The sequence below is a fragment of the Citrobacter sp. RHBSTW-00671 genome (assembly GCF_014103415.1).
Classification (GTDB): domain Bacteria; phylum Pseudomonadota; class Gammaproteobacteria; order Enterobacterales; family Enterobacteriaceae; genus Citrobacter.
Genome location: NZ_JABXPR010000001.1, coordinates 921,359 through 974,488 on the forward strand (window position 1 = coordinate 921,359; position 53,130 = coordinate 974,488).

Here is a 53,130-nt window from a genome sequence, read left to right on the forward strand (position 1 = left end):
TCCCTCCTGCGTCTGATTGCTGAAGATGACGAGCTTTTACTGCTTCAGGATGGCGTCACTGCAGCAATAGAAGGCAGTCGTTTCCTTGAAAGTCTGCAAAATGCCTCCATTAAGGTCTATGTACTGGAAGAAGACATTAAAGCTCGCGGGTTGGGTGGTCAAATTTCAGACAGTGTCGTCAGGGTTGGCTATACTGACTTCGTCAGACTTACGGTGAAGCATCCCAGCCAGATGTCCTGGTAATTGTGGGATCGTTGTATATTTCTTGACACCTTTTCGACACCGACCTAAAATTCTGCGTCCTCATATTGTATGAGGTCGTTTTATTACGTGTTTACGAAGCGAAAGCTACAACCAGGAGCTATTTAATGGCAACAGTTAACCAGCTGGTACGCAAACCACGCGCACGCAAAGTTGCAAAGAGCAACGTGCCTGCACTGGAAGCATGCCCGCAGAAACGTGGCGTATGTACTCGTGTATATACTACCACTCCTAAAAAACCAAACTCCGCACTGCGTAAAGTATGCCGTGTGCGTTTGACTAACGGTTTTGAAGTGACTTCCTACATCGGTGGTGAAGGTCACAACCTGCAGGAGCACTCCGTGATCCTGATCCGTGGCGGTCGTGTAAAAGACCTCCCGGGTGTTCGTTACCACACCGTTCGCGGTGCGCTTGACTGCTCCGGCGTTAAAGACCGTAAGCAATCACGCTCCAAGTATGGCGTGAAACGTCCTAAGGCTTAATGGTTCTCCGTTAAGTAAGGCCAAACGTTTTATATTAATGTCAAACTAAACTCGTAGAGTTTTGGACAATCCTGAATTAACAACGGAGTATTCCCATGCCACGTCGTCGCGTCATTGGTCAGCGTAAAATTCTGCCGGATCCTAAGTTCGGATCAGAGCTGCTGGCTAAATTTGTAAATATCCTGATGGTAGATGGTAAAAAATCTACTGCAGAAACCATCGTATACAGCGCGCTGGAGACCCTGGCTCAGCGTTCTGGTAAAGATGGTCTGGAAGCTTTTGAAGTAGCCCTTGAAAACGTGCGTCCGACTGTCGAAGTTAAGTCTCGCCGCGTTGGTGGTTCTACTTATCAGGTTCCAGTTGAAGTCCGTCCGGTTCGTCGTAATGCCCTGGCAATGCGTTGGATCGTTGAAGCTGCTCGTAAACGCGGTGATAAATCCATGGCTCTGCGCCTGGCGAACGAACTTTCTGATGCTGCAGAAAACAAAGGTACTGCAGTTAAGAAACGTGAAGACGTTCACCGTATGGCAGAAGCCAACAAGGCGTTCGCACACTACCGTTGGTAATCCCTTCGGAGTTTTAGTCACCAGGCGGGCGCTTCCAGTAAGCAGCCCGCTTTGGGCTACTTAAATTGAACGCCTAAAAGATAAACGAGGAATCAAATGGCTCGTACAACACCCATCGCGCGCTACCGTAACATCGGTATCAGTGCGCACATCGACGCCGGTAAAACCACTACTACCGAACGTATTCTGTTCTACACCGGTGTAAACCACAAAATCGGTGAAGTTCATGACGGCGCAGCCACCATGGACTGGATGGAACAGGAGCAGGAGCGTGGTATTACTATCACCTCCGCAGCGACTACTGCATTCTGGTCTGGTATGGCTAAGCAGTACGAACCGCATCGCGTAAACATCATTGACACCCCGGGGCACGTTGACTTCACAATCGAAGTAGAACGTTCCATGCGTGTGCTTGATGGTGCAGTAATGGTTTACTGCGCAGTTGGTGGTGTTCAGCCTCAGTCTGAAACCGTATGGCGTCAGGCAAACAAATATAAAGTTCCGCGCATTGCGTTCGTTAACAAAATGGACCGTATGGGTGCGAACTTCCTGAAAGTTGTTGGTCAGATCAAAACCCGTCTGGGCGCGAACCCTGTTCCGCTGCAGCTGGCAATTGGCGCTGAAGAAGCGTTCACCGGTGTTGTTGACCTGGTGAAAATGAAAGCCATCAACTGGAACGAAGAAGATGCAGGCGTAACCTTCACTTACGAAGATATCCCGGCTGACATGCAGGAACTGGCTGAAGAATGGCACCAGAACCTGATCGAGTCCGCTGCGGAAGCTTCAGAAGAGCTGATGGAGAAATACCTGGGTGGTGAAGAACTGACTGAAGAAGAGATCAAAAAAGCTCTGCGTCAGCGTGTTCTGAACAACGAAATCATCCTGGTAACCTGTGGTTCTGCGTTCAAGAACAAAGGTGTTCAGGCGATGCTGGATGCGGTAATTGATTACCTGCCATCCCCAGTCGACGTACCTGCGATCAACGGTATTCTGGACGACGGTAAAGATACTCCTGCTGAGCGTCATGCTAGCGATGACGAGCCGTTTGCTGCTCTGGCATTCAAAATCGCTACCGACCCGTTCGTGGGTAACCTGACCTTCTTCCGCGTGTACTCTGGTGTGGTTAACTCCGGTGACACCATCCTGAACTCCGTGAAAACTGCACGTGAGCGTTTTGGCCGTATCGTTCAGATGCACGCCAACAAACGTGAAGAGATCAAAGAAGTTCGCGCGGGCGATATCGCGGCTGCAATCGGTCTGAAAGACGTGACCACTGGTGACACCCTGTGTGACCCGGATCACCCGATCATTCTGGAACGTATGGAATTCCCTGAGCCGGTAATCTCCATCGCAGTTGAACCGAAAACCAAAGCTGACCAGGAAAAAATGGGTCTGGCTCTGGGCCGTCTGGCTAAAGAAGACCCGTCTTTCCGTGTATGGACTGATGAAGAATCTAACCAGACTATTATCGCCGGTATGGGTGAGCTGCACCTCGACATCATCGTTGACCGTATGAAGCGTGAATTCAACGTTGAAGCGAACGTCGGTAAACCTCAGGTTGCTTACCGCGAAGCGATTCGTGCGAAAGTTACCGATATCGAAGGTAAACACGCTAAGCAGTCTGGTGGTCGCGGTCAGTACGGTCATGTTGTTATTGACATGTACCCGCTGGAGCCGGGTTCAAACCCGAAAGGCTACGAGTTCATCAACGACATCAAAGGTGGTGTAATTCCTGGCGAATACATCCCGGCCGTTGATAAAGGCATCCAGGAACAGCTGAAATCTGGCCCGCTGGCTGGTTACCCGGTTGTTGATCTGGGCGTGCGTCTGCACTTCGGTTCTTACCATGACGTTGACTCCTCTGAGCTGGCGTTTAAACTGGCCGCTTCTATCGCCTTCAAAGATGGCTTTAAGAAAGCGAAACCAGTTCTGCTTGAGCCTATCATGAAGGTTGAAGTAGAGACTCCGGAAGAGAACACCGGTGACGTTATCGGTGACTTGAGCCGCCGTCGTGGTATGCTTCGTGGTCAGGAATCCAACGTCACTGGCGTTGTTATCCATGCTGAAGTTCCGCTGTCTGAAATGTTCGGATATGCAACCCAGCTGCGTTCTCTGACCAAAGGCCGTGCTTCTTACTCCATGGAGTTCCTGAAGTACGACGATGCGCCGAACAACGTTGCTCAGGCCGTTATTGAAGCCCGTGGTAAATAAGCCACAGGATTAAAACCTAAGTCCCGTGCTCTCTCCAAAGGGGAGAGCACTATAGTAAGGAATATAGCCGTGTCTAAAGAAAAATTTGAACGTACAAAACCGCACGTTAACGTCGGCACCATCGGCCACGTTGACCACGGTAAAACTACCCTGACCGCTGCAATCACCACCGTACTGGCTAAAACCTACGGCGGTGCTGCTCGTGCTTTCGACCAGATCGATAACGCTCCGGAAGAAAAAGCTCGTGGTATCACCATCAACACTTCTCACGTTGAATATGACACCCCGACTCGCCACTACGCGCACGTAGACTGCCCGGGCCACGCCGACTATGTTAAAAACATGATCACCGGTGCTGCGCAGATGGACGGCGCGATCCTGGTTGTTGCTGCGACTGACGGCCCGATGCCGCAGACTCGTGAGCACATCCTGCTGGGTCGTCAGGTAGGCGTTCCGTACATCATCGTGTTCCTGAACAAATGCGACATGGTTGATGACGAAGAGCTGCTGGAACTGGTAGAAATGGAAGTTCGTGAACTTCTGTCTCAGTACGATTTCCCGGGCGACGACACTCCGATCGTTCGTGGTTCTGCTCTGAAAGCGCTGGAAGGCGAAGCAGAGTGGGAAGCGAAAATCATCGAACTGGCTGGCTTCCTGGATTCTTACATCCCAGAACCAGAGCGTGCGATTGACAAGCCGTTCCTGCTGCCTATCGAAGACGTATTCTCCATCTCCGGTCGTGGTACCGTTGTTACCGGTCGTGTAGAGCGCGGTATCATCAAAGTTGGTGAAGAAGTTGAAATCGTTGGTATCAAAGAGACTGCTAAGTCTACCTGTACTGGCGTTGAAATGTTCCGCAAACTGCTGGACGAAGGCCGTGCTGGTGAGAACGTTGGTGTTCTGCTGCGTGGTATCAAACGTGAAGAAATCGAACGTGGTCAGGTACTGGCTAAGCCAGGCTCTATCAAGCCGCACACCAAGTTCGAATCTGAAGTTTATATCCTGTCCAAAGACGAAGGCGGCCGTCATACTCCGTTCTTCAAAGGCTACCGTCCGCAGTTCTACTTCCGTACTACTGACGTGACTGGTACCATCGAACTGCCAGAAGGCGTAGAGATGGTAATGCCGGGCGACAACATCAAAATGGTTGTTACCCTGATCCACCCAATCGCGATGGATGACGGTCTGCGTTTCGCAATCCGTGAAGGCGGCCGTACTGTAGGTGCGGGCGTTGTTGCTAAAGTAATGAGCTAATTATTTATTAATTAGCTTTGAACTTAAAAAGGGCGCTAAGGCGCCCTTTTTGCTACTTGTGATTTAACCGTTGTCATATTTGTTCGCATTTTTTGTTCATTCTTCCATCGCGTAAATAGCGTTGTGCTATTGTAATCATAACTATTCTCATTTACACTTTGCGCAGAAATTGAACGGGAGCGATCATGTACGTTTGTTTGTGTAATGCGATAAGTGATAAAAAAATTCGTCAGGCTGTTCGCCAGTTTCATCCTCAGTCTTTTCAGCAATTACGTAAGTTTATTCCTGTTGGAAATCAGTGCGGTAAGTGCATTCGTGCTGCGCGTGAAGTCATGCAGGATGAATTAACGCAAATGCCAGAATTTAAAGAGATCGCCTAAGTCACACTCTTTTTTTTGACATCCCTGTAGCCCCATCTACGCTCTAAGAGTGGAAGCGGAGGGACTATAAAATGAAAGGTGATGTTAAAATCATAAATTATCTCAATAAACTATTGGGAAATGAGCTTGTCGCAATCAACCAGTATTTTCTCCATGCCCGTATGTTTAAAAACTGGGGACTGACTCGCCTCAATGATGTTGAGTACCATGAATCAATCGATGAGATGAAACACGCTGATAAATACATTGAGCGTATTTTATTCTTAGAAGGTCTCCCAAACTTACAAGATCTCGGTAAGTTAGGGATTGGTGAAGATGTTGAAGAGATGCTGCAATCAGATCTTCGACTCGAGCTTGATGGTGCGAAAGATTTACGCGAAGCCATTGCTTATGCCGATAGCGTTCATGACTATGTTAGTCGGGACATGATGATTGAGATCCTGACCGAAGAAGAAGGACATATCGATTGGCTCGAAACGGAGTTGGATCTGATTGGAAAACTTGGATTGCAAAACTATCTGCAATCGCAAATTAAGGTCAGCGACTAACCGCCCTGTATCAGATTTAGCCAGCCAACAACAAAACCCGCAGCCGCCAGATATGGCCCAAAAGGCAGCGGGTTTTTTAGTTTCCTTTTTCCATGCGTTATAAATGCTACGCCTGTCATGCAGCAAGCCAGCCCGGCGGCAAGTAAGATCAACAGGGGTAATGAGTCCCACCGATGCCACGCGCCAAGTGCGGCGAGGAATTTTACGTCCCCATAACCTAATCCTTCCTGGTGCCATGTCAGGCGGTATCCCCAATAGAACAAAGAAAATACACCGTACCCTGCAATGGCACCCCAAAGTGCATCGGACAACTGTGTGGGGTTGCAACATTGATGAAAAAGAAGACCACTCCAGAGAAGGGGGCAGGTGAATTTGTCGGGCAATAGGCCAGTACGCAAATCCTGAACCCCAAGCAGTCCGGATAGAGAGATATAAATCAGCAAAAAGGGAAGTTCAGTATTCATGTCCTAATCCGGTGCGAGAAAGAGGTGACTCTCAGGCAAGTAGCGCTAACTGCACAATGCCCGAATATCCATTTTGCTGACGTCTTTCCAGGGAATTTACGCCGCGTGAAAGTGCAGACAATCAGAGTGGAACAGCACTCGCATCTGCGTAAGAGTGATTAATATCTACACGGCACTTGCTTAAAACTGAGATTTACGTATAATGCGCGGGCTTGTCTAATATTGACAGCGGTTCGATATGAGCCACCGGTACTGCGAAAGCAATACCAGACAATGTTCCCAATTGGGGAACTCTGTAAGAACGGTTACACTCTCCCATCAATCGTAATGGGTTTGAGGAGTAACTATTTCGTCTATAAAATAATTGGAGCTCTGGTCTCATGCAGAACCAAAGAATCCGTATCCGTTTGAAAGCGTTTGATCATCGTCTGATCGATCAATCAACCGCGGAAATCGTCGAGACTGCCAAGCGCACTGGTGCGCAGGTTCGTGGTCCGATCCCGCTGCCGACCCGCAAAGAGCGTTTCACCGTTCTGATCTCCCCGCACGTCAACAAAGACGCGCGTGATCAGTACGAGATCCGTACTCACAAGCGTCTGGTTGACATCGTTGAGCCAACTGAAAAAACCGTTGATGCTCTGATGCGTCTGGACCTGGCTGCCGGTGTAGACGTGCAGATCAGCCTGGGTTAATCAGGTCATCGAGCGATTGAGAGGTTGATACAATGATTGGTTTAGTCGGTAAAAAAGTGGGTATGACCCGCATCTTCACTGAAGATGGCGTATCTATCCCAGTAACCGTTATCGAAGTTGAAGCAAACCGCGTTACTCAGGTTAAAGATCTGGCTAACGATGGCTATCGCGCTGTTCAGGTTACCACCGGTGCTAAAAAAGCTAACCGCGTAACTAAGCCGGAAGCTGGCCACTTTGCTAAAGCTGGCGTAGAAGCTGGCCGCGGCCTGTGGGAGTTCCGTCTGGCAGATGGTGAAGAATACACCGTTGGTCAGAACATTAGCGTTGAACTGTTTGCTGACGTTAAAAAAGTTGACGTAACCGGTACCTCTAAAGGTAAAGGTTTCGCTGGTACCGTTAAGCGCTGGAACTTCCGTACCCAGGACGCGACTCACGGTAACTCCTTGTCTCACCGCGTTCCGGGTTCTATCGGTCAGAACCAGACTCCGGGCAAAGTGTTCAAAGGCAAGAAAATGGCAGGTCAGCTGGGCAACGAACGTGTCACTGTTCAGAGCCTGGACGTAGTACGTGTTGACGCTGAGCGCAACCTGCTGCTGGTTAAAGGTGGTGTTCCGGGTGCGACCGGTTGCGACCTGATCGTTAAACCAGCTGTGAAGGCGTAAGGGGATAGCAATGGAATTAGTATTGAAAGACGCGCAGAGCGCGCTGACTGTTTCCGAAACTACCTTCGGTCGTGATTTCAACGAAGCGCTGGTTCACCAGGTTGTTGTTGCTTATGCAGCTGGTGCTCGTCAGGGTACTCGTGCTCAGAAGACTCGTGCTGAAGTAACTGGTTCAGGCAAAAAGCCGTGGCGCCAGAAAGGTACCGGCCGTGCGCGTTCAGGTTCTATCAAGAGCCCGATCTGGCGTTCAGGTGGCGTGACCTTCGCTGCTCGCCCGCAGGACCACAGTCAAAAAGTTAACAAAAAGATGTACCGCGGCGCGCTGAAAAGCATTCTGTCCGAACTGGTACGTCAGGATCGTCTGATCGTTGTCGAATCATTCTCTGTAGAAGCGCCTAAAACTAAGCTGCTGGCACAGAAACTGAAAGACATGGCTCTGGAAGATGTGCTGATCATCACCGGTGAGCTGGACGAAAACCTGTTCCTGGCTGCGCGCAACCTGCACAAGGTTGACGTACGCGATGCAACTGGTATCGACCCGGTTAGCCTGATCGCCTTCGACAAAGTCGTAATGACTGCTGATGCTGTTAAGCAAGTTGAGGAGATGCTGGCATGATTCGTGAAGAACGTCTGCTGAAAGTGCTGCGCGCACCGCACGTTTCTGAAAAAGCGTCTACTGCGATGGAAAAAACTAACACCATCGTTCTCAAAGTTGCTAAAGACGCGACCAAAGCAGAAATCAAAGCTGCTGTGCAGAAACTGTTTGAAGTCGAAGTCGAAGTCGTTAACACCCTGGTAGTTAAAGGGAAAGTTAAACGTCACGGACAGCGTATCGGTCGTCGTAGCGACTGGAAAAAAGCTTACGTCACCCTGAAGGAAGGCCAGAATCTGGACTTCGTCGGCGGCGCTGAGTAAGTCGGAGGAGTAATACAATGGCAGTTGTTAAATGTAAACCGACATCTCCGGGTCGTCGCCACGTTGTTAAAGTGGTCAACCCAGAGCTGCACAAGGGCAAACCTTTTGCTCCGCTGGTTGAAAAAAACAGCAAATCCGGTGGTCGTAACAACAATGGCCGCATCACCACTCGTCACATCGGTGGTGGTCACAAGCAGGCTTATCGTATTGTTGACTTCAAACGCAACAAAGACGGTATCCCGGCAGTTGTTGAACGTCTTGAGTACGATCCGAACCGTTCCGCGAACATCGCGCTGGTTCTGTACAAAGACGGTGAACGCCGTTACATTCTGGCCCCTAAAGGCCTGAAAGCTGGCGACCAGGTTCAATCTGGCGTTGATGCTGCAATCAAAGCAGGTAACACCCTGCCGATGCGCAATATCCCGGTTGGTTCTACCGTTCATAACGTAGAAATGAAACCAGGTAAAGGCGGTCAGCTGGCACGTTCCGCTGGTACTTACGTTCAGATCGTTGCTCGTGATGGTGCTTATGTCACCCTGCGTCTGCGTTCTGGTGAAATGCGTAAAGTCGAAGCAGACTGCCGTGCAACTCTGGGCGAAGTTGGCAATGCTGAGCATATGCTGCGCGTTCTGGGTAAAGCAGGTGCTGCACGCTGGCGTGGTGTTCGTCCTACCGTTCGCGGTACTGCGATGAACCCAGTCGACCACCCACATGGTGGTGGTGAAGGTCGTAACTTTGGTAAGCACCCGGTAACTCCGTGGGGCGTTCAGACCAAAGGTAAGAAGACCCGCAGCAACAAGCGTACTGATAAATTCATCGTACGTCGCCGTAGCAAATAATTTTAGAGGATAAGCCATGCCACGTTCTCTCAAGAAAGGTCCTTTTATTGACCTGCACTTGCTGAAGAAGGTAGAGAAAGCGGTGGAAAGCGGAGACAAGAAGCCCCTGCGCACTTGGTCCCGTCGTTCAACGATCTTTCCTAACATGATCGGTTTGACCATCGCTGTCCATAATGGTCGTCAGCACGTTCCGGTATTTGTTTCCGACGAAATGGTCGGTCACAAACTGGGTGAATTCGCACCGACTCGTACTTATCGCGGCCACGCTGCTGATAAAAAAGCGAAGAAGAAATAAGGTAGGAGGAAGAGATGGAAACTTTAGCTCAACATCGCCATGCTCGTTCTTCTGCTCAGAAGGTTCGCCTTGTTGCAGACCTGATTCGCGGTAAGAAAGTGTCGCAGGCCCTTGATATTCTGACCTACACCAATAAGAAAGCGGCTGTACTGGTTAAGAAAGTCCTGGAATCTGCCATTGCTAACGCTGAACACAACGATGGCGCTGACATTGACGATCTGAAAGTTACGAAAATTTTCGTAGACGAAGGCCCGAGCATGAAGCGCATTATGCCGCGTGCAAAAGGTCGTGCAGATCGCATCCTGAAGCGCACCAGCCACATTACTGTGGTTGTGTCCGATCGCTGAGACTCTGGAGACTAGCAATGGGTCAGAAAGTACATCCTAATGGTATTCGCCTGGGTATTGTAAAACCATGGAACTCAACCTGGTTTGCGAACACCAAAGAATTCGCTGACAACCTGGACAGCGATTTTAAAGTACGTCAGTACCTGACTAAGGAACTGGCGAAAGCGTCTGTATCTCGTATCGTTATCGAGCGTCCGGCTAAGAGCATCCGTGTGACCATTCACACTGCTCGCCCGGGTATCGTTATCGGTAAGAAAGGCGAAGACGTAGAAAAACTGCGCAAAGTCGTAGCCGATATTGCTGGCGTTCCTGCTCAGATCAATATCGCCGAAGTGCGTAAGCCTGAACTGGACGCAAAATTGGTTGCTGACAGCATCACTTCTCAGCTGGAACGTCGCGTTATGTTCCGTCGTGCTATGAAGCGTGCTGTACAGAACGCAATGCGTCTGGGCGCTAAAGGTATTAAAGTTGAAGTTAGCGGCCGTCTGGGCGGCGCGGAAATCGCTCGTACCGAATGGTACCGTGAAGGTCGCGTTCCTCTGCACACTCTGCGTGCTGACATCGACTACAACACCTCTGAAGCGCACACCACTTACGGTGTAATCGGCGTTAAAGTGTGGATCTTCAAAGGCGAGATCCTGGGTGGTATGGCTGCTGTTGAACAACCGGAAAAACCGGCTGCGCAACCTAAAAAGCAGCAGCGTAAAGGCCGTAAATAAGGAGCGTCGCTGATGTTACAACCAAAGCGTACAAAATTCCGTAAAATGCACAAAGGCCGCAACCGCGGTCTGGCGCAGGGTACGGATGTTAGCTTCGGCAGCTTCGGTCTGAAAGCTGTTGGCCGTGGTCGTCTGACTGCCCGTCAGATCGAAGCAGCACGTCGTGCTATGACCCGTGCAGTTAAGCGTCAAGGTAAGATCTGGATCCGTGTATTCCCGGACAAACCGATCACTGAAAAGCCGCTGGCAGTGCGTATGGGTAAAGGTAAAGGTAACGTGGAGTATTGGGTTGCCTTGATTCAGCCGGGTAAAGTCCTGTATGAAATGGACGGCGTACCGGAAGAGCTGGCCCGTGAAGCATTCAAGCTGGCAGCAGCGAAACTGCCGATTAAAACCACCTTTGTAACTAAGACGGTGATGTAATGAAAGCAAAAGAGCTGCGTGAGAAGAGTGTTGAAGAGCTGAACACCGAGCTGCTGAATCTGCTGCGTGAGCAGTTCAACCTGCGTATGCAGGCTGCAAGTGGCCAGCTGCAACAGTCTCACCTGTTGAAGCAAGTGCGTCGTGATGTCGCACGCGTTAAGACTTTACTGACTGAGAAGGCGGGTGCGTAATGACCGATAAAATCCGTACTCTGCAAGGTCGCGTTGTTAGCGATAAAATGGAGAAATCCATCGTTGTTGCTATCGAACGTTTTGTGAAACACCCGATCTACGGTAAATTCATTAAGCGTACGACCAAACTGCACGTACATGACGAGAACAACGAATGCGGTACTGGTGACGTGGTTGAAATCCGCGAATGCCGTCCGCTGTCCAAGACTAAGTCCTGGACGCTGGTTCGCGTTGTAGAGAAAGCTGTTCTGTAATACAGTAGGCATTCTCAACGAATAAACGGCTCAGCGATGAGCCGTTTATTTTTTCTACCCATATCGTTTAAGCGGTGTTATAATGCCGCGCCCCCGATATGGGGCTTTTTAACGGCCTGATTTTCGGGTCTCAGTAGTAGTTGACATTAGCGGAGCACTAAAATGATCCAAGAACAGACTATGCTGAACGTCGCCGACAACTCCGGTGCACGTCGCGTAATGTGTATCAAGGTTCTGGGTGGCTCGCACCGTCGCTACGCAGGCGTCGGCGATATCATCAAGATCACCATCAAGGAAGCAATTCCGCGTGGTAAGGTCAAAAAAGGTGATGTGCTGAAGGCGGTAGTGGTGCGCACCAAGAAGGGTGTTCGTCGCCCGGACGGTTCTGTCATTCGCTTCGATGGTAATGCATGCGTTATTTTAAACAATAACAGCGAGCAACCTATCGGTACGCGTATTTTTGGGCCGGTAACTCGTGAACTTCGTAACGAGAAGTTCATGAAAATTATCTCTCTGGCACCAGAAGTACTCTAAGGAGCGAATCATGGCAGCGAAGATCCGTCGTGATGACGAAGTTATCGTGTTAACCGGTAAAGATAAAGGTAAACGCGGTAAAGTAAAAAATGTCCTGTCTTCCGGCAAGGTCATTGTTGAAGGTATCAACCTGGTTAAGAAACATCAGAAGCCGGTCCCGGCCCTGAACCAACCAGGCGGCATCGTAGAGAAAGAAGCAGCTATTCAGATCTCTAACCTTGCTATCTTCAACGCGGCAACCGGCAAGGCTGACCGTGTAGGCTTTAGATTCGAAGACGGCAAAAAAGTCCGTTTCTTCAAGTCTAACAGCGAAACTATCAAGTAATTTGGAGTAGTACGATGGCGAAACTGCATGATTACTACAAAGACGAAGTAGTCGCTAAACTCATGACTGAGTTTAACTACAATTCTGTCATGCAAGTCCCTCGGGTCGAGAAGATCACCCTGAACATGGGTGTTGGTGAAGCGATCGCTGACAAGAAACTGCTGGATAACGCAGCAGCTGACCTGACAGCAATCTCCGGTCAAAAACCGCTGATCACCAAAGCACGCAAATCAGTTGCAGGCTTCAAAATCCGTCAGGGCTATCCGATCGGCTGTAAAGTAACTCTGCGTGGCGAACGCATGTGGGAGTTCTTTGAGCGCCTGATCACTATTGCTGTTCCACGTATCCGTGACTTCCGTGGCTTGTCCGCTAAGTCTTTCGACGGTCGTGGTAACTACAGCATGGGTGTCCGTGAGCAGATCATCTTCCCAGAAATCGACTACGATAAAGTCGACCGCGTGCGTGGTTTGGATATTACCATTACCACTACTGCGAAATCTGACGAAGAAGGCCGTGCTCTGCTGGCTGCCTTTGACTTCCCGTTCCGCAAGTAAGGTAGGGTTACTGAATGGCTAAGCAATCAATGAAAGCACGCGAAGTAAAGCGCGTAGCTTTAGCTGATAAGTACTTCGCAAAACGCGCTGAACTGAAAGCTATTATCTCTGATGTGAACGCGACCGACGAAGATCGTTGGAACGCAGTTCTCAAGCTGCAGTCTCTGCCGCGTGATTCCAGCCCGTCCCGTCAGCGTAACCGCTGCCGTCAAACAGGTCGTCCGCATGGCTATGTGGGCAAGTTCGGGTTGAGCCGTATCAAACTGCGTGAAGCCGCCATGCGCGGTGAAGTACCAGGCTTGAAAAAGGCTAGCTGGTAATTACCAATTGAATCACGGGAGTAAAGACAGATGAGCATGCAAGATCCGATCGCGGATATGCTGACCCGTATCCGTAACGGTCAGGCCGCGAATAAAGCTGCGGTCACCATGCCTTCCTCCAAGCTGAAAGTGGCAATTGCCAACGTGCTGAAGGAAGAAGGTTTTATTGAAGATTTTAAAGTTGAAGGCGACACCAAGCCGGAACTGGAACTTACTCTTAAGTATTTCCAGGGTAAAGCTGTTGTAGAAAGCATTCAGCGTGTCAGTCGCCCAGGTCTGCGCATTTATAAGCGTAAAGACGAGCTGCCGAAAGTTATGGCTGGCATGGGTATCGCAGTTGTTTCTACCTCTAAAGGTGTTATGACTGATCGTGCAGCGCGCCAGGCTGGTCTTGGTGGCGAAATTATCTGCTACGTAGCCTAATCGGAGGAAAAAATGTCTCGTGTTGCTAAAGCACCGGTCGTTATTCCTGCCGGCGTTGATGTAAAAATCAACGGTCAGGTTATTACGATCAAAGGTAAAAACGGCGAGCTGACTCGTACTCTCAACGATGCTGTTGCAGTAAATCATGCAGATAATGCACTGACCTTCGGTCCGCGTGATGGTTACGCAGATGGATGGGCTCAGGCTGGTACCGCGCGTGCCCTGCTGAATGCAATGGTTGTCGGTGTTACCGAAGGCTTCACTAAGAAGCTTCAGCTGGTTGGTGTAGGTTATCGTGCAGCGGTTAAAGGGAATGTAGTAAACCTGGCTTTAGGTTTCTCTCACCCAGTTGACCATCAGCTGCCTGCGGGAATCACTGCAGAATGTCCGTCTCAGACTGAAATCGTGCTGAAAGGCGCTGATAAACAGCTGATCGGTCAGGTTGCAGCAGATCTGCGCGCCTACCGTCGTCCTGAGCCTTATAAAGGCAAGGGTGTTCGTTACGCCGACGAAGTCGTGCGTACCAAAGAGGCTAAGAAGAAGTAAGGTAACACTATGGATAAGAAATCTGCTCGTATCCGTCGTGCGACCCGCGCACGCCGCAAGCTCCAGGAGCTGGGTGCAACTCGCCTGGTGGTACATCGTACCCCGCGTCATATTTACGCACAGGTAATTGCACCGAACGGTTCTGAAGTTCTGGTAGCTGCTTCTACTGTAGAAAAAGCTATCGCTGAACAATTGAAGTACACCGGTAACAAAGACGCTGCTGCAGCTGTAGGTAAAGCTGTTGCTGAACGCGCTCTGGAAAAAGGCATCAAAGATGTTTCTTTTGACCGTTCCGGGTTCCAATATCATGGTCGTGTCCAGGCACTGGCAGATGCTGCCCGTGAAGCTGGCCTTCAGTTCTAAGGTAGAGGTGTAAGATGGCTCACATCGAAAAACAAGCTGGCGAACTGCAGGAAAAGCTGATCGCGGTTAACCGCGTATCTAAAACCGTTAAAGGTGGTCGTATTTTCTCCTTCACAGCTCTGACTGTAGTTGGTGATGGTAACGGTCGCGTTGGTTTTGGTTACGGTAAAGCGCGTGAAGTTCCAGCAGCGATCCAGAAAGCGATGGAAAAAGCCCGTCGCAATATGATTAACGTCGCGCTGAACCACGGCACCCTGCAGCACCCGGTTAAGGGTACTCACACGGGTTCTCGTGTATTCATGCAGCCGGCTTCCGAAGGTACCGGTATCATCGCCGGTGGTGCAATGCGCGCCGTTCTGGAAGTCGCTGGAGTTCGTAACGTTCTGGCTAAAGCGTATGGTTCCACTAACCCGATTAACGTGGTTCGTGCAACTATCGATGGCCTGGAAAATATGAAATCTCCGGAAATGGTCGCTGCCAAGCGTGGTAAATCCGTTGAAGAAATTCTGGGGAAATAAACCATGGCAAAGACTATTAAAATTACTCAAACCCGCAGTGCAATCGGTCGTCTGCCGAAACACAAGGCAACGCTGCTTGGCCTGGGTCTGCGTCGTATTGGTCACACCGTAGAGCGCGAGGATACTCCTGCTGTTCGTGGTATGGTCAACGCGGTTTCCTTCATGGTTAAAGTTGAGGAGTAAGAGATGCGTTTAAATACTCTGTCTCCGGCCGAAGGCTCTAAAAAAGCGGCTCGCCGCCTGGGTCGTGGTATCGGTTCTGGCCTCGGTAAAACCGGTGGTCGTGGTCACAAAGGTCAGAAGTCTCGTTCTGGCGGTGGCGTACGTCGCGGTTTCGAGGGTGGTCAGATGCCTCTGTACCGTCGTCTGCCGAAATTCGGCTTCACTTCACGTAAAGCAGCAATTACAGCCGAAGTTCGTCTGTCTGACCTGGCTAAAGTTGAAGGCGGTGTTGTAGACCTGAACACGCTGAAAGCGGCTAACATTATCGGTATCCAGATCGAGTTTGCGAAAGTGATCCTGGCTGGTGAAGTAACGACTCCGGTAACTGTTCGTGGCCTGCGTGTTACTAAAGGCGCTCGTGCTGCTATCGAAGCTGCTGGCGGTAAAATCGAGGAATAAGTAGCAGATGGCTAAACAACCGGGATTAGATTTTCAAAGTGCCAAAGGTGGCTTAGGCGAGCTGAAACGCAGACTGCTGTTTGTAATCGGCGCGCTGATTGTGTTCCGTATTGGCTCTTTCATTCCGATCCCTGGTATTGATGCCGCTGTACTTGCCAAACTGCTTGAGCAACAGCGAGGCACCATCATTGAAATGTTTAACATGTTCTCTGGTGGTGCTCTCAGCCGTGCTTCTATCTTTGCTCTGGGGATCATGCCGTATATTTCGGCGTCGATCATTATCCAGCTGCTGACGGTGGTTCATCCAACGCTGGCAGAAATTAAGAAAGAAGGGGAGTCTGGTCGTCGTAAGATCAGCCAGTACACCCGCTACGGTACTCTGGTGCTGGCAATATTCCAGTCGATCGGTATTGCTACCGGTCTGCCGAATATGCCTGGTATGCAGGGCCTGGTGATGAATCCAGGCTTTGCATTCTATTTCACCGCTGTTGTAAGTCTGGTTACAGGGACGATGTTCCTGATGTGGTTGGGTGAACAGATTACTGAACGTGGTATCGGCAACGGTATCTCAATCATTATCTTCGCCGGTATTGTCGCGGGACTCCCGCCAGCCATTGCCCATACTATCGAGCAAGCGCGTCAAGGCGACCTGCACTTCCTCGTGTTGCTGTTGGTTGCAGTATTAGTATTTGCAGTGACGTTCTTTGTTGTATTTGTTGAGCGTGGTCAACGCCGTATTGTGGTAAACTACGCGAAACGTCAGCAGGGTCGTCGTGTCTATGCTGCACAGAGCACACATTTACCGCTGAAAGTGAATATGGCGGGGGTAATCCCGGCAATCTTCGCTTCCAGTATTATTCTGTTCCCGGCAACCATCGCGTCATGGTTCGGGGGCGGGACTGGTTGGAACTGGCTGACAACAATTTCGCTGTATTTGCAGCCTGGGCAACCGCTTTATGTGTTACTCTATGCGTCTGCAATCATCTTCTTCTGTTTCTTCTACACGGCGTTGGTTTTCAACCCACGTGAAACAGCAGATAACCTGAAGAAGTCCGGTGCATTTGTACCAGGAATTCGTCCGGGAGAGCAAACGGCGAAGTATATCGATAAAGTAATGACCCGCCTGACTCTGGTTGGTGCGCTCTACATTACCTTTATCTGCCTGATCCCGGAGTTCATGCGTGATGCAATGAAAGTACCGTTCTACTTCGGTGGGACCTCACTGCTTATCGTTGTTGTCGTGATTATGGACTTTATGGCTCAAGTGCAAACTCTGATGATGTCTAGTCAGTACGAGTCTGCATTGAAGAAGGCGAATCTGAAAGGCTACGGCCGTTAACAGTCGCCCGAGAAGTTACGGAGAGTAAAAATGAAAGTTCGTGCTTCCGTCAAGAAATTATGCCGTAACTGCAAAATCGTTAAGCGTGATGGTGTCATCCGTGTGATTTGCAGTGCCGAGCCGAAGCATAAACAGCGCCAAGGCTGATTTATTCGCATATTTTTCTTGCAAAGTTGGGTTGAGCTGGCTAGATTAGCCAGCCAATCTTTTGTATGTCTGTGCGTTTCCATTTGAGTATCCTGAAAACGGGCTTTTCAGCATGGTGCGTACATATTAAATAGTAGGAGTGCATAGTGGCCCGTATAGCAGGCATTAACATTCCTGATCAGAAACATGCTGTGATCGCATTAACTTCGATCTACGGCGTCGGCAAGACCCGTTCTAAAGCCATTCTGGCTGCCGCGGGTATCGCTGAAGATGTTAAGATCAGTGAGCTGTCTGAAGAACAAATCGACACGCTGCGTGACGAAGTTGCCAAATTTGTCGTTGAAGGTGATCTGCGCCGTGAAGTTAGCATGAGCATCAAGCGCCTTATGGACCTTGGTTGCTATCGCGGTTTGCGTCATCGTCGTGGTCTCCCGGTTCGCGGTCAGCGTACCAAGACCAACGCACGTACCCGTAAGGGTCCGCGCAAACCGATCAAGAAATAATCGGGGTGATTGAATAATGGCAAAGGCACCAATTCGTGCACGTAAACGTGTAAGAAAACAAGTCTCTGACGGCGTGGCTCATATCCATGCTTCTTTTAACAACACCATCGTTACCATTACTGATCGTCAGGGTAACGCACTGGGTTGGGCAACAGCCGGTGGTTCCGGTTTCCGTGGTTCTCGCAAATCCACTCCGTTTGCAGCTCAGGTTGCAGCAGAGCGTTGCGCTGAAGCCGTAAAAGAATACGGTATCAAGAATCTGGAAGTTATGGTCAAAGGACCGGGTCCAGGTCGCGAATCTACTGTTCGTGCTCTGAACGCCGCTGGTTTCCGCATCACTAATATTACTGATGTGACTCCGATCCCTCATAACGGTTGTCGTCCGCCGAAAAAACGTCGCGTATAACGCTGTCGTTTCTAGGATTGTTGGAGAAAGAAAATGGCAAGATATTTGGGTCCTAAGCTCAAGCTGAGCCGTCGTGAGGGCACTGACTTATTCCTTAAGTCTGGCGTTCGCGCGATCGATACCAAGTGTAAAATTGAACAAGCTCCTGGCCAGCACGGTGCGCGTAAACCGCGTCTGTCTGACTATGGTGTGCAGTTGCGTGAAAAGCAAAAAGTTCGCCGTATCTACGGTGTGCTGGAGCGTCAGTTCCGTAACTACTACAAAGAAGCAGCACGTCTGAAAGGCAACACCGGTGAAAACCTGTTGGGTCTGCTGGAAGGTCGTCTGGACAACGTTGTATACCGTATGGGCTTCGGTGCCACTCGTGCAGAAGCACGTCAGCTGGTCAGCCATAAAGCAATTATGGTAAACGGTCGTGTTGTTAACATCGCTTCTTATCAGGTTAGTCCGAATGACGTTGTTAGCATTCGTGAGAAAGCGAAGAAGCAGTCTCGCGTGAAAGCCGCTCTGGAGCTGGCTGAGCAGCGTGAAAAGCCAACCTGGCTGGAAGTTGATGCTGGCAAGATGGAAGGCACGTTCAAGCGTAAGCCGGAGCGTTCTGATCTGTCTGCGGACATTAACGAACACCTGATCGTCGAGCTTTACTCCAAGTAAAGCTTAGTACCAAAGAGAGGACACAATGCAGGGTTCTGTGACAGAGTTTCTAAAACCGCGCCTGGTAGATATCGAGCAAGTGAGTTCGACGCACGCCAAGGTGACCCTTGAGCCTTTAGAGCGTGGCTTTGGCCATACTTTGGGTAACGCACTGCGCCGTATTCTGCTCTCATCGATGCCGGGTTGCGCGGTGACCGAGGTTGAGATTGATGGTGTACTACATGAGTACAGCACCAAAGAAGGCGTTCAGGAAGATATCCTGGAAATCCTGCTCAACCTGAAAGGGCTGGCGGTGAGAGTTCAGGGTAAAGATGACGTTATTCTTACCTTGAATAAATCTGGCATTGGCCCTGTGACTGCAGCCGACATTACCCATGATGGGGATGTCGAAATCGTCAAGCCACAGCACGTGATCTGCCACCTGACCGATGAGAATGCATCTATTAGCATGCGTATCAAAGTTCAGCGCGGTCGTGGTTATGTGCCGGCTTCTACCCGAATTCATTCGGAAGAAGATGAGCGCCCAATCGGCCGTCTGCTGGTCGACGCATGCTACAGCCCTGTAGAGCGTATTGCCTACAATGTTGAAGCAGCGCGTGTAGAACAGCGTACCGACCTGGACAAGCTGGTCATCGAAATGGAAACCAACGGCACAATCGATCCTGAAGAGGCGATTCGTCGTGCGGCAACCATTCTGGCTGAACAACTTGAAGCTTTCGTTGACTTACGTGATGTACGTCAGCCGGAAGTTAAAGAAGAGAAACCAGAATTCGATCCGATCCTGCTGCGCCCTGTTGACGATCTGGAATTGACTGTCCGCTCTGCTAACTGCCTCAAAGCAGAAGCTATCCACTATATCGGTGATCTGGTACAGCGTACTGAGGTTGAGCTTCTTAAGACGCCTAACCTTGGTAAAAAATCTCTTACAGAGATTAAAGACGTGCTGGCTTCCCGTGGACTGTCTCTGGGCATGCGCCTGGAAAACTGGCCACCGGCAAGCATCGCTGACGAGTAACCGGATCACAGGTTAAGGTTTTACTGAGAAGGATAAGGTCATGCGCCATCGTAAGAGTGGTCGTCAACTGAACCGCAACAGCAGCCATCGCCAGGCTATGTTCCGCAATATGGCAGGTTCACTGGTTCGTCATGAAATCATCAAGACGACTCTGCCGAAAGCGAAAGAGCTGCGTCGCGTAGTTGAGCCGCTGATTACTCTTGCCAAGACTGATAGCGTAGCTAATCGTCGTCTGGCATTCGCCCGTACTCGTGATAACGAGATCGTGGCAAAACTGTTTAACGAACTGGGCCCGCGTTTTGCGAGCCGCGCCGGTGGTTACACTCGTATTCTGAAGTGTGGCTTCCGTGCAGGCGACAACGCGCCGATGGCATACATCGAGCTGGTTGATCGTTCAGAGAAAACAGAAGCTGCTGCAGAGTAATCTGTAGTAACGTAAAAAAACCCGCCTCGGCGGGTTTTTTTATATCCGTCATATCCCCACTTATCTACAATATCTGTACTCTTTTTGTTCATCCCCTGGGGTGTTGTATGTGGTTACTGGACCAGTGGGCAGAGCGCCATATTATTGATGCACAATCTAAAGGTGAGTTTGATGATTTACCTGGAACGGGTGAACCGCTGACTCTTGACGATGACTCCCATGTTCCGCCGGAGCTTCGGGCCGGGTACCGTTTATTAAAAAACTCTGGGTGCCTTCCTCCTGAGCTTGAACAACGCAGAGAGGCGATGCAGTTGCTTGATATACTTGCAGGTATTCGCCAGGATGACCCTCGTTATCAGGATGTGAGTCGACGCCTGTCGCTACTTGAACTCAAACTTCGGCAGGCTGGACTCAGCACCGAGTTTCTACGTGGTGAATACGCAGATAAACTACTGCATAAAATTAATGATGAATAGCGGAGGACGTATGTACCGGATTGGTGAATTAGCGAAGCTGGCCGACGTGACGCCGGATACTATCCGCTACTATGAAAAGCAGCAGATGATGGAGCATGAAGTTCGTACTGAAGGCGGATTTCGGCTCTATACAGAAAGCGATCTGCAACGGCTGAAGTTTATTCGTTACGCGCGACAGCTAGGTTTCACGTTGGAGTCTATCCGTGAATTGCTTTCGATCCGTGTCGATCCGGAACACCATACCTGTCAGGAATCAAAAGGGATCGTCCAGGAACGATTGCAGGAAGTCGAAGCCCGTATAGCCGAACTTCAAACGATGCAACGATCGCTGCAGCGATTGAATGATGCATGCTGCGGCAAGGCACACAGCAGCGTCTACTGTTCTATTCTGGAGGCGCTTGAACAAGGTGCCAGTGGCACGACAACAGGTTGTTGATTTATTGAACGGGCGGGTCTACACTCGCGGCGTAAATTATTACCACAAACTGGAGATATTATGAGCCGTTATCAGCATACCAAAGGGCAGATAAAGGACAACGCCATTGAGGCGCTACTGCATGATCCACTTTTCAGGCAGCGTGTTGAGAAGAATAAAAAAGGGAAAGGGAGTTATCTGCGTAAAGGTAAACATGGCAATCGGGGTAACTGGGAGGCCAGTGGCAAGAAAGTGAATCACTTTTTTACCACTGGCCTTCTTGTTTCAGTGAGCGCTTAAGAACGATTATTCTGTTCTTTCAGTAGGTCACGAATTTCACTTAACAATACTTCTTCTTTAGAGGGAGCCGGTGGTGCTGCAGGTTCTTCCTCTTTTTTACGATTCAGTTTGTTGATCAGTTTGATCGCCATAAAGATAGCAAACGCCACAATAATGAAATCAAAGACGTTCTGAATAAATACACCGTAATGCATAACGACAGCCGGGATGTCTCCCTGCGCATCGCGCAATGTCAAAGCAAACTGTTTAAAATCGATCCCACCAATTAACAACCCCAGCGGCGGCATGATGATATCGGCAACCAGCGATGAAACAATCTTACCGAATGCCGCACCAATAATGACACCCACTGCCAAATCGACAACATTCCCGCGCATCGCGAATTCGCGAAACTCTTTAATAATGCTCATTTTATTCTCCCTATGCAGCTGACGTTTATAAGTTTAACAAATGTTAAGACATTTTCCATTTATGTAATGCTGAAAGGAAAATTTATTAGACCATGAAAAATAAAGGGAAATAAAATGGGCGCTATATAAGCGCCCAAATATTTACAGGAAGAAGGGGCTTGGCTGGAATAGGCGTTCGACGTCAGTAATAAACTTTTTGTCTGTCAGGAACATGATAACGTGATCACCCTGCTCAATACGCAGGTTGTCATTGGCTATCATCACGTCGTTACCTCGCACTACCGCACCAATAATGGTACCGGGTGGAAGTTTAATTTCGTCTATTGCGCGACCGACAACTCGTGATGTCGTTTCATCCCCGTGCGCGACAGCTTCAATCGCTTCCGCAACACCGCGCCGCAGCGAAGAAACGCCGACAATATCAGCTTTGCGCACATGGCTCAGTAGTGCAGATATGGTGGCCTGTTGCGGTGAAATTGCAATATCAATCACGCTACCCTGGACCAGATCAACATATGCCTTACGCTGGATAAGCACCATGACTTTCTTGGCGCCCATGCGTTTGGCTAGCATGGCCGACATAATGTTAGCTTCATCGTCGTTGGTTACCGCGATAAAAAGATCAACTTGATCAATATGTTCCTCAGCCAGCAGCTCTTGATCCGAGGCATCGCCGAAAAAGACGATCGTATTTTGCAATTTCTCCGCAAGCTCGGATGCCCGTTGTTGATTGCGCTCGATCAGTTTGACGCTGTAATCTTTTTCCAGACGCCGGGCCAGACCAGCACCGATATTACCGCCACCCACTAACATAATACGCTTGTAGGGTTTTTCCAGACGCTGAAGTTCACTCATTACGGCACGAATGTGCTGTGAAGCTGCAATAAAGAACACTTCATCACCCGCTTCAACAATGGTGGAGCCCTGCGGACGGATTGGCCTGTCATGACGGAATATTGCCGCAACGCGGGTATCGATGTGTGGCATATGCTCGCGCATTGTCGACAGTGCATTGCCGATCAATGGTCCGCCGTAATAGGCTTTGACCACCGCCAGACTGACCTTACCTTCGGCAAAATTTACCACCTGCAACGCACCTGGGTACTCAATTAGTCGGTAAATGCTATCGATGACCAGCTGCTCTGGCGCAATCAGATGGTCGATAGGCACTGCGTCAGACTGGAACAGTTTATCTGCATCGCGGACATAATCCGGCGAGCGAATTCGGGCGATACGATTGGGGGTATTAAAAAGTGAGTATGCGACCTGGCAAGCAACCATATTGGTTTCATCTGAGCTGGTCACTGCAACCAGCATATCGGCGTCGTCAGCTCCGGCCTCACGCAGTACACGGGGATGGGAACCATGGCCTTGCACAACGCGGAGATCAAACTTGTCCTGCAGGCTGCGCAGACGCTCACCATTGGTATCGACTACGGTGATATCGTTGTTCTCTCCGACCAGGTTCTCAGCCAACGTACCGCCAACTTGCCCTGCGCCCAGAATGATAATTTTCATCAGTTGCGACCCGTTATTTCATCACTTCTTGATTAGCTTAGCGTAAAAGAAACCGTCACCTTCTTCTGCACCCGGTAAATTCTGACGCCCTGGCTGTTCCGGCGTACCCGTTTCACTTAATAGAGCGTCTGGCGTTCGTGCCAGGAAGGCAGAGATTTGCTGTTGGTTCTCTTCAGGTAAAATAGAACAGGTTGCATACACCAGCGTGCCACCCGGTTTCAGATGTGCCCATGTCGCATTAAGTATTTCTGCCTGCAACTGCGCAAGTTCGGCAATATCCCGGTCGCGACGCAACCACTTTATATCGGGATGGCGGCGGATGACCCCAGTGGCAGAGCACGGAGCATCTAACAAAATGCGATCGAACAACTGCTCGCCGCACCATTGCTCAGGGAAACGACCATCGCCCTGTTTAACGGTTGCCTTCATGCCGAGGCGTTTCAGGTTGTCATAGACACGCGACAGACGTTTTTCATCGACATCAACAGCCATCACATGAGCTTGCGGGGCAACTTCCAGAATATGAGTGGTTTTGCCCCCAGGCGCGCAGCATAAGTCGAGGATCTGTTCACCGTTCTCCGGTTGCAGATAGCTGACGCAGCCCTGGGCTGAAGCATCCTGAACGGTAACCCAACCCTGCTCAAAACCCGGTAGCGCCATAACTGAGGTAGGCGTTTCCAGCCGTACGGCATCCGGATAGTCCGGGTGCGGGAAACCGGTCAAGCCGGCTTCGGTTAATAACGCTAACCACTCATCACGAGAGTGGTGGTTGCGGTTTACACGCAGCCACATCGGTGGGCGTTGGTTATTGGCCTCAAGAATGGCTTCCCACTGCTGCGGATAGGCATTCTTGATGCGTTTGACCAGCCATGAAGGGTGTAAAAAACGCAGTTCGCTTTGTGCAAATTCGGTGAGCAACTCTTCCTGGCGGCGCTGAAACTGGCGTAATACGCCGTTAATTAGCCCTTTTAGCTGAGGTCGTTTGATAACGACTGCACCTTCGACGGTTTCAGCAAGTGCAGCATGTGGCGGAATACGAGTATGCAAAAGCTGGTAGAAGCCAACCATAATCAGATAGTGGACCGTGCGCTGTTTGCCTGTCATCGGGCGTTCCATCAACTGTTGAATCATCCACTCCAGTTGGGAGAGCGTACGTAAGACGCCGAAGCAAAGCTCCTGCAACAGCGCCTTATCTTTGTCGGCGACTTTTTGCTGCATGGCGGGCAGCACGTTACTCAACGATTGGCCCTTTTCGACAACCTGTTCGACAGCCTGGGCCGCCATACTGCGTAAATTAAGATGTTTTTTCATAAGCGCAAAAATAAAAATGCCCGGAGGCTCCGGGCTTTAAAAGAGATGAACCATCAGATCAGACGATTCCCGGGCACAAACCACTCCCGACGCGAATTGAGTAGATCCTGTGCGCTCATCGCTTTCTTGCCAGCAGGCTGTAAAGCGATGAGATTCAGGATGCCGTCGCCTGTTGCGACCTGGATACCCTGCTTTGTCGCCTCAAGAATGGTGCCTGGCTCGGCCTGGGTGTTTACAGCAATAACCGAAGCTTGCCAGACTTTCACTGGCTGACCGTCGATTTCAAGCCAGCTCATTGGCCACGGGTTAAAGGCGCGGATGCAGCGTTCCAATTGAATAGCCGAAAGCGACCAGTCGATACGGGCCTCTTCTTTGCTGAGTTTTTCTGCATGCGTAACCAGAGATTCATCCTGAACAACTGGTTTTAGTGTGCCGGCAGCCAGCTGTTTTAGCGTTTCAATCAGCCCCTGAGGCCCTAAATTTGCAAGCTTGTCGTATAACGAACCGCTGGTATCTTCTGCCGTAATTGGGCAGGACAGTTTATGCAGCATATCGCCAGTGTCCAGACCGACATCCATCTGCATGATGGTTACACCGGTTTCGGTGTCGCCTGCCCACAATGAACGCTGGATCGGCGCGGCTCCACGCCAACGTGGAAGCAGTGAACCGTGAACGTTGATACAACCCAGACGCGGCATATCCAGTACGGCTTTTGGCAGAATCAGGCCATATGCCACCACCACCATTACATCTGCGTGCAGATCAGAAACCAGTTGTTGGTTTTCCTGGGGACGAAGAGATACAGGCTGGAAAACGGGTATCCCTTTTTCTTCCGCCAGTACTTTCACCGGGCTGGGCATCAGCTTTTTACCACGTCCCGCAGGGCGGTCCGGTTGGGTAAACACCCCAACGACGTTATGTCCAGAAGACAACAGCGCGTCGAGATGACGCGCTGCAAAGTCAGGTGTACCCGCAAAAATAATACGTAGTGAGTCTGACACGTTGATTCTTGTCCTTAAGCTCGGGCGTTCAGGCGGTCGAGTTTTTCAACTTTCTGACGAATACGTTGTTGCTTCAACGGAGACAGATAATCGATAAACAGTTTACCGACCAGGTGATCCATTTCATGTTGGATGCAGATAGCCAACAGGCCATCGGCCTCCAGTTCAAAAGGCTTGCCGTCGCGATCGAGCGCACGAATTTTTACTTTTTCAGCGCGCGGTACTAATGCACGTTGTTCAGGAATCGACAGGCAGCCTTCTTCAATGCCCGTTTCGCCGTCTTTCTCCAGCAGCTCTGGGTTAATGAGTACCAGACGCTCGTCACGGTTTTCAGAGACATCAATAACAATGATGCGCTGATGAATATCGACCTGTGTTGCGGCCAGACCGATACCTTCTTCGGCGTACATCGTTTCGAACATATCATCAACGATACGCTGAATTTCTGCATTCACTTCTTCAACCGGCTTTGCGACTTTGCGAAGACGCTCGTCCGGAATATGTAACACTTGCAAAACTGACATAGTTATCCAGAGTTGTGTTCAGGAATTGGAAAGATTATTACCTCTATTCTAGACAAAACCCGCTCTGATTGACAGCATCAGTGACCAATCGCAAAGATTGCCAGGACTGCTTGTGGCAGGGGAACAGGGATGACCCATATTGAGATTTGGTTGCGTTTAGCACAAGTGAATGAACTGTATGGTGATGAGATGGTGCGCACTGCTCACTGGCTTATTGCTCAACCAAGTATTAACAATACGATACTTCGGCATGCAGGGCTCACTCCTCGCCAGATCGAACGTTTTCTGGCTTTTTCTGAGCCGTCACTGGAAAAAACGCTGCGTTGGCTTGAGTTACCCCATCATCATCTGGTTTTTGCCGACAGCAAGTATTTTCCGCCACAGCTGCGTGCTATTGAGGATTACCCTGGCGTACTTTTCATTGCCGGTCGCCCTGAGTGTCTTCACTCATTTCAAGTTGCTGTTGTCGGCAGTCGGCAGTACTCCTGGTATGGCGAACGATGGGCGCGGTTGTTCTGTGAAAAGCTTGCAGCATGTGGTGTGACGATCACTAGCGGACTGGCTAAAGGGATTGACGGTGTGGCGCATACTGCAGCGATAAATACACACGGGGCCAGTATTGCGGTACTGGGAAATGGTCTGGAAACCATATATCCACGGCGACATGTTCGTCTTGCTGAAAGCTTGATAGAGGCCGGGGGCGCGCTGGTGTCCGAGTTTCCTTTGGATATGCTCCCTTTACCGCGTAATTTTCCCCGACGAAATCGTATTATTAGTGGTCTAAGTAAGGGAGTACTGGTTGTTGAAGCGGCACAGCGTAGTGGCTCATTAGTCACTGCACGCTGTGCGCTGGAACAAGGACGGGAGGTTTTTGCTTTGCCTGGACCGATAGGGAGCCCGGGAAGTGAAGGCCCCCATTGGCTCATTCAGCAGGGAGCCATGCTTGTGACGGCACCAGAGGAAATACTGGAAAGTTTGCAATATGGGCTGCAATGGCTGCCAGATGAGCCTGAAAAATCAATTTATTCGCCGGATCACGAAGAGGTGGCATTGCCATTTTCAGAGCTCCTGGCTAACGTAGGAGATGAGGTAACACCTGTTGACGTCGTCGCTGAACGTGCCGGCCAACCTGTGCCAGAGGTAGTGGCTCAACTGCTCGAACTGGAGTTAGCAGGATGGATCGCAGCTGTACCCGGCGGCTATGTCCGATTGAGGAGGGCAAGCCATGTTCGACGTACTAATGTATTTGTTTGAGACATATATCCATAACGAAGCTGAGCTGCGTGTGGATCAGGACAAACTGGAACGGGATCTTACCGACGCTGGTTTTGATCGTGAAGACATCTACAACGCGTTACTGTGGCTGGAAAAGCTTGCTGATTATCAGGACGGCCTTGCCGAACCTATGCAGCTTGCATCAGATCCTCTCTCTGTACGTATTTATACTGCAGAAGAGTGCGATCGGCTGGATGCGAGCTGTCGGGGGTTCCTGCTATTCCTGGAGCAGATTCAGGTGCTAAACCTCGAAACGCGAGAAATGGTAATAGAGCGCGTACTTGCGCTGGATACGGCTGAGTTTGATCTGGAAGACCTGAAGTGGGTGATCCTGATGGTTCTGTTCAACATTCCAGGCTGCGAAAATGCCTATCAGCAAATGGAAGAATTACTCTTTGAAGTGAATGAAGGTATGCTGCATTAATCAATCTTCATTTAGTATGAGTTGTTATGGCTAAATCAGCACTGTTTACGGTGCGTAAAAACGAGCCCTGCCCACAATGTGGGGCTGAACTGGTTATTCGTTCCGGGAAACACGGCCCGTTTCTCGGTTGCTCACACTATCCAGAATGCGATTATGTCCGTCCGCTGAAATCATCTGCGGACGGACATATAGTCAAAGTTCTGGAGGGTAAATTCTGCCCTGCATGTGGCGCTGAACTGGTGCTGAGGCAGGGACGATTCGGTATGTTTATTGGGTGCAGTGATTACCCTGCCTGCGATCACACTGAGCTTATCGATAAGCCTGATGAAACCGCAATAGTATGCCCCCAATGCCAGACGGGCCATTTGGTTCAGCGGCGTTCACGTTATGGCAAAACCTTCTACTCCTGCGATCGCTATCCGGAATGTCAGTTTGTCATTAACTTCAAACCGTTAGCCGGAGAGTGTCCAGAGTGCCACTATCCGCTACTCATCGAAAAGAAAACCGCGCAGGGTGTGAAGCATTTCTGTGCCAGTAAACAATGTGGAAAGCCGATCCCGGCGGAATAAAAAAGTGAATAAAAACCTGCCCATGGACCCCATCGCTGCCGCGATAGAGGTTCTGCAACAAGAAAATGTCATCGCTTATCCAACAGAAGCTGTTTTTGGTGTCGGGTGTGATCCTGACAGTGAAACGGCGGTAACGCGTCTGTTGGAACTCAAACAACGTCCAATAGATAAAGGTTTGATTTTGATTGCGGCAAACTTTGATCAACTCAAACCGTATATTGATGACAGCATGCTCACCGATGCTCAACGTGAAGCTGTTTTCGCGCGCTGGCCTGGCCCTGTCACCTTCGTTTTCCCGGCACCTGTGACAACGCCGCGTTGGCTGACCGGTCGTTTTGATTCGCTCGCCGTGCGCGTCACGGATCACCCGCTGGTGGTTGCATTGTGCCAGGCTTATGGCAAGCCATTAGTTTCTACTAGTGCCAATCTGAGTGGACTGCCACCCTGCAGAACGGTAGAGGAAGTCCGAGCGCAGTTCGGGGAAGATTTTCCAGTGATTGAAGGTAATACCGGCGGGCGTTTGAATCCCTCGGAAATCAGAGATGCTTTGACGGGTGAACAGTTTCGACAGGGGTAATATGAAAGAAGCCTATGCTGTTTTTGGTAATCCGGTAGCGCACAGCAAGTCGCCTTTTATTCATCAGCAATTTGCCCGGCAGCTGAAGATTGATCACTCTTATGGTCGGGTGCTGGCGCCCATCAATAACTTTGTGAATACGCTCAATGCCTTTTTTGCTGATGGGGGGAAAGGGGCTAATGTTACCGTTCCCTTTAAAGAAGAGGCGTTTGCGCGTGCTGATGAACTCACAGAACGGGCATCGCTGGCTGGGGCGGTCAATACCCTAAAACGGCTGGAGGATGGGCGTTTACTGGGTGATAACACCGATGGCATCGGCCTGCTTAGCGATCTTGAGCGTTTGTCTTTCATTCATCCCGGGTCTCGCATACTGCTGATTGGGGCTGGTGGAGCGTCCCGTGGCGTGTTGCTGCCTCTCCTGTCTATGGATTGCGCGGTGACTATTGTTAATCGTACAGCCTCACGTGCTGAAGAGTTGGCGCAGCTCTTCTCCCACACCGGCAGCGTTCAGGCGGTGGGAATGGATGAGCTGGATAATTACACCTTCGATCTGATCATCAACGCAACGTCCAGTGGTATTAGCGGTGATGTTCCAGCCATTCCGGCATCGCTTATTCATTCTTCGGTCTATTGTTACGACATGTTCTACCAAAAGGGGAATACCCCGTTCCTTTCCTGGTGCGTATCACATGGCGCAAAACATTGTGCCGATGGTTTGGGAATGCTGGTGGGGCAAGCGGCACATGCTGTTTTGCTCTGGCATGGTGTACTGCCGGAGATTGAGCCTGTGATTAAAACACTGCAACAGGAACTTTCTGCATGAATCAGGCGATTCAATTCCCTGATAGGGAAGAGTGGGTGGTGGAGATTAGTTCCGTCGTCTTCCCGGCGATGGTTCATGGTATGCAGCTAAAATGCGCCATAAAAGGAGAGACACTGGCGCATCGTTTTGGCGGCGACACGCCTGAACAGTGGCTTGAGACTTTTCGCGAATATCGCTGGGATCTGGAAGAAGAGGCTGAAGCATTGATCCAGGCCCAGCAGGAAGATGATCAAGGTTGGGTGTGGTTATCCTGACCTAAATACTCATCTTTCCACTTCACGTAGTTGTTAGCAGAGTACTGTAGACCTGCTTTCTCTTCATCAGTTAGTGGGCGGATTTGTTTAACCGGGCTTCCCAGATACAGATATCCGCTCTCCAGGCGCTTGTTTTGCGGTACCAGACTTCCCGCTCCGATCATGACGTCATCTTCTACTACTACGCCGTCCAGCAAAATCGATCCCATACCGACTAAAACGCGGTTGCCAATGATGCAGCCGTGCAGCATGACTTTATGACCTACAGTCACATCCTCGCCAACGATCAGAGGGTTGCCTTGCGGATTAGATGTGGATTTATGTGTGACATGCAGCACGCTGCCATCCTGAATGTTTGTACGGGCGCCAATCTGTACGTAGTTCACGTCACCACGAATCGCAACCAGTGGCCAAATCCCGACATCATCAGCCAGACGGGCATCGCCAATGACAACACTACTACTATCGATCATGACGCGTTTGCCGATCTGTGGGAAAAGATCCTTATAAGGACGCAGTACATCAGACATGTTTACCTCAATGAAAATAGGGCGGTAATGAAGACTTTGGTTGGATTATTGAGACTGTGCAAGTGATTTAGTTATCAAAAATCAGCCAAATTGCACAGGAATGTAGCGAAAGGAGTGAAAAACAAGCATTCGGCAAAAAAGATCCAAAAAACACTTGTGCTTAAGAATGGGATCCCTATAATGCGCCTCCATCGACACGGCGGATGTGAATCACTTCACACAAACAGCCAGTTCGGTTGAAGAGAAAAACCTGAAAATAAGAGGTTGACTCTGAAAGAGGAAAGCGTAATATACGCCACCTCGCGACAGAGCGCTAAAGCGCGTCGCAACTGCTCTTTAACAATTTATCAGACAATCTGTGTGGGCACTCGAAGATACGGATTCTTAACGTCGCAAGACGAAAAATGAATACCAAGTCTCTGAGTGAACATACGTAATTCATTACGAAGTTTAATTCACGAGCATCAAACTTAAATTGAAGAGTTTGATCATGGCTCAGATTGAACGCTGGCGGCAGGCCTAACACATGCAAGTCGAACGGTAGCACAGAGAGCTTGCTCTTGGGTGACGAGTGGCGGACGGGTGAGTAATGTCTGGGAAACTGCCCGATGGAGGGGGATAACTACTGGAAACGGTAGCTAATACCGCATAACGTCGCAAGACCAAAGAGGGGGACCTTCGGGCCTCTTGCCATCGGATGTGCCCAGATGGGATTAGCTAGTAGGTGGGGTAACGGCTCACCTAGGCGACGATCCCTAGCTGGTCTGAGAGGATGACCAGCCACACTGGAACTGAGACACGGTCCAGACTCCTACGGGAGGCAGCAGTGGGGAATATTGCACAATGGGCGCAAGCCTGATGCAGCCATGCCGCGTGTATGAAGAAGGCCTTCGGGTTGTAAAGTACTTTCAGCGAGGAGGAAGGTGTTGAGGTTAATAACCTTAGCAATTGACGTTACTCGCAGAAGAAGCACCGGCTAACTCCGTGCCAGCAGCCGCGGTAATACGGAGGGTGCAAGCGTTAATCGGAATTACTGGGCGTAAAGCGCACGCAGGCGGTCTGTCAAGTCGGATGTGAAATCCCCGGGCTCAACCTGGGAACTGCATCCGAAACTGGCAGGCTAGAGTCTTGTAGAGGGGGGTAGAATTCCAGGTGTAGCGGTGAAATGCGTAGAGATCTGGAGGAATACCGGTGGCGAAGGCGGCCCCCTGGACAAAGACTGACGCTCAGGTGCGAAAGCGTGGGGAGCAAACAGGATTAGATACCCTGGTAGTCCACGCCGTAAACGATGTCGACTTGGAGGTTGTGCCCTTGAGGCGTGGCTTCCGGAGCTAACGCGTTAAGTCGACCGCCTGGGGAGTACGGCCGCAAGGTTAAAACTCAAATGAATTGACGGGGGCCCGCACAAGCGGTGGAGCATGTGGTTTAATTCGATGCAACGCGAAGAACCTTACCTACTCTTGACATCCACGGAATTTAGCAGAGATGCTTTAGTGCCTTCGGGAACCGTGAGACAGGTGCTGCATGGCTGTCGTCAGCTCGTGTTGTGAAATGTTGGGTTAAGTCCCGCAACGAGCGCAACCCTTATCCTTTGTTGCCAGCGGTCCGGCCGGGAACTCAAAGGAGACTGCCAGTGATAAACTGGAGGAAGGTGGGGATGACGTCAAGTCATCATGGCCCTTACGAGTAGGGCTACACACGTGCTACAATGGCGCATACAAAGAGAAGCGACCTCGCGAGAGCAAGCGGACCTCATAAAGTGCGTCGTAGTCCGGATTGGAGTCTGCAACTCGACTCCATGAAGTCGGAATCGCTAGTAATCGTGGATCAGAATGCCACGGTGAATACGTTCCCGGGCCTTGTACACACCGCCCGTCACACCATGGGAGTGGGTTGCAAAAGAAGTAGGTAGCTTAACCTTCGGGAGGGCGCTTACCACTTTGTGATTCATGACTGGGGTGAAGTCGTAACAAGGTAACCGTAGGGGAACCTGCGGTTGGATCACCTCCTTACCTTAAAGAAACGTTCTTTGTAGTGCTCACACAGATTGTCTGATGAATGATGAACTTCTGAATGTACTTTCGAGTGCATTAAGAAGTTTTGCTCTTTAAAAATCTGGATCAAGCTGAAAATTGAAACGACACACTGTTTCATTTCTCCGTAATAAGAAATGAAAAGCGGTGTGTTCGAGTCTCTCAAATTTTCGCAACACGGTGGTGTTTTACGAAACATCTTCGGGTTGTGAGGTTAAGCGACTAAGCGTACACGGTGGATGCCCTGGCAGTCAGAGGCGATGAAGGACGTGCTAATCTGCGATAAGCGTCGGTAAGGTGATATGAACCGTTATAACCGGCGATTTCCGAATGGGGAAACCCAGTGTGATTCGTCACACTATCATTACGTGAATACATAGCGTAATGAAGCGAACCGGGGGAACTGAAACATCTAAGTACCCCGAGGAAAAGAAATCAACCGAGATTCCCCCAGTAGCGGCGAGCGAACGGGGAGCAGCCCAGAGTCTGAATCAGCATGTGTGGTAGTGGAACGGTCTGGAAAGTCCGACGGTACAGGGTGATAGTCCCGTACACAAAATCGCATGTGTTGTGAACTCGAAGAGTAGGGCGGGACACGTGGTATCCTGTCTGAATATGGGGGGACCATCCTCCAAGGCTAAATACTCCTGACTGACCGATAGTGAACCAGTACCGTGAGGGAAAGGCGAAAAGAACCCCGGCGAGGGGAGTGAAAAAGAACCTGAAACCGTGTACGTACAAGCAGTGGGAGCCTCTTTATGGGGTGACTGCGTACCTTTTGTATAATGGGTCAGCGACTTATATTCTGTAGCAAGGTTAACCGAATAGGGGAGCCGAAGGGAAACCGAGTCTTAACTGGGCGTTAAGTTGCAGGGTATAGACCCGAAACCCGGTGATCTAGCCATGGGCAGGTTGAAGGTTGGGTAACACTAACTGGAGGACCGAACCGACTAATGTTGAAAAATTAGCGGATGACTTGTGGCTGGGGGTGAAAGGCCAATCAAACCGGGAGATAGCTGGTTCTCCCCGAAAGCTATTTAGGTAGCGCCTCGTGAATTCATCTTCGGGGGTAGAGCACTGTTTCGGCTAGGGGGTCATCCCGACTTACCAACCCGATGCAAACTGCGAATACCGAAGAATGTTATCACGGGAGACACACGGCGGGTGCTAACGTCCGTCGTGAAGAGGGAAACAACCCAGACCGCCAGCTAAGGTCCCAAAGTCACAGTTAAGTGGGAAACGATGTGGGAAGGCACAGACAGCCAGGATGTTGGCTTAGAAGCAGCCATCATTTAAAGAAAGCGTAATAGCTCACTGGTCGAGTCGGCCTGCGCGGAAGATGTAACGGGGCTAAACTGTGCACCGAAGCTGCGGCAGCGACACTATGTGTTGTTGGGTAGGGGAGCGTTCTGTAAGCCGTTGAAGGTGTCCTGTGAGGGGTGCTGGAGGTATCAGAAGTGCGAATGCTGACATAAGTAACGATAATGCGGGTGAAAAACCCGCACGCCGGAAGACCAAGGGTTCCTGTCCAACGTTAATCGGGGCAGGGTGAGTCGACCCCTAAGGCGAGGCCGAAAGGCGTAGTCGATGGGAAACAGGTTAATATTCCTGTACTTGGTGTTACTGCGAAGGGGGGACGGAGAAGGCTATGTTAGCCGGGCGACGGTTGTCCCGGTTTAAGCATGTAGGCGGGAAGTTTAGGTAAATCCGGACTTCTTTTAACGCTGAGGTGTGATGACGAGGCACTACGGTGCTGAAGTAACAAATGCCCTGCTTCCAGGAAAAGCCTCTAAGCATCAGGTAACATCAAATCGTACCCCAAACCGACACAGGTGGTCAGGTAGAGAATACCAAGGCGCTTGAGAGAACTCGGGTGAAGGAACTAGGCAAAATGGTGCCGTAACTTCGGGAGAAGGCACGCTGATATGTAGGTGAAGTGATTTACTCATGGAGCTGAAATCAGTCGAAGATACCAGCTGGCTGCAACTGTTTATTAAAAACACAGCACTGTGCAAACACGAAAGTGGACGTATACGGTGTGACGCCTGCCCGGTGCCGGAAGGTTAATTGATGGGGTTATCCGTAAGGAGAAGCTCTTGATCGAAGCCCCGGTAAACGGCGGCCGTAACTATAACGGTCCTAAGGTAGCGAAATTCCTTGTCGGGTAAGTTCCGACCTGCACGAATGGCGTAATGATGGCCAGGCTGTCTCCACCCGAGACTCAGTGAAATTGAACTCGCTGTGAAGATGCAGTGTACCCGCGGCAAGACGGAAAGACCCCGTGAACCTTTACTATAGCTTGACACTGAACACTGGTCCTTGATGTGTAGGATAGGTGGGAGGCTTTGAAGCGTGGACGCCAGTCTGCGTGGAGCCGACCTTGAAATACCACCCTTTAATGGCTGGTGTTCTAACGTAGACCCGTGATCCGGGTTGCGGACAGTGTCTGGTGGGTAGTTTGACTGGGGCGGTCTCCTCCTAAAGAGTAACGGAGGAGCACGAAGGTTAGCTAATCCTGGTCGGACATCAGGAGGTTAGTGCAAAGGCATAAGCTAGCTTGACTGCGAGAGTGACGGCTCGAGCAGGTGCGAAAGCAGGTCTTAGTGATCCGGTGGTTCTGAATGGAAGGGCCATCGCTCAACGGATAAAAGGTACTCCGGGGATAACAGGCTGATACCGCCCAAGAGTTCATATCGACGGCGGTGTTTGGCACCTCGATGTCGGCTCATCACATCCTGGGGCTGAAGTAGGTCCCAAGGGTATGGCTGTTCGCCATTTAAAGTGGTACGCGAGCTGGGTTTAGAACGTCGTGAGACAGTTCGGTCCCTATCTGCCGTGGGCGCTGGAGAATTGAGGGGGGCTGCTCCTAGTACGAGAGGACCGGAGTGGACGCATCACTGGTGTTCGGGTTGTCATGCCAATGGCATTGCCCGGTAGCTAAATGCGGAAGAGATAAGTGCTGAAAGCATCTAAGCACGAAACTTGCCCCGAGATGAGTTCTCCCTGAGACTATAAGTCTCCTGAAGGAACGTTGAAGACGACGACGTTGATAGGTCGGGTGTGTAAGTGTAGCGATACATTGAGCTAACCGATACTAATGAACCGTGAGGCTTAACCTTACAACGCCGAAGGTGTTTTGGCGAAAGACAGACATCGAAATTCAGCTTGATTACAGATTACATCAGAACGCAAAAAGCGGTCTGATAAACAGAATTTGCCTGGCGGCTGTAGCGCGGTGGTCCCACCTGACCCCATGCCGAACTCAGAAGTGAAACGCCGTAGCGCCGATGGTAGTGTGGGGTCTCCCCATGCGAGAGTAGGGAACTGCCAGGCATCAAATTTAGTGTGCTGATATGGCTCAGTTGGTAGAGCGCACCCTTGGTAAGGGTGAGGTCCCCAGTTCGACTCTGGGTATCAGCACCAGTTTTTCGGGTTAAAGTTTGGCACTTAGTAAAGAATTTGTCTGGCGGCTGTAGCGCGGTGGTCCCACCTGACCCCATGCCGAACTCAGAAGTGAAACGCCGTAGCGCCGATGGTAGTGTGGGGTCTCCCCATGCGAGAGTAGGGAACTGCCAGACATCAAATAAAAGCGAAAGGCCCAGTCGAAAGACTGGGCCTTTTTGCGTTTTTAACGTATCAGGGAAAATAGGCCGGATACGCGCAAACGCTTTACCCGGCCCACGAGGTCGGCCTGATACGTGCAGGCAATTGGGGCATTAATGTATAACCTGCGACAAAAAGGCACGAGTTCGTTCGGATTTAGGGTGGGCAAAAAATTCATCTGGAGGCGCCTGTTCGACAATCTCACCAAGATCCATAAAGATCACCCGATCCGCTACCGTGCGGGCGAACCCCATTTCATGTGTTACACACAGCATTGTCATTCCCGATTGCGCCAGGCCAATCATCGTATCCAGTACTTCCTTTACCATTTCGGGATCTAACGCTGACGTGGGCTCGTCAAACAGCATGATTTTGGGTTTCATGCACAGCGAGCGCGCAATAGCGACACGCTGTTGCTGACCACCGGAAATTTGCCCGGGATACTTATGTGCATGTTCAGCAATGCGGACCCGCTCAAGGTAGTGCATTGCCAGCACTTCGGCTTCTTTCTTCGGCATCTTTTGCACCCAAATAGGGGCCAGTGTGCAGTTTTGCAGAACCGTTAAATGAGGGAAGAGATTAAAGTGCTGGAAGACCATGCCAACTTCCTGTCTGACACGTTCGATATTGCGGATATCTTTGTTGAGTTCGATTCCATCCACGACAATACGCCCTTGCTGATGTTCTTCCAGATGGTTAATACAGCGGATAGTCGTCGATTTTCCGGAACCAGAAGGTCCGCACAATACGATACGCTCTCCCTGTTTTACCTGCAGGTTGATATTCTTCAGGACATGAAACTGCCCATACCATTTGTTGACGTTTTCCAGCGTAATCATCGCGTCAGTGGACGGTATTACTATTTGGCTCATAAATTCCTCAGTGCGGTGTACGCCCGGTGTTAAAACGTTTTTCCAGATGCTGGCTATAGCGCGACATGCTGAAACAGAAAACCCAGTAAATCAGTGCAGCGAAAACATATCCTTCTGTCGACATCCCCAACCAGGCCGGGTCGACAGTTGCTTGCTGGACGCTGCTAAAGAGGTCGAACAGGCCGATGATGATGACCAGACTGGTATCCTTGAATAGCGCGATGATGGTATTGACCAAACCGGGAATGACCAGCTTCAGTGCCTGGGGAAGAATAACCAGCCCCTGCGTTTTCCAGTACCCGAGCGCCAGTGATTCAGCGGCTTCGTACTGCCCTTTTGGTAAGGCCTGTAATCCCCCGCGTACCACTTCAGCAACATAGGCTGACTGGAAAAGAATGACGCCAACCAGTGCCCGAATAAGTTTGTCGATAGTTGTACCTTCCGACATAAATAGCGGGAGCATGACTGAGGACATAAACAGGACGGTTATAAGCGGTACACCACGCCAGAACTCAATGAAAATGACCGATAAAACACGCACGATCGGCATATGAGAACGGCGGCCTAACGCCAGTAAAATTCCCCATGGAAGCGCGCCCGCGATACCCACGGAGGCGATAATCAGAGTCAGTGTTAATCCCCCCCACTGCCGGGTTTCTACTCGCTCAATCCCGAGAAAACCACCGTACATCAGCCACCAGACGGTAAGGGGATACACCACCGCCCAGATGGCGATATAGCGGCCACGATGGGGGATGGTTTTCAAGAACATCGGGATGATGGAAAGCAGACCAATAATCAGGGCCAGATTGACGCGCCAGCGTTGATCGTGTGGATACAGTCCATACATGAATTGCCCAAAGCGTTCATGGATGAACACCCAACAAGCCCCTGCTTTGGTACAGTCGGCCCGGGTAGAACCGACCCAGTTGGCCTGCAGGAATGCCCAGTTCAACAGCGGGGGAAGGAACGACCAAATAAGCCATACGCATAGCAATGTGAGTAGGCTGTTTGACCAACCAGAGAACAGGTTTTTACGTACCCAAAATAGAATGCGACTTACCGGGTTACTGCTCGGGCGCGCGGGGTGAGACAGCAGTGCTTTTGTCATCATGGCTCCTTAGCGCTCAATCAGTGCGATGCGGCGGTTATAAATATTCATCAACAGAGAAATACTCAGGCTGATGATCAAGTAAACCGACATGGTGATGGCGATAGTTTCGATGGCCTGCCCTGTTTGATTGAGCACGGTTCCGGCAAACAATGACACCATATCCGGGTAGCCAATGGCGGCTGCGAGAGAGGAGTTCTTGACGATATTCAGATACTGACTCGTCAGTGGGGGAATAATGACACGCAACGCCTGTGGGATGATGACCTGCCGCAGGGTTACCCGGTTTGGTAGGCCCAGAGAACGTGCCGCTTCATGCTGCCCATAAGGGACTGCCTGTATCCCCGCCCGGATAATTTCAGCAATAAATGCAGAGGTGTATACAGAAAGCGCCAGTGTCAGGGCGGCCAATTCTGGAATAAGCACCATACCGCCACGGAAGTTAAACCCGCGCAGTTCAGGGATATCCCAGTGCAGCGCCGCACCGAAAATCCAATGTGAAATCATCGGTAGGAACACGATTAGCACCAGGGCTGTTGGCCATGTTCGGCGTAACTGGCCTGTTTTGGTCTGGTGCATTTTGTTGAAGCGAAATAATCCAATGGTGATGATGACGGCAATCACGATTGCGGCACAGAAGGTAATCAGTCCTTCTCCCATCTGTGGTGCCGGAATGTAGAGCCCACGATTGCTCAGAAAGACCAGATCCAGGGTACTAACAGCCTGCCGCGGTCCGGGCAAATTCCGTAATACGGCAAAATACCAAAAGAAGATCTGCAGCAATGGCGGGATATTGCGGAACGTTTCGATATAAATCGTAGAGAGCTTTCGCAGTAACCAGTTATCCGACAGCCGTGCCAGTCCGAGAAAAAAGCCGAGAAATGATGCGAAAACAATGCACAATGCGGAGACTAACAGTGTATTAAGCAGACCGACGATAAAGACGCGGCCATATGTATCGCCTTGCTCGTAATCAATCAGATGCTGAACGATACCAAATCCGGCACTGCGTTCGAGAAAAGAAAAGCCCGAGGTAATACCGCGACTGCTCAGGTTATTAATAGTGTTATGAATGAGATAGACCGCAATGCTAACGACTGCAATCACAGCGAGTATTTGAAATAACCAGGCGCGGACCGCAGGGTTAGAAAAGGATAACGATCCTTTTACGTTTGAGCGGCGATGGGACATAAGAAAACCTCGGTAACTATGACTCTGGGCTGAGCGCCGCAGTTGCGGCGCTCGTTGCATCACTGCGCATTAGCGCACGGGTGGTGCATACTGAATGCCACCGTTATTCCAGAGGTTGTTCTGTCCACGCTTGATCTTCAGCGGGCTTTCCGATCCAACGTTACGTTCAAAGATCTCCGAGTAGTTACCTACCTGCTTGATAATGTTGTAAGCCCATTTGTTATCAAGTTTCAGATCCTTGCCATAGTCCCCCTCTTTACCTAACAGGTGCGCCATATCCGGTGTTGCCGGATTTGCCGCTTTTTCGTCAACATTTTTCGAGTTAACACCCATCTCTTCGGCGTTCAGCATAGCGAACAACGTCCAGCGAACAATTGAGAACCACTCGTCGTCACCACGACGCACGACTGGCCCCAGTGGTTCTTTAGAAATAACTTCTGGCAGTACAATCCATTCTGCGGGGTTGCTCAGTTTGATCCGCAGGGCGTACAACTGAGACTGGTCGGAAGCAAGCGTATCGCAGCGCCCTGATTCCAGCGCTTTAGCGGACTCATCAGAACGGTCAAAGGTGACAGGGGTATACTTCATGTTATTGGCTTTAAAGTAGTCGGCCACATTCAGTTCAGTATCTGTTCCTGCCTGAATACAAACCGTAGCGCCATCCAGTTCTTTAGCGCTCTTCAGACCCGCTTTATTATGGGTGAGAAAACCAATGCCGTCGTAATAGGTTACGCCAGTAAAAGACATGCCCATCCCCGCATCACGAGAGGAAGTCCATGTGGTATTACGGGAAAGCATATCGACCTCACCAGACTGTAATGCGGTGAAGCGCTCTTTGGCGGTGAGTGGGGTATATTTTACTTTGCTGTCATCACCAAATACGGCAGCGGCAACGCCACGACATACATCGACATCAATACCAGAGAATTTACCGCTTGCATCAGCGTAAGAAAAACCAGGCAGGCCATCACTGATACCACATTGCACAAAACCCTTTTTCTTTACGGCATCGAGAGTTGCGCCGGCATGTGCCTGATTTGCAACCGCAAGCAGCACGCCGGCCGCAGCCAGGCTGGCTATTATCATCTTTTTCATAGAGCATCCTGTGTGGAGGAATTATTGTTATGGAAACGTTCTACAAACGTCTTTTACCTGTCTGTGGCTTTGGCCATACTCTTCTAAGCAAAGGTAGTGCCAGGTTTTTGCGCACGATTATTCGACGCAATATGCAGAGTGTAGACAGGAAAAAATAAATGCAGCGCCCCGAAGTGGTGCAAAATTGAAACGTAAGCCACATTTCAGCGCAAAATATTTAAATTTCAGACAGGACGCAAGATAACAATTTCGGGCGTGAATATCCGCAGCGTGAGAATAATGAAAGGGATGTGCGTTATAACGAAGAATAGAGAAAATGCTAATTTTAGGTCATGGATATGTGAAGCGAATCTATAATAATTTTATTTTATGAGCGATGCTATGAACCAACGTTTTGTCTTATATAAAGATTTAATCATTATGGCTAAAAGCGCGGCAACGGCCGCGCTTTTATGATTATTTATTTCGTCAAGGCAACTATCCCAAGCGTCAAGCCGGCAACTGCAGCTGCACCACCGGCTATCGCGCCTGCAGTTTCCCAGTTATCCTGTGTGGTGCCTTTCATACAGGTGTTGGTATGAACCAGACGCCCTTGATCGTCATAGACAGGCACGCAAGGGGAATCGTGTGCACAGCCAGCCAGTAATGCGGTAAGCAGTGCAACGGGTATTAATCTTTTCATGGTGTTACCTCAAAAATAAGCGTTTCGCTAATTGAGCAAAGACAAACGCTCAGCCATCTGCGAACTCGACCGCTATTTTACCACTGCTTAAAAAAAGACTGACATGAGGAATAATCTCAATTCATGTGGATTGTAAAAATAATGGATAAAATGGGCGCGCCTGAAAGTTTTTTCTGCAATGTTTTAGCAGAATTAAATGTCTATCTTATTAATAAATAAAGAACTCATCATCATGTAAAAAGGCGTCCATGGACGCCTTTTTTTTACAAATTAATCGTGGTGCCGGCTAAAACGCCGTTTAACGACAACGAAGAAGACGGGAACGAAGAAGATCGCTAACAATGTTGCGGTGAGCATCCCCCCCATAACACCAGTACCAACAGCATTCTGCGCACCGCTACCTGCACCGTGGCTGATAACCAGAGGCATAACCCCGAGAATAAACGCCAGGGATGTCATCAGGATAGGGCGAAGACGCATGCGGGAAGCCTCGAGAGTGGCTTCGATCAACCCTTTGCCTTCTTTGTCCATCAGGTCTTTGGCAAATTCGACGATCAGGATGGCGTTTTTGGCAGAGAGTCCGATGGTCGTTAGCAGTCCCACCTGGAAGTACACGTCGTTATTCATCCCGCGAAGTGACGCTGCCAGCAATGCTCCAACAACACCGAGCGGTACAACAAGCATGACAGAGAATGGAATCGACCAGCTCTCATACAATGCCGCAAGGCAAAGGAAGACGACGATCAGCGAGATGGCATACAGCGCCGGAGCTTGGTTGCCTGACAGTCGTTCCTGATAGGACATTCCCGTCCAGTCATGACCGATACCATTTGGTAGTTTTTCCGCAAGGCTTTCCATCAAGGCCATTGCCTCACCGGTACTCCTGCCTGGCGCAGCTTCTCCCAGCAATTCCATTGATGGCATACCATTGTAACGTTCCAATCGTGGCGAGCCGTAAATCCAATGTGCTGAACTGAATGTAGAAAATGGCACCATTTCGCCATTGGCGCTGCGGACATACAGATTATTGATGTCCTCCGGCAACATACGGAATTTAGCATCTGCCTGGACGTACACTTTTTTCACGCGGCCACGGTCAATGAAGTCATTGACGTAATAGCCCCCCAAGGCGGCAGAGATGGTTTCGTTGATATCAGATAATGAAACACCCAGTGCTTGTGCTTTTTCCTGATCGACATCCAGCTTGAATTGCGCGGTATCCTCAAGACCGTTAGGGCGTACGCGCACCAGCAGGTCAGGGTGTTTTGCCACCATGCCCAGCAGCTGGTTACGTGCTTGGGTTAGTGCGGCATGTCCCAGCCCGCCCTGGTCAATCAGTTCAAAGTCAAAACCGGTTGCCGTACCCAGCTCAACAATGGCTGGCATGTTGAACGGGAACACTAAACCATCGCGAATCTGACTAAATGCCCGGGTTGCGCGGGCAATAACGGATTCAACGTTATTTTCGCTACCGCTACGTTCTTCCCAGGGTTTGAGGCTGACGAACGCCATCCCTGAGTTTTGTCCCTGACCGCTGAAGCTAAAGCCGTTAACCGTAAAGACGCTCTCGACATTCGCTTTTTCATTGTTCAGATAGTAGTGAGTGACCTGATCCAGCACTTTCTGAGTACGCTCTTGAGTTGCCCCTGCCGGGAGCTGAATCATTGTCAGGAATACGCCCTGATCTTCCTCTGGTAAGAAAGAGGTTGGAAGGCGCATGAAGAGTACAGCCATCCCAATCACAATGACCAGATACACCACCAGGTAACGCCCCGTTTTGCGAATGATCCCACTGACGCTATTGGTGTAATGGTTGACGCTGTGGTCAAATTTGGCGTTAAACCAGCCAAAGAAGCCGCTTTTTTTCTCGTGATGATCGGCAGAAACGGGCTTCAGTAATGTTGCACACAGTGCCGGCGTCAGAATCAAGGCGACCAGCACGGAAAGCGCCATTGCAGAAACAATCGTGATTGAGAACTGTCGGTAAATTGCCCCAGTGGAACCGCCAAAGAAGGCCATTGGGATAAATACCGCAGACAGCACCATGGCGATACCGACCAGAGCACCCTGAATTTGTGACATGGATTTCTCTGTCGCCTCTTTCGGCGGTAGATTATCTTCCATCATCACGCGTTCAACGTTTTCCACCACGACTATCGCGTCATCAACCAACAAGCCGATGGCGAGCACCATCCCGAACATCGTTAGGGTATTTATCGAGTAGCCAAACGCAGCAAGGACGGCGAATGTGCCCAACAATACGACGGGGACAGCGATGGTCGGAATGAGCGTCGCCCGGATGTTTTGCAGGAACAAATACATGACCAGGAAGACCAGAACGATCGCCTCAAACAGCGTTTTAACCACTTCGTGAATAGAGATCGTAACAAACGGCGTCGTGTCGTACGGATAGACGACCTTCATTCCCTGCGGGAAGAACGGTTGCAGTTCAACCAACTTGGCTTTGATGGCGTTAGCGGTATCCAGCGCGTTTGCCCCGGTGGCCAGTTTAATACCGAGACCGGATGCTGGTTTACCGTTAATGCGAGCAACAACATTATAGTTTTCACCGCCCAGCTCAATACGTGCGACATCTTTCAGATGAACAACAGAGCCATCACTGTTCACCCGTAAGGTGACTTTGCCGAACTCTTCTGGATCTTTAAGGCGTGTTTGCGCAATGATCGAGGCATTAAGCTGCTGATTAGGCAATGCCGGCGTACCACCTAACTGACCTGCGGCTATCTGATCGTTCTGTACTTTTAACTGATTAATGACATCGACTGGTGTGAGTTTGTACTTGTTCAGCAAGTTTGCATCCAGCCAGATGCGCATGGCGTACTGAGCACCAAACAGCTGCACGTCGCCAACGCCGTTCAGACGACTGATGGTGTCTTTAACGTTAGAGGCAACGTAATCGGAGATGTCATCCTGTGTAGTTTGCGGATTGTCAGAAACAAAACCCGCAACCATCAAAAAGCTGCTACTCGATTTCTCAACACTGATACCTTGCTGCTGGACTTCCTGCGGCAGAAGCGGTGTGGCGAGCTGCAACTTATTTTGCACCTGGACCTGCGCGATATCGGGGTCGGTCCCAGACTGGAACGTCAGTGTGATGGTCACACTCCCGGCTGAATCGCTGGTGGAGGACATATACATCAGGTTATCGATACCGTTCATGTTCTGTTCGATAACCTGCGTTACTGTGTCCTGAACCGTCTGTGCATCCGCACCAGGGTAGGTTGCGGAAATCGCTACGGCAGGGGGCGCGATGGTAGGGTACTGCGCCACGGGCAGTTGCATGATCGCCAAAGCACCCGCCATCATTAGAATGATGGCCAGCACCCAGGCAAAGATAGGTCGCCTAATAAAAAAGTTTGCCATGTCCGCTTACCTTATTGCGCCGCAGCTGCTGCCGGGGCATCGGTAGTGGCTTTAACCTGCACGCCAGGGCGTGCTTTCTGTAAGCCGCTCACGATGACTTTATCGCCGGGTTTTAAACCGTCGCTAATCAGCCATTTGTCGCCAATAGCTTGCGCGGCGACAACGGCACGAGGCTCAACCTGGCTCTTGTCGTTAACGACCATCACTGTGGCATCACCACGCGGAGTACGCGTTACACCCTGTTGTGGAACGAGAATGGCATTGGGCTGTACACCTTCATCGATACGCGCGCGAACAAACATGCCTGGTAACAGGGTGTGCTGCGGGTTAGGGAACACGGCTCTGAGGGTGATGGAGCCGGTGCTTTCATCAACCGTAACGTCAGAAAATTGCAAAGAGCCTTTCAGCGGGTAGGCCTGGCCATTTTCCATCACCAGTTCAACAGCGCTGCTGGTGCTGTCTTTATGCAGGCTACCTTGTTCAATGGATTGCTTGAGGCGCATAAAGTCGTTGCTGGACTGCGTGACATCGACATAAATAGGATCAAGTTGCTGAACGGTAGCTAACTCTGTTGCCTGACCATTGGTGACCAGCGCCCCTTCAGTGACGTTGGATTTACCGATACGCCCGCTAATTGGCGATGTGACTTTGGTGTAGGCAAGATTAATGCGAGCGCTTTCAACGGCTGCTTTTGCTGCAGTAACAGAAGCATCTGCCTGACGCGCATCAGCAATGGCCTGATCGTACTCTTGTTGGCTGATGTACTTTGTGCCGACCAGCGGGATGTAGCGTTTCACGGTTAAATGCGCAATTGCAGCAGCCGCTTCACTCTTCGCCAGCTCACCTTTGGCGCTGTCATAGTCTGCCTGGTAGGTTGCGGGGTCGATCTGATAGAGCGATTGACCTGCTTCAACATCACTCCCTTCGGTGAAATTCCGTTTAAGTACAATCCCGCTGACCTGAGGGCGGACTTCCGCAATACGGAATGAGGTCGTTCGTCCCGGTAATTCAGTCGTCACGGCTAAAGGAGCCGACTCAACGACATGAACAGTAACCTGTGGCTCGGCAGGATGAGCTTGTGTATCTCCCTGATCGTTACAACCGGCGAGTAATGCAGCGGAGATGATGATGAATGAGGGCAGGAGTGAGAACCTGGCATTTTTCGTCATTACTATTCCTTAAAAAACCGAAAGCTCGTTATTTACCGGGTGAGGCGAGGGAGATAACGTGCACAAAAAATAATAGTTGGCTATCCTACAAATTATTAGCTTGCGATGTAAGCAATACTTATTTATGGGGGCGATGTACGGCACGTAAAAACAAAAAAAGAGTAATCGGCTACTGACTTATTATGTCGTTAATCGCAATGTTATGATGCGTATAAATACATATTGAAATGATTATCTGATTGGTGAATGTGTTGGCGTTGTTTATTTGTTTTGATTATTTGTGTGTAATCAGCAAAATGAAATAGTTTAGAACTCGTTTAAACAATCGCCAGGTGATACATTTATTCCGTATAGTAAATATTAAATAAGAAAGTTAATCATTCTCTACTCTGTCTTAGGCATTCGGAACTATGGCCAGAAAAACGAAAGCTGATGCCCTCAAAACGCGCCAGCTCCTGATTGAAACAGCGATAGCGCAGTTTGCCGTGCGAGGCGTAGGCAATACAACGCTAAACGACATTGCGGACGCCGCCAACGTGACACGGGGGGCACTTTACTGGCATTTTGAAAATAAGACCCAGCTGTTTAATGAGCTATGGTTACAACAACCTCCTCTCCGCAACCTTATTCAGGAAAAACTCATTGGTCGTTGGGGGGATAATCCTTTACAGCGGTTGCGTGAGAAATTAGTTGTCGGTTTGCAATATATTGCTGAGAATCCCCGTCAGCAGGCATTAATGCAAATTTTATATCATAAATGTGAATTTCATAACGATATGATATCAGAGCAGGAGATTCGCGATAAAATAGGACTGAGTCACCAAAGTATTCGTGAGTCTTTGCAGCAGTGTGCGGTTAACAATTTGATCGCTACCAGCCTTGATTTAGACGTTATCATCATTATTTTGCATGGCAGTTTTAGCGGAATAATAAAAAACTGGTTAATGAATCCAGCGAGTTATGATCTCTACCAACAAGCACCTGTATTAGTCGATAATGTATTAAAAATGTTAAGCCCTGATGGTTGCATGCTGCAATTGATTCAGGGTGAGGATCAGGCTGGCTAGTTTCTGCCGCCATGGACTGACGGCAGTTACAGAACGGTAAGCACCGGGCGCACTATTCGAGGTCGACGCAATTGACCAGCTTGAGGGGATTCACTGAGTTCATATTTCGGCACTTGTCGTGCTCTGTTGTCATCAACTCTATCCACTGAATGAGTAGTGCATCAAAAAGAAAAACAAAGACAGCAAAAACAACCAGCCACCAATACTTGCGAATCATTACCAAATCCTGTGTATTCATGCCCAAGCGTGCAGGGAATATACACGAAATCTAAAAGCTGAAAAGCAGACTTACAATGCTTTTACTTTGCTGAAATCCCACCGCTCTTTTCCGGTAATCGATTCTTTTTAGACAGGTTTTTCGTCTTGCGCTTTTTCACCTTTGCAAGCTCATTCTCTGAAAAATGGGAGCTAATACGCAGTCTTCGCAGTCCCATTTTTACGTATTCATCATTGATTTCAATACCAATAAACTGGCGCCCTAAATCCACTGCCGTTGCCCCGGTAGTGAAGCTACCCGCGAACGGATCTAACACCCAGTCGTTTGGGTTCGAGGAGGCCAAAATGATGCGTTCCAGCAGGGCTTTAGGTTTTTGGGTCGGGTGGTTTTCGTATTCATCCATCAGGTAGCGAACGCGTGGAAACTCCCAGACATTACCGGGTACTTTTTTCTGGTTGTAGGGCTGAGGTGGGTTCTTTCTGTAATCGATCAGCGCGCGTTTCGCCCCGGTTTTCGCTTCAACCAAAATATCATCACGGTTAAATGTATAGCTTTTGGGGTCTTTGACCATCATCAGGATCGGTTCATACATGGAGCCAAAGTACTTTTTGGCCTGTACTCCTGAGCTATCATAGGCCCACACAATACGGCTTTTGATGGTAAAAAGCTGTCGGCATTTGAGATCGATGTACGGCATGTTCTCCGTACTGTTCATGATGTACATGGTGCCTTGTGGCTTTAATATTCGATGGCATTCATCAATGCACTCGAACAGCGAGGCCAGAAAGCTCTCTTCGTCCCAGGATTCTACTAACCCGTCAAAGTCTTTCCCGATGTTATAAGGTGGGTCGGCAAAGATCAGATCGATGCTTTCAGACGGCAGTTTTTTCAGTTCAGTCAGCGCATCACCCTGGATTATCTTTTTGGATTCATCACCAAAGTAAACAGGTTCACATCTTGCTTTCATCACCAAAGCCCCCGTGTGACGCGAATAAAAAAGGCGCTTCCCCATGCCGAGTAGCGCCTTTTAAAACAAACATTTCGCTGATTAGTATCAGTTCATGCCGTACTGTCAGATTAGCTGTTTTCATGCTTTGCGGTGGTTTTTATATTTTATTTAAAATCAATCAGTTAAATGAAAATGTAACTGTATATTGTTCCAGTGCTTTTTGTTGTTTATGCTATTATGCAAGCAATTCTGTATAAACATTTGTATAAACACTTTGGGCTGGGTGATGGTCTATGGCTGGCGAACTTAACAAACTGAGCGACAGGAAGTTAAAGGGATTACATGGCATCCCGGCCAGTAAGATTGAGTTTTATGCTGATGGTGCCGGGTTGAGCGCTAAGGTAACGAAAGCTGGTGGCATTAGCTGGGTGTTTACTTACCGACTCGACGGGCAGAAGCTGCATCGGCTGACTCTGGGGCGCTACCCTGATATGAGTCTCAAAGAGGCCCGTTCCTCGCGTGATAAATGTCGTCAGTGGCTGGCCTCTGGTAAAGACCCAAAGCACCAGTTGGCGCTAACTACTCAGGAAACGCTTAAACCGGTCACGGTGCAGGAAGCTATCGAATACTGGATACGCGAATATGCGGAAGAAAACCGTGCGAACGTTGAGCGGCATAAAGCGGAGCTGCGCAAACACATTTACCCTTATATTGGGAAAATGGCGCTCGCTGACTGCGAAACCCGTTACTGGCTTGACTGCTTTGACAGGATGAAAAAGAAAACGCCGGTTGCTGCTGGTTATGTATTCCAGATGTGTAAGCAGGCTCTGAAATTCTGCCGCGTTCGCCGTTACGCCGTCAGTACCGCCCTTGAAGATTTGAGTATTCCCGATGTTGGTAAAAAGCAGGCGAAAAAAGATCGTGTACTGAAAGATAAAGAGGTTGGGGGATTGTGGGCTGCTATATCGTCCGGCGATGTTTTTCTGCCTTACTACACAAACTTGCTCAGGATCACTACTTTGTTTGGTTGCCGCACCCAGGAGGCCAGATTGTCAGAGTGGGCCGAATGGGATATGGAGGCGTGGGTGTGGACAGTACCAAAAGCGCATAGTAAAGGTGGTGAAAAGATTGTGCGTCCAGTTCCTGAGGCGATGCGTTCATTTATTGAAATGCTCCACGATGAAACAAAATCATCCGGTTACCTTCTTGGGGTTGTGAAGAATAGCGAAGCGGTTAGCCAGTGGGGCCGTAGTGTTTATAAAAAACTGGGGCATTCTGAACCCTGGACATTGCATGATCTACGGCGAACGCTTGCAACGCATATGAATAATATGGGTATCGCTCCGCACGTTGTTGAACAGTTGCTGGGCCATTCAATGCCGGGAGTTATGGCGATTTATAACCGTAGTCTGTACTTGCCAGAGAAGCTGGACGCGCTGAACAAGTGGTATGACCGCTTAGAACTTCTTGCGGGTAATCATCAAAATGTGGTTCTGTTACCTGTAGCTAATAGAGATTAGACTGGTCTTGCGAGTCTAGGTCGGCCAACCGAAAAGCGGGGAACCCTACCCGCCTGGCTCGCAAGTTAATTAGGGGCGTTGAGGGTAACGTTATGGCAGAAAAAGAAGTAAAAATTCCATTTTCATATTGTAGATTGTCCAGAGGTGCATCATTTCTGGGGGTTGAACCGTCAGATTTGATCAACCTTGCTATTGAAAATAAAATAGAAATAAGCATGATGCTGAAAAGGTTTCACTGCCGAATTCTTCTTCGAGAAGATTTTAGCGATGTAAAGGATTGGTATTCATCACTATATTTTCCTCGTACTTTTAATGCTATGTCAGGGCAAACCCGCGCGATAACGAATCACTCTTTTATTGAATTTACTAATGGCCGTTATTTTGAACCGGATAAACTATTATCTGGTTCAGACATCTTTACGGAACAAGAAAGTAAAGGGTTCCTTGTCGGATATGGCTTTGCATTAGGTCTGTGGCGGGTAATGCCCGATCAGTTTGAGTCATCTTTATCTGTGAAGAATTTTTTCCCCGGATTTTTCCCGTGCCTCACGGGCGGTGAAACTCCAGTAATTCAGATTCTGCCAGCCCAGCCTTTTATCGATCAGGCTAATGGCAAGAGGTTTAATTTTGACCCTTATGAGTTTGAAGCCGGGTATGATGATTTATGGGTTACTAATTATGATATTAAACGGCTTATGGAAAGCGGCCTTGATTTCGATAAGCTGCCAATGCTCAATGATATTGAACGACCTGATTTAGACCCTGATTCAAAAAATAGTATTAATAAACGCTCAGAAAGTGCAAAAGAAAAACATGCACGAAATGAACTATTGATTTTAAGTGCTGCAATAAAATTCAAAGAAACAAGTGCTGATATTTTCAATGAAAAATGCTTGAAAAAAGATGGGAGCTACAATTTCTCAGCATGGGCCAGAGAGCTTTCCGACAGAGTGCACTTATTCCCTGACGGACAATGCCCGGTCAGGAGCGTTGACACAATTACGTCATACATTAGTAGGCACTTTAAGTTTTAATTGTAGTAGCTTCTAAACGTTAGAAAGGGTGTTCTAATCATTAGATTACCCTTTTTAAAATTAAACACACCTTTTTAAATTTTAGAAGCCATTTTTATTAATTCACTTTAGACAAATACTTCCCCCACAACGCAAGAACAGACAGGAAAGGCTCCTTCTGATTGCGTAAAGTGGAGGAAGCATGTCAAATATTCGTTTTACCCCGCCAACACCTGAACAACGCCGCACCATTCTCGCAGAATATGGCATTAAGTTTGATCGCCGTATTCGTGAAAGTGAATGCTTCGAAATAACCAGCCTTTCCCGTTCCACCCGCTGGTATATGGAGAATGAAGGTAAATTCCCGCCACGCTGCCACTTTGGCCGTAATAGTTGCGCATGGCTTTTGTCAGATGTTCTTTGGTGGGTTCGCAATCCACCTGCTGTTGAGAACGTCAACACCCCTTACAACCGTAAATCCGCGTAGGGGGCGCTATGCAAAAATTAAATGAGCTGGTTCCGGTTAACCCCGGAAATATTGGCGGCGTGGCGGTATCGCTGGTCAGTGCTAAAAAACTCCATGCGTTTCTCGGCGTTGGGCGTGATTTCACCAACTGGATTAAAGGGCGTATTAGCCAGTACAGCTTCACTACTGGAGTCGATTACATCATTGTTGAAAGTTTGAGCACGCCAAAACGGGCGAGCGCAAAATCTCGGCAGCAGATGGAACATGACTACCTGATCACTATTAATATGGGTAAAGAGCTGGCAATGGTTGAGCGCAACGAAAAAGGGCGGGAGGTGCGCCGCTACTTCATCAGCTGCGAACGCCAGGCAAAAGCCGCCGCTAATATCCCCCAGACGTTGCCGGAAGCCCTGCGCCTTGCTGCTGATCTGGCCGAAAAGGCAAGCGAACTTGAAAACCGGCTGGTGGCCGCTGCGCCAAAGGTTGATTTCGCTGATCGCGTGGCGGAGATCAGCAAGGGTATTTCCATTCCCAACTATGCCAAAGCCGTAGGGCTTGGCCCCATCAAATTATTCGGCTGGATGAGGCAACAGGGGATTCTCATCAACGGCGGCCAGCGCCACAACCTGCCTATGCAGCGTTATATCGATAGCGGTTATTTTGCCGTTCGCCAGGGAACGTATGAAACGAATGGCGAGGTAAGAGCCTCATTCACAACGATGCTGACGGGGAAGGGTGAGCAGTGGTTAACGAAGAAACTGATCGCTGGTGGCGTATTGCCGGAGGTGCCGAATGCTGACGCTGAATAAAACAAAGGCAGCTTTGCAGAGCTGCCAATGTCACTACGAAAAACCGAAACAGATTAAGCATACCAGGGTTAATGCTGGTGGTCAAAGAATGAGCCAGCGCACTTCTGCGCCCGCTGATTATATTCAGTTTTTTTCTTCGTCTTTGGCTTTTTTACGTTGGCGGCGTTTGATCTCACCTTTGATTGAGGCAACAACAAAACCGGCCGTGCTTTCGCCTTCTTCTTTCACTTTTTCAAGTTCACCAATCAACTCTAATGGCACCCTTGAGACGATTTGTTGTGATTTGTTATTTCTTGAACCTGTTGCCATGTCTGTGTTTCCTTCTGATTGGTGGCATTCAGTATATGCAAAAAGAAAACACAATCAATACTTGAAAGTGGCATTCACTTTGTTCTATGGTAAGTGCATGCCACCTGTTATGGTGAAGCATAAATGGCAACGCCCCGGAGTGCTTGGAACCACTACCGAGGCGTCTAACCAAAAACGTTATCAGAGGTAACGATTATGGCTGAATTACAGCATACCCAAACTCGCCCGGAATTTACATGGTTATTCCTGGCAACCCCCGATCACACTCCTGAATGCACACCAGTAGTGCTTCGCTTTGATGCTGATACGGAAGATAAAGCCCGCGCTGCTTTTCCCGGCTGGGATTTAGTTTTTGCCGCCAAAATCCGTGCTCAGGCTCCTTGCCGCGTTGCCTTCTTCGATTACACCACCCGCCGTGGCTGGGAGTTCGACAGTGCCGCGATTCAGGAGGTGCGCCATGCGTAAGGTCAAATGGTCGGAAATTGACATTGAAGATGAACTGCGCCGCCTGGAAGCGTTGCTCTCAACATCGCTGTATATGAATTTTAATGATGAAACCGAGTACAGCGTTGCGATGGATCTGATCAGTATGTCGTTGTCCCGCATTCGTGAACTAAAAGCGGCAAGTGAGGTGACCCATGCGTGATATTTACCATCAGCTTGTTAAGAGCACTCCTGATTTTAAAAACTTCACTGATGAGGCTTTGGCTGAATCCAGCGATTTATATTCTGCTGGCGCATTTGCCATCAATAGTGCGCTCACACTGATCGGCAATCTGGCGTTTGATGCAATCAATGCAGAGGATTATTCCGATGAAGATGCCCGGCGTGATTTGATCCTTGTAAGCCATGCATTGCGTCACCTTCCCAGAATGGCGCAAGCACTCAATCAGAGTAGTGATGCTGCGGATTATGTGCGTACCCAGCGTAATAAAGCAGGGGAGCAATCATGATCAGTCACTTGAAATTTAACGAGCTTGAAAACCGAGTCGATTTGCTGGTTAACCGCGTTCTGGAGTTAGAGCAGCAGGTGCGCAC

General features: G+C 49.7%; 70 protein-coding genes, 1 tRNA gene and 4 rRNA genes (2 of these 75 only partly in view). 58 read left to right on the plus strand and 17 right to left on the minus strand.

The features are described 5' to 3' along the window. The 7 genes from tusB to bfr all read left to right on the plus strand — a co-directional run. On the plus strand, window positions 1-243 hold the 3' portion of the coding sequence (gene tusB, locus HV261_RS04355; RefSeq protein ID WP_202037586.1) for a sulfurtransferase complex subunit TusB. It extends 45 nt beyond the left edge of the window; only the last 243 of its 288 coding nucleotides appear in the window; its start codon lies off the left edge, out of view; its stop codon occupies window positions 241-243. Between the two features lie 125 nt (window positions 244-368). Beyond that, a complete protein-coding gene (gene rpsL / locus HV261_RS04360; RefSeq protein ID WP_003023654.1) occupies window positions 369-743 on the plus strand; it encodes a 30S ribosomal protein S12 in 375 nt (124 codons plus the stop codon). Window positions 744-838: 95 nt separating this feature from the next. Then, on the plus strand, window positions 839-1,309 hold the full coding sequence (rpsG, locus tag HV261_RS04365; RefSeq protein WP_016154763.1) for a 30S ribosomal protein S7: 471 nt from the start codon (window positions 839-841) through the stop codon (window positions 1,307-1,309). 96 nt (window positions 1,310-1,405) lie between these two features. Further along, window positions 1,406-3,520, plus strand: coding sequence for an elongation factor G (gene fusA, locus HV261_RS04370; RefSeq protein ID WP_003023659.1), 2,115 nt, complete (start codon window positions 1,406-1,408; stop codon window positions 3,518-3,520). 69 nt (window positions 3,521-3,589) lie between these two features. Continuing rightward, a complete protein-coding gene (tuf, locus tag HV261_RS04375) occupies window positions 3,590-4,774 on the plus strand; it encodes an elongation factor Tu (protein ID WP_003031109.1) in 1,185 nt (394 codons plus the stop codon). Between the two features lie 185 nt (window positions 4,775-4,959). Beyond that, the gene (gene bfd / locus HV261_RS04380; protein ID WP_003031111.1) at window positions 4,960-5,154 is read left to right on the plus strand and encodes a bacterioferritin-associated ferredoxin; all 195 of its coding nucleotides are present in this window, start codon (window positions 4,960-4,962) and stop codon (window positions 5,152-5,154) included. A 71-nt stretch (window positions 5,155-5,225) separates the two neighbouring features. Continuing rightward, complete coding sequence (gene bfr, locus HV261_RS04385; RefSeq protein ID WP_040232010.1) at window positions 5,226-5,702, plus strand: bacterioferritin; 477 nt, start codon at window positions 5,226-5,228, stop codon at window positions 5,700-5,702. Here bfr and HV261_RS04390 read toward each other — a convergent pair. Continuing rightward, complete coding sequence (locus HV261_RS04390; RefSeq protein ID WP_202037587.1) at window positions 5,699-6,166, minus strand: prepilin peptidase; 468 nt, start codon at window positions 6,164-6,166, stop codon at window positions 5,699-5,701. The two genes, bfr and HV261_RS04390, sit on opposite strands and share 4 nt — an antisense overlap. A 380-nt stretch (window positions 6,167-6,546) precedes the next feature. Between HV261_RS04390 and rpsJ the strand changes: the two genes are divergently transcribed. The 31 genes from rpsJ (at window position 6,547) to arfA (ending at window position 21,386) form a co-directional block, all read left to right on the plus strand. Next, window positions 6,547-6,858 (plus strand): 30S ribosomal protein S10, encoded by a 312-nt coding sequence (rpsJ, locus tag HV261_RS04395; protein ID WP_001181005.1) that lies wholly within the window; start codon window positions 6,547-6,549, stop codon window positions 6,856-6,858. Between the two features lie 32 nt (window positions 6,859-6,890). Then, window positions 6,891-7,520, plus strand: coding sequence for a 50S ribosomal protein L3 (gene rplC, locus HV261_RS04400; RefSeq protein WP_003031117.1), 630 nt, complete (start codon window positions 6,891-6,893; stop codon window positions 7,518-7,520). Window positions 7,521-7,530: 10 nt separating this feature from the next. Further along, window positions 7,531-8,136 (plus strand): 50S ribosomal protein L4, encoded by a 606-nt coding sequence (gene rplD / locus HV261_RS04405; protein ID WP_003031119.1) that lies wholly within the window; start codon window positions 7,531-7,533, stop codon window positions 8,134-8,136. Further along, complete coding sequence (gene rplW, locus HV261_RS04410) at window positions 8,133-8,435, plus strand: 50S ribosomal protein L23 (RefSeq protein ID WP_000617546.1); 303 nt, start codon at window positions 8,133-8,135, stop codon at window positions 8,433-8,435. Before rplD ends, rplW begins: the two co-directional genes overlap by 4 nt. A 17-nt stretch (window positions 8,436-8,452) precedes the next feature. Continuing rightward, the gene (rplB, locus tag HV261_RS04415; protein WP_016154746.1) at window positions 8,453-9,274 is read left to right on the plus strand and encodes a 50S ribosomal protein L2; all 822 of its coding nucleotides are present in this window, start codon (window positions 8,453-8,455) and stop codon (window positions 9,272-9,274) included. Window positions 9,275-9,290: 16 nt separating this feature from the next. After that, window positions 9,291-9,569 (plus strand): 30S ribosomal protein S19, encoded by a 279-nt coding sequence (rpsS, locus tag HV261_RS04420; RefSeq protein WP_001138115.1) that lies wholly within the window; start codon window positions 9,291-9,293, stop codon window positions 9,567-9,569. Between the two features lie 14 nt (window positions 9,570-9,583). Continuing rightward, entirely contained in the window at window positions 9,584-9,916 is a 333-nt protein-coding gene (gene rplV, locus HV261_RS04425) for a 50S ribosomal protein L22 (RefSeq protein ID WP_000448832.1), read from the plus strand. 17 nt (window positions 9,917-9,933) lie between these two features. Next, complete coding sequence (rpsC, locus tag HV261_RS04430; RefSeq protein ID WP_000529945.1) at window positions 9,934-10,635, plus strand: 30S ribosomal protein S3; 702 nt, start codon at window positions 9,934-9,936, stop codon at window positions 10,633-10,635. A gap of 12 nt (window positions 10,636-10,647) precedes the next feature. After that, window positions 10,648-11,058, plus strand: a complete 411-nt coding sequence (gene rplP / locus HV261_RS04435) for a 50S ribosomal protein L16 (protein ID WP_000941212.1) — start codon at window positions 10,648-10,650, stop codon at window positions 11,056-11,058. After that, a complete protein-coding gene (gene rpmC / locus HV261_RS04440; protein ID WP_000644742.1) occupies window positions 11,058-11,249 on the plus strand; it encodes a 50S ribosomal protein L29 in 192 nt (63 codons plus the stop codon). The genes rplP and rpmC overlap by 1 nt, the downstream gene beginning before the upstream one ends. After that, entirely contained in the window at window positions 11,249-11,503 is a 255-nt protein-coding gene (gene rpsQ, locus HV261_RS04445; RefSeq protein ID WP_003031120.1) for a 30S ribosomal protein S17, read from the plus strand. The genes rpmC and rpsQ overlap by 1 nt, the downstream gene beginning before the upstream one ends. Before the next feature lie 162 nt (window positions 11,504-11,665). Then, the gene (rplN, locus tag HV261_RS04450; RefSeq protein WP_000613954.1) at window positions 11,666-12,037 is read left to right on the plus strand and encodes a 50S ribosomal protein L14; all 372 of its coding nucleotides are present in this window, start codon (window positions 11,666-11,668) and stop codon (window positions 12,035-12,037) included. A 10-nt stretch (window positions 12,038-12,047) separates the two neighbouring features. Beyond that, complete coding sequence (rplX, locus tag HV261_RS04455) at window positions 12,048-12,362, plus strand: 50S ribosomal protein L24 (RefSeq protein ID WP_003031122.1); 315 nt, start codon at window positions 12,048-12,050, stop codon at window positions 12,360-12,362. Between the two features lie 14 nt (window positions 12,363-12,376). Continuing rightward, a complete protein-coding gene (rplE, locus tag HV261_RS04460; protein ID WP_003031123.1) occupies window positions 12,377-12,916 on the plus strand; it encodes a 50S ribosomal protein L5 in 540 nt (179 codons plus the stop codon). Between the two features lie 14 nt (window positions 12,917-12,930). Continuing rightward, complete coding sequence (gene rpsN, locus HV261_RS04465; protein ID WP_003031125.1) at window positions 12,931-13,236, plus strand: 30S ribosomal protein S14; 306 nt, start codon at window positions 12,931-12,933, stop codon at window positions 13,234-13,236. A 30-nt stretch (window positions 13,237-13,266) separates the two neighbouring features. After that, a complete protein-coding gene (gene rpsH / locus HV261_RS04470) occupies window positions 13,267-13,659 on the plus strand; it encodes a 30S ribosomal protein S8 (protein WP_003031127.1) in 393 nt (130 codons plus the stop codon). A gap of 12 nt (window positions 13,660-13,671) precedes the next feature. Then, window positions 13,672-14,205 (plus strand): 50S ribosomal protein L6, encoded by a 534-nt coding sequence (gene rplF / locus HV261_RS04475; protein ID WP_003031129.1) that lies wholly within the window; start codon window positions 13,672-13,674, stop codon window positions 14,203-14,205. 9 nt (window positions 14,206-14,214) lie between these two features. After that, window positions 14,215-14,568, plus strand: coding sequence for a 50S ribosomal protein L18 (gene rplR, locus HV261_RS04480; protein ID WP_000358960.1), 354 nt, complete (start codon window positions 14,215-14,217; stop codon window positions 14,566-14,568). A 14-nt stretch (window positions 14,569-14,582) separates the two neighbouring features. After that, on the plus strand, window positions 14,583-15,086 hold the full coding sequence (rpsE, locus tag HV261_RS04485) for a 30S ribosomal protein S5 (RefSeq protein ID WP_003031131.1): 504 nt from the start codon (window positions 14,583-14,585) through the stop codon (window positions 15,084-15,086). Window positions 15,087-15,089: 3 nt separating this feature from the next. Further along, entirely contained in the window at window positions 15,090-15,269 is a 180-nt protein-coding gene (gene rpmD, locus HV261_RS04490) for a 50S ribosomal protein L30 (RefSeq protein WP_001140434.1), read from the plus strand. Between the two features lie 3 nt (window positions 15,270-15,272). Continuing rightward, window positions 15,273-15,707, plus strand: a complete 435-nt coding sequence (rplO, locus tag HV261_RS04495; protein WP_003031132.1) for a 50S ribosomal protein L15 — start codon at window positions 15,273-15,275, stop codon at window positions 15,705-15,707. Window positions 15,708-15,714: 7 nt separating this feature from the next. After that, window positions 15,715-17,046 (plus strand): preprotein translocase subunit SecY, encoded by a 1,332-nt coding sequence (gene secY, locus HV261_RS04500; protein ID WP_001118864.1) that lies wholly within the window; start codon window positions 15,715-15,717, stop codon window positions 17,044-17,046. A gap of 30 nt (window positions 17,047-17,076) precedes the next feature. Continuing rightward, window positions 17,077-17,193, plus strand: a complete 117-nt coding sequence (gene rpmJ / locus HV261_RS04505; protein WP_000868187.1) for a 50S ribosomal protein L36 — start codon at window positions 17,077-17,079, stop codon at window positions 17,191-17,193. 146 nt (window positions 17,194-17,339) lie between these two features. Beyond that, window positions 17,340-17,696 carry a 30S ribosomal protein S13 gene (gene rpsM / locus HV261_RS04510; RefSeq protein ID WP_003031135.1) on the plus strand — a complete coding sequence of 119 codons (357 nt, stop codon included), beginning with the start codon at window positions 17,340-17,342 and terminating at the stop codon, window positions 17,694-17,696. Window positions 17,697-17,712: 16 nt separating this feature from the next. After that, complete coding sequence (rpsK, locus tag HV261_RS04515; RefSeq protein ID WP_003031137.1) at window positions 17,713-18,102, plus strand: 30S ribosomal protein S11; 390 nt, start codon at window positions 17,713-17,715, stop codon at window positions 18,100-18,102. A gap of 33 nt (window positions 18,103-18,135) precedes the next feature. Continuing rightward, window positions 18,136-18,756 (plus strand): 30S ribosomal protein S4, encoded by a 621-nt coding sequence (gene rpsD / locus HV261_RS04520; protein WP_003031138.1) that lies wholly within the window; start codon window positions 18,136-18,138, stop codon window positions 18,754-18,756. 25 nt (window positions 18,757-18,781) lie between these two features. Then, window positions 18,782-19,771 (plus strand): DNA-directed RNA polymerase subunit alpha, encoded by a 990-nt coding sequence (locus HV261_RS04525; RefSeq protein WP_003031139.1) that lies wholly within the window; start codon window positions 18,782-18,784, stop codon window positions 19,769-19,771. A gap of 40 nt (window positions 19,772-19,811) precedes the next feature. Then, the gene (gene rplQ / locus HV261_RS04530; protein ID WP_001216370.1) at window positions 19,812-20,195 is read left to right on the plus strand and encodes a 50S ribosomal protein L17; all 384 of its coding nucleotides are present in this window, start codon (window positions 19,812-19,814) and stop codon (window positions 20,193-20,195) included. Between the two features lie 107 nt (window positions 20,196-20,302). Next, window positions 20,303-20,671: a DnaJ family domain-containing protein gene (locus HV261_RS04535; protein WP_202037588.1), complete on the plus strand. Its 369-nt coding sequence runs from the start codon at window positions 20,303-20,305 to the stop codon at window positions 20,669-20,671. 10 nt (window positions 20,672-20,681) lie between these two features. Beyond that, window positions 20,682-21,107, plus strand: a complete 426-nt coding sequence (gene zntR / locus HV261_RS04540; RefSeq protein ID WP_137383644.1) for a Zn(2+)-responsive transcriptional regulator — start codon at window positions 20,682-20,684, stop codon at window positions 21,105-21,107. A 60-nt stretch (window positions 21,108-21,167) separates the two neighbouring features. Next, the gene (gene arfA, locus HV261_RS04545; RefSeq protein ID WP_048213520.1) at window positions 21,168-21,386 is read left to right on the plus strand and encodes an alternative ribosome-rescue factor ArfA; all 219 of its coding nucleotides are present in this window, start codon (window positions 21,168-21,170) and stop codon (window positions 21,384-21,386) included. Here arfA and mscL read toward each other — a convergent pair. From mscL to def, 5 genes are all read right to left on the minus strand, one after another. Continuing rightward, window positions 21,383-21,796: a large-conductance mechanosensitive channel protein MscL gene (gene mscL, locus HV261_RS04550; protein WP_137383643.1), complete on the minus strand. Its 414-nt coding sequence runs from the start codon at window positions 21,794-21,796 to the stop codon at window positions 21,383-21,385. The genes arfA and mscL overlap by 4 nt on opposite strands. 141 nt (window positions 21,797-21,937) lie before the next feature. After that, the gene (trkA, locus tag HV261_RS04555; protein WP_137383642.1) at window positions 21,938-23,314 is read right to left on the minus strand and encodes a Trk system potassium transporter TrkA; all 1,377 of its coding nucleotides are present in this window, start codon (window positions 23,312-23,314) and stop codon (window positions 21,938-21,940) included. 21 nt (window positions 23,315-23,335) lie between these two features. After that, window positions 23,336-24,625: a 16S rRNA (cytosine(967)-C(5))-methyltransferase RsmB gene (gene rsmB, locus HV261_RS04560; protein ID WP_202037589.1), complete on the minus strand. Its 1,290-nt coding sequence runs from the start codon at window positions 24,623-24,625 to the stop codon at window positions 23,336-23,338. 53 nt (window positions 24,626-24,678) lie between these two features. Next, window positions 24,679-25,626, minus strand: a complete 948-nt coding sequence (gene fmt / locus HV261_RS04565) for a methionyl-tRNA formyltransferase (RefSeq protein WP_202037590.1) — start codon at window positions 25,624-25,626, stop codon at window positions 24,679-24,681. A gap of 14 nt (window positions 25,627-25,640) precedes the next feature. After that, complete coding sequence (gene def, locus HV261_RS04570; protein ID WP_040232019.1) at window positions 25,641-26,150, minus strand: peptide deformylase; 510 nt, start codon at window positions 26,148-26,150, stop codon at window positions 25,641-25,643. 129 nt (window positions 26,151-26,279) lie between these two features. Between def and dprA the strand changes: the two genes are divergently transcribed. Genes dprA through HV261_RS04600 form a run of 6 tightly spaced genes read left to right on the plus strand, consistent with a single transcriptional unit; the run spans window position 26,280 to window position 30,072 of the window. Continuing rightward, window positions 26,280-27,404: a DNA-protecting protein DprA gene (gene dprA, locus HV261_RS04575; RefSeq protein ID WP_202037591.1), complete on the plus strand. Its 1,125-nt coding sequence runs from the start codon at window positions 26,280-26,282 to the stop codon at window positions 27,402-27,404. Then, entirely contained in the window at window positions 27,376-27,849 is a 474-nt protein-coding gene (gene smg / locus HV261_RS04580) for a DUF494 family protein Smg (RefSeq protein WP_005134083.1), read from the plus strand. The genes dprA and smg overlap by 29 nt, the downstream gene beginning before the upstream one ends. Window positions 27,850-27,875: 26 nt before the next feature. After that, the gene (locus HV261_RS04585; protein ID WP_137383637.1) at window positions 27,876-28,418 is read left to right on the plus strand and encodes a DNA topoisomerase family protein; all 543 of its coding nucleotides are present in this window, start codon (window positions 27,876-27,878) and stop codon (window positions 28,416-28,418) included. A gap of 4 nt (window positions 28,419-28,422) precedes the next feature. After that, window positions 28,423-28,995, plus strand: coding sequence for an L-threonylcarbamoyladenylate synthase type 1 TsaC (gene tsaC / locus HV261_RS04590; protein ID WP_202037592.1), 573 nt, complete (start codon window positions 28,423-28,425; stop codon window positions 28,993-28,995). A 1-nt stretch (window position 28,996) separates the two neighbouring features. After that, window positions 28,997-29,818, plus strand: coding sequence for a shikimate dehydrogenase (gene aroE, locus HV261_RS04595; protein ID WP_202037593.1), 822 nt, complete (start codon window positions 28,997-28,999; stop codon window positions 29,816-29,818). Then, window positions 29,815-30,072 carry a DUF1488 family protein gene (locus tag HV261_RS04600; protein WP_202037594.1) on the plus strand — a complete coding sequence of 86 codons (258 nt, stop codon included), beginning with the start codon at window positions 29,815-29,817 and terminating at the stop codon, window positions 30,070-30,072. Before aroE ends, HV261_RS04600 begins: the two co-directional genes overlap by 4 nt. Here the strand turns inward: HV261_RS04600 and HV261_RS04605 are convergent. Further along, on the minus strand, window positions 30,048-30,602 hold the full coding sequence (locus tag HV261_RS04605) for a gamma carbonic anhydrase family protein (protein WP_202037595.1): 555 nt from the start codon (window positions 30,600-30,602) through the stop codon (window positions 30,048-30,050). The two genes, HV261_RS04600 and HV261_RS04605, sit on opposite strands and share 25 nt — an antisense overlap. A gap of 472 nt (window positions 30,603-31,074) precedes the next feature. On the opposite strand from HV261_RS04605, the gene HV261_RS04610 reads away from it, so the two are divergent. The 5 genes from HV261_RS04610 (at window position 31,075) to rrf (HV261_RS04630) (ending at window position 36,213) form a co-directional block, all read left to right on the plus strand. Next, window positions 31,075-32,614, plus strand: a 16S ribosomal RNA gene (locus tag HV261_RS04610). Between the two features lie 233 nt (window positions 32,615-32,847). Continuing rightward, window positions 32,848-35,754, plus strand: a 23S ribosomal RNA gene (locus tag HV261_RS04615). A gap of 98 nt (window positions 35,755-35,852) precedes the next feature. Then, window positions 35,853-35,968 (plus strand): 5S ribosomal RNA (gene rrf / locus HV261_RS04620). A 14-nt stretch (window positions 35,969-35,982) separates the two neighbouring features. Then, window positions 35,983-36,058 (plus strand) — tRNA-Thr (locus HV261_RS04625). 39 nt (window positions 36,059-36,097) lie between these two features. Beyond that, window positions 36,098-36,213: ribosomal RNA gene (rrf, locus tag HV261_RS04630) — 5S ribosomal RNA — on the plus strand. The 16S, 23S and 5S rRNA genes sit together here with 1 tRNA gene alongside, the layout of an rRNA operon. 138 nt (window positions 36,214-36,351) lie before the next feature. On the opposite strand, the gene HV261_RS04635 is transcribed toward rrf (HV261_RS04630), so the two are convergent. From HV261_RS04635 to HV261_RS04665, 7 genes are all read right to left on the minus strand, one after another. Then, window positions 36,352-37,110 (minus strand): amino acid ABC transporter ATP-binding protein, encoded by a 759-nt coding sequence (locus tag HV261_RS04635; RefSeq protein ID WP_202037596.1) that lies wholly within the window; start codon window positions 37,108-37,110, stop codon window positions 36,352-36,354. Between the two features lie 7 nt (window positions 37,111-37,117). Further along, the gene (locus tag HV261_RS04640) at window positions 37,118-38,221 is read right to left on the minus strand and encodes an amino acid ABC transporter permease (RefSeq protein WP_202039657.1); all 1,104 of its coding nucleotides are present in this window, start codon (window positions 38,219-38,221) and stop codon (window positions 37,118-37,120) included. 9 nt (window positions 38,222-38,230) lie between these two features. Next, complete coding sequence (locus tag HV261_RS04645; RefSeq protein WP_137382472.1) at window positions 38,231-39,412, minus strand: amino acid ABC transporter permease; 1,182 nt, start codon at window positions 39,410-39,412, stop codon at window positions 38,231-38,233. 69 nt (window positions 39,413-39,481) lie between these two features. Continuing rightward, window positions 39,482-40,507, minus strand: a complete 1,026-nt coding sequence (locus HV261_RS04650) for an amino acid ABC transporter substrate-binding protein (protein WP_202037597.1) — start codon at window positions 40,505-40,507, stop codon at window positions 39,482-39,484. A 460-nt stretch (window positions 40,508-40,967) separates the two neighbouring features. Continuing rightward, window positions 40,968-41,189 carry a putative periplasmic lipoprotein gene (locus HV261_RS04655; protein WP_048213468.1) on the minus strand — a complete coding sequence of 74 codons (222 nt, stop codon included), beginning with the start codon at window positions 41,187-41,189 and terminating at the stop codon, window positions 40,968-40,970. A gap of 270 nt (window positions 41,190-41,459) precedes the next feature. Continuing rightward, on the minus strand, window positions 41,460-44,573 hold the full coding sequence (locus HV261_RS04660) for an efflux RND transporter permease subunit (protein WP_137382470.1): 3,114 nt from the start codon (window positions 44,571-44,573) through the stop codon (window positions 41,460-41,462). Between the two features lie 11 nt (window positions 44,574-44,584). After that, window positions 44,585-45,742, minus strand: coding sequence for an efflux RND transporter periplasmic adaptor subunit (locus HV261_RS04665; protein WP_202037598.1), 1,158 nt, complete (start codon window positions 45,740-45,742; stop codon window positions 44,585-44,587). 410 nt (window positions 45,743-46,152) lie between these two features. Between HV261_RS04665 and envR the strand changes: the two genes are divergently transcribed. Beyond that, window positions 46,153-46,809: an acrEF/envCD operon transcriptional regulator gene (envR, locus tag HV261_RS04670; RefSeq protein ID WP_202037599.1), complete on the plus strand. Its 657-nt coding sequence runs from the start codon at window positions 46,153-46,155 to the stop codon at window positions 46,807-46,809. Window positions 46,810-46,861: 52 nt separating this feature from the next. Here envR and HV261_RS04675 read toward each other — a convergent pair whose 3' ends face one another. Further along, window positions 46,862-47,026, minus strand: a complete 165-nt coding sequence (locus tag HV261_RS04675; protein ID WP_003025279.1) for a DUF2556 family protein — start codon at window positions 47,024-47,026, stop codon at window positions 46,862-46,864. 82 nt (window positions 47,027-47,108) lie between these two features. Then, entirely contained in the window at window positions 47,109-47,993 is an 885-nt protein-coding gene (gene yhdJ / locus HV261_RS04680; protein WP_202037600.1) for an adenine-specific DNA-methyltransferase, read from the minus strand. Between the two features lie 275 nt (window positions 47,994-48,268). Here yhdJ and HV261_RS04685 point away from each other — a divergent pair, with 275 nt between their 5' ends. The 4 genes from HV261_RS04685 (at window position 48,269) to HV261_RS04700 (ending at window position 51,783) form a co-directional block, all read left to right on the plus strand. Next, window positions 48,269-49,495: a tyrosine-type recombinase/integrase gene (locus HV261_RS04685; protein WP_044597558.1), complete on the plus strand. Its 1,227-nt coding sequence runs from the start codon at window positions 48,269-48,271 to the stop codon at window positions 49,493-49,495. A gap of 92 nt (window positions 49,496-49,587) precedes the next feature. Further along, on the plus strand, window positions 49,588-50,529 hold the full coding sequence (locus HV261_RS04690; RefSeq protein WP_046275052.1) for a hypothetical protein: 942 nt from the start codon (window positions 49,588-49,590) through the stop codon (window positions 50,527-50,529). A 181-nt stretch (window positions 50,530-50,710) separates the two neighbouring features. Next, window positions 50,711-50,995 carry a helix-turn-helix transcriptional regulator gene (locus HV261_RS04695; RefSeq protein WP_049007531.1) on the plus strand — a complete coding sequence of 95 codons (285 nt, stop codon included), beginning with the start codon at window positions 50,711-50,713 and terminating at the stop codon, window positions 50,993-50,995. 8 nt (window positions 50,996-51,003) lie between these two features. Continuing rightward, entirely contained in the window at window positions 51,004-51,783 is a 780-nt protein-coding gene (locus HV261_RS04700; protein ID WP_046275054.1) for an antA/AntB antirepressor family protein, read from the plus strand. A gap of 123 nt (window positions 51,784-51,906) precedes the next feature. Here the strand turns inward: HV261_RS04700 and HV261_RS04705 are convergent, their stop codons facing one another. Beyond that, complete coding sequence (locus HV261_RS04705; protein WP_046275055.1) at window positions 51,907-52,092, minus strand: YlcI/YnfO family protein; 186 nt, start codon at window positions 52,090-52,092, stop codon at window positions 51,907-51,909. A gap of 195 nt (window positions 52,093-52,287) precedes the next feature. Between HV261_RS04705 and HV261_RS04710 the strand changes: the two genes are divergently transcribed. The 4 genes in view from HV261_RS04710 to HV261_RS04725 are tightly spaced (each overlapping or abutting the next) and all read left to right on the plus strand, a layout consistent with a single transcriptional unit that may run on beyond the window. Beyond that, on the plus strand, window positions 52,288-52,557 hold the full coding sequence (locus tag HV261_RS04710; protein ID WP_128301480.1) for a host cell division inhibitor Icd-like protein: 270 nt from the start codon (window positions 52,288-52,290) through the stop codon (window positions 52,555-52,557). After that, complete coding sequence (locus HV261_RS04715; protein ID WP_046275056.1) at window positions 52,550-52,738, plus strand: hypothetical protein; 189 nt, start codon at window positions 52,550-52,552, stop codon at window positions 52,736-52,738. The genes HV261_RS04710 and HV261_RS04715 overlap by 8 nt, the downstream gene beginning before the upstream one ends. Continuing rightward, window positions 52,731-53,045, plus strand: coding sequence for a hypothetical protein (locus tag HV261_RS04720; RefSeq protein WP_046275057.1), 315 nt, complete (start codon window positions 52,731-52,733; stop codon window positions 53,043-53,045). The genes HV261_RS04715 and HV261_RS04720 overlap by 8 nt, the downstream gene beginning before the upstream one ends. Beyond that, on the plus strand, window positions 53,042-53,130 hold the beginning of the coding sequence (locus tag HV261_RS04725; protein ID WP_040194363.1) for a hypothetical protein. It continues 280 nt past the right edge of the window; 89 of the gene's 369 nt are visible here — the first part of the coding sequence; its start codon is at window positions 53,042-53,044; its stop codon lies beyond the right edge, outside the window. Before HV261_RS04720 ends, HV261_RS04725 begins: the two co-directional genes overlap by 4 nt.

Excerpts from the sequence above, each read along its gene's own strand:
- rpsL (WP_003023654.1), top strand. The coding sequence starts at position 369 with ATGGCAACAGTTAACCAGCTGGTACGCAAACCACGCGCACGCAAAGTT.
- rpsG (WP_016154763.1), top strand. The coding sequence starts at position 839 with ATGCCACGTCGTCGCGTCATTGGTCAGCGTAAAATTCTGCCGGATCCT.
- fusA (WP_003023659.1), top strand. The coding sequence starts at position 1,406 with ATGGCTCGTACAACACCCATCGCGCGCTACCGTAACATCGGTATCAGT.
- bfd (WP_003031111.1), top strand. The coding sequence starts at position 4,960 with ATGTACGTTTGTTTGTGTAATGCGATAAGTGATAAAAAAATTCGTCAG.
- bfr (WP_040232010.1), top strand. The coding sequence starts at position 5,226 with ATGAAAGGTGATGTTAAAATCATAAATTATCTCAATAAACTATTGGGA.
- HV261_RS04390 (WP_202037587.1), bottom strand. The coding sequence starts at position 6,166 with ATGAATACTGAACTTCCCTTTTTGCTGATTTATATCTCTCTATCCGGA.
- rpsJ (WP_001181005.1), top strand. The coding sequence starts at position 6,547 with ATGCAGAACCAAAGAATCCGTATCCGTTTGAAAGCGTTTGATCATCGT.
- rplC (WP_003031117.1), top strand. The coding sequence starts at position 6,891 with ATGATTGGTTTAGTCGGTAAAAAAGTGGGTATGACCCGCATCTTCACT.
- rplD (WP_003031119.1), top strand. The coding sequence starts at position 7,531 with ATGGAATTAGTATTGAAAGACGCGCAGAGCGCGCTGACTGTTTCCGAA.
- rplW (WP_000617546.1), top strand. The coding sequence starts at position 8,133 with ATGATTCGTGAAGAACGTCTGCTGAAAGTGCTGCGCGCACCGCACGTT.
- rplB (WP_016154746.1), top strand. The coding sequence starts at position 8,453 with ATGGCAGTTGTTAAATGTAAACCGACATCTCCGGGTCGTCGCCACGTT.
- rpsS (WP_001138115.1), top strand. The coding sequence starts at position 9,291 with ATGCCACGTTCTCTCAAGAAAGGTCCTTTTATTGACCTGCACTTGCTG.
- rplV (WP_000448832.1), top strand. The coding sequence starts at position 9,584 with ATGGAAACTTTAGCTCAACATCGCCATGCTCGTTCTTCTGCTCAGAAG.
- rpsC (WP_000529945.1), top strand. The coding sequence starts at position 9,934 with ATGGGTCAGAAAGTACATCCTAATGGTATTCGCCTGGGTATTGTAAAA.
- rplP (WP_000941212.1), top strand. The coding sequence starts at position 10,648 with ATGTTACAACCAAAGCGTACAAAATTCCGTAAAATGCACAAAGGCCGC.
- rpmC (WP_000644742.1), top strand. The coding sequence starts at position 11,058 with ATGAAAGCAAAAGAGCTGCGTGAGAAGAGTGTTGAAGAGCTGAACACC.
- rpsQ (WP_003031120.1), top strand. The coding sequence starts at position 11,249 with ATGACCGATAAAATCCGTACTCTGCAAGGTCGCGTTGTTAGCGATAAA.
- rplN (WP_000613954.1), top strand. The coding sequence starts at position 11,666 with ATGATCCAAGAACAGACTATGCTGAACGTCGCCGACAACTCCGGTGCA.
- rplX (WP_003031122.1), top strand. The coding sequence starts at position 12,048 with ATGGCAGCGAAGATCCGTCGTGATGACGAAGTTATCGTGTTAACCGGT.
- rplE (WP_003031123.1), top strand. The coding sequence starts at position 12,377 with ATGGCGAAACTGCATGATTACTACAAAGACGAAGTAGTCGCTAAACTC.
- rpsN (WP_003031125.1), top strand. The coding sequence starts at position 12,931 with ATGGCTAAGCAATCAATGAAAGCACGCGAAGTAAAGCGCGTAGCTTTA.
- rpsH (WP_003031127.1), top strand. The coding sequence starts at position 13,267 with ATGAGCATGCAAGATCCGATCGCGGATATGCTGACCCGTATCCGTAAC.
- rplF (WP_003031129.1), top strand. The coding sequence starts at position 13,672 with ATGTCTCGTGTTGCTAAAGCACCGGTCGTTATTCCTGCCGGCGTTGAT.
- rplR (WP_000358960.1), top strand. The coding sequence starts at position 14,215 with ATGGATAAGAAATCTGCTCGTATCCGTCGTGCGACCCGCGCACGCCGC.
- rpsE (WP_003031131.1), top strand. The coding sequence starts at position 14,583 with ATGGCTCACATCGAAAAACAAGCTGGCGAACTGCAGGAAAAGCTGATC.
- rpmD (WP_001140434.1), top strand. The coding sequence starts at position 15,090 with ATGGCAAAGACTATTAAAATTACTCAAACCCGCAGTGCAATCGGTCGT.
- rplO (WP_003031132.1), top strand. The coding sequence starts at position 15,273 with ATGCGTTTAAATACTCTGTCTCCGGCCGAAGGCTCTAAAAAAGCGGCT.
- secY (WP_001118864.1), top strand. The coding sequence starts at position 15,715 with ATGGCTAAACAACCGGGATTAGATTTTCAAAGTGCCAAAGGTGGCTTA.
- rpmJ (WP_000868187.1), top strand. The coding sequence starts at position 17,077 with ATGAAAGTTCGTGCTTCCGTCAAGAAATTATGCCGTAACTGCAAAATC.
- rpsK (WP_003031137.1), top strand. The coding sequence starts at position 17,713 with ATGGCAAAGGCACCAATTCGTGCACGTAAACGTGTAAGAAAACAAGTC.
- rpsD (WP_003031138.1), top strand. The coding sequence starts at position 18,136 with ATGGCAAGATATTTGGGTCCTAAGCTCAAGCTGAGCCGTCGTGAGGGC.
- HV261_RS04525 (WP_003031139.1), top strand. The coding sequence starts at position 18,782 with ATGCAGGGTTCTGTGACAGAGTTTCTAAAACCGCGCCTGGTAGATATC.
- rplQ (WP_001216370.1), top strand. The coding sequence starts at position 19,812 with ATGCGCCATCGTAAGAGTGGTCGTCAACTGAACCGCAACAGCAGCCAT.
- HV261_RS04535 (WP_202037588.1), top strand. The coding sequence starts at position 20,303 with ATGTGGTTACTGGACCAGTGGGCAGAGCGCCATATTATTGATGCACAA.
- zntR (WP_137383644.1), top strand. The coding sequence starts at position 20,682 with ATGTACCGGATTGGTGAATTAGCGAAGCTGGCCGACGTGACGCCGGAT.
- arfA (WP_048213520.1), top strand. The coding sequence starts at position 21,168 with ATGAGCCGTTATCAGCATACCAAAGGGCAGATAAAGGACAACGCCATT.
- mscL (WP_137383643.1), bottom strand. The coding sequence starts at position 21,796 with ATGAGCATTATTAAAGAGTTTCGCGAATTCGCGATGCGCGGGAATGTT.
- trkA (WP_137383642.1), bottom strand. The coding sequence starts at position 23,314 with ATGAAAATTATCATTCTGGGCGCAGGGCAAGTTGGCGGTACGTTGGCT.
- rsmB (WP_202037589.1), bottom strand. The coding sequence starts at position 24,625 with ATGAAAAAACATCTTAATTTACGCAGTATGGCGGCCCAGGCTGTCGAA.
- def (WP_040232019.1), bottom strand. The coding sequence starts at position 26,150 with ATGTCAGTTTTGCAAGTGTTACATATTCCGGACGAGCGTCTTCGCAAA.
- dprA (WP_202037591.1), top strand. The coding sequence starts at position 26,280 with ATGACCCATATTGAGATTTGGTTGCGTTTAGCACAAGTGAATGAACTG.
- smg (WP_005134083.1), top strand. The coding sequence starts at position 27,376 with ATGTTCGACGTACTAATGTATTTGTTTGAGACATATATCCATAACGAA.
- HV261_RS04585 (WP_137383637.1), top strand. The coding sequence starts at position 27,876 with ATGGCTAAATCAGCACTGTTTACGGTGCGTAAAAACGAGCCCTGCCCA.
- aroE (WP_202037593.1), top strand. The coding sequence starts at position 28,997 with ATGAAAGAAGCCTATGCTGTTTTTGGTAATCCGGTAGCGCACAGCAAG.
- HV261_RS04600 (WP_202037594.1), top strand. The coding sequence starts at position 29,815 with ATGAATCAGGCGATTCAATTCCCTGATAGGGAAGAGTGGGTGGTGGAG.
- HV261_RS04605 (WP_202037595.1), bottom strand. The coding sequence starts at position 30,602 with ATGTCTGATGTACTGCGTCCTTATAAGGATCTTTTCCCACAGATCGGC.
- HV261_RS04635 (WP_202037596.1), bottom strand. The coding sequence starts at position 37,110 with ATGAGCCAAATAGTAATACCGTCCACTGACGCGATGATTACGCTGGAA.
- HV261_RS04640 (WP_202039657.1), bottom strand. The coding sequence starts at position 38,221 with ATGACAAAAGCACTGCTGTCTCACCCCGCGCGCCCGAGCAGTAACCCG.
- HV261_RS04645 (WP_137382472.1), bottom strand. The coding sequence starts at position 39,412 with ATGTCCCATCGCCGCTCAAACGTAAAAGGATCGTTATCCTTTTCTAAC.
- HV261_RS04650 (WP_202037597.1), bottom strand. The coding sequence starts at position 40,507 with ATGAAAAAGATGATAATAGCCAGCCTGGCTGCGGCCGGCGTGCTGCTT.
- HV261_RS04655 (WP_048213468.1), bottom strand. The coding sequence starts at position 41,189 with ATGAAAAGATTAATACCCGTTGCACTGCTTACCGCATTACTGGCTGGC.
- HV261_RS04660 (WP_137382470.1), bottom strand. The coding sequence starts at position 44,573 with ATGGCAAACTTTTTTATTAGGCGACCTATCTTTGCCTGGGTGCTGGCC.
- HV261_RS04665 (WP_202037598.1), bottom strand. The coding sequence starts at position 45,742 with ATGACGAAAAATGCCAGGTTCTCACTCCTGCCCTCATTCATCATCATC.
- envR (WP_202037599.1), top strand. The coding sequence starts at position 46,153 with ATGGCCAGAAAAACGAAAGCTGATGCCCTCAAAACGCGCCAGCTCCTG.
- HV261_RS04675 (WP_003025279.1), bottom strand. The coding sequence starts at position 47,026 with ATGATTCGCAAGTATTGGTGGCTGGTTGTTTTTGCTGTCTTTGTTTTT.
- yhdJ (WP_202037600.1), bottom strand. The coding sequence starts at position 47,993 with ATGAAAGCAAGATGTGAACCTGTTTACTTTGGTGATGAATCCAAAAAG.
- HV261_RS04685 (WP_044597558.1), top strand. The coding sequence starts at position 48,269 with ATGGCTGGCGAACTTAACAAACTGAGCGACAGGAAGTTAAAGGGATTA.
- HV261_RS04690 (WP_046275052.1), top strand. The coding sequence starts at position 49,588 with ATGGCAGAAAAAGAAGTAAAAATTCCATTTTCATATTGTAGATTGTCC.
- HV261_RS04695 (WP_049007531.1), top strand. The coding sequence starts at position 50,711 with ATGTCAAATATTCGTTTTACCCCGCCAACACCTGAACAACGCCGCACC.
- HV261_RS04700 (WP_046275054.1), top strand. The coding sequence starts at position 51,004 with ATGCAAAAATTAAATGAGCTGGTTCCGGTTAACCCCGGAAATATTGGC.
- HV261_RS04705 (WP_046275055.1), bottom strand. The coding sequence starts at position 52,092 with ATGGCAACAGGTTCAAGAAATAACAAATCACAACAAATCGTCTCAAGG.
- HV261_RS04710 (WP_128301480.1), top strand. The coding sequence starts at position 52,288 with ATGGCTGAATTACAGCATACCCAAACTCGCCCGGAATTTACATGGTTA.
- HV261_RS04715 (WP_046275056.1), top strand. The coding sequence starts at position 52,550 with ATGCGTAAGGTCAAATGGTCGGAAATTGACATTGAAGATGAACTGCGC.
- HV261_RS04720 (WP_046275057.1), top strand. The coding sequence starts at position 52,731 with ATGCGTGATATTTACCATCAGCTTGTTAAGAGCACTCCTGATTTTAAA.